The sequence below is a fragment of the Nocardia puris genome, from assembly GCF_036051655.1.
Lineage (GTDB): Bacteria > Actinomycetota > Actinomycetes > Mycobacteriales > Mycobacteriaceae > Nocardia > Nocardia puris.
Genome location: NZ_CP107943.1, coordinates 7,897,320 through 7,953,116, shown reverse-complemented (window position 1 = coordinate 7,953,116; position 55,797 = coordinate 7,897,320). Strand labels below are relative to the sequence as shown.

Below are 55,797 nucleotides of genomic sequence, written 5' to 3'. Positions count from 1 at the left end.
ACCTTGTCAGCCGGCCGTGACATCACCCACAGGCGTTGACCCACTCGGACATGCCGTCGGCGAAGCGCTGCCGCTTCCAGATCGGCACCTCGTGTTTGATCCGGTCGACCAGCGCCGCGCACACCGTGAACGCCTCGGCCCGGTGCGGCGCGGCCACCGCGACGACGATCGCGAGATCGCCGATGGTGAGCGGGCCCACGCGGTGCACCGCCGCGACGGGCAGCCCACTCGCCGCGGCCGCGCTCGCGCAGCACTCCCGCAGGAAGCGCTCGGCCTGCGGGTGCGCGGAGTACTCCAGCGCCGATACGGTTTGTCCGCCATCGTGGTTGCGCACCTTGCCGGTGAACACCACGACCGCGCCGTGCTCCGGCCCGGTCACGGCGGCCTCGACTTCGGCGGGATCGAGCGGCTGGTCGCTGATGCGGGCCAGCCGCACGGTGCTTTCAGGCGCGGTCATGGTCGCCGCCTCCGGTCACTTGGGCCAGCAGATGGTCGAGCAGCGGTTCCAGCACGGCCATACCGTCTTTCACGCCGCCGGGGGATCCGGGCAGGTTCACGATCACCGAGCGGCCCGCCAGTCCGGCGACGCCCCGGCTGAGGGCGGCGAGCGGGAACTTCTCGGCGCCACGCCGACGGATCTCCTCGGCGACGCCGGGCAGTTCCCGGTCCAGCAGGGCGAGTGTCGCCTCGGGAGTGGCGTCGGTGGGGGAGGCGCCGGTGCCGCCCGTGGTGATCACCAGCGCGGGGGCGGGGCTCAGCGCGTCGGCGAGGCCGGCGGCGATCTCGGCGTCGGCGTAGACCAGCGGGCCGCGCACCGAGAAGCCCTGGCGCGTCAGCCATTCCACGAGCACGGGGCCGGTGGTGTCGGTAGCCGTGCCCGCCGACGCACGGGTGGAGGCGACCACGACGACCGCGGATCGCGGTGCGGGACCGCCGTTTTCGGTGGGGTCCGATGCTGTGATGCGCGGATGGTCCGCGCCGGGACCCGGACTCTCCGCGGCGTTCGTGCCTTCGCCCTCGTGATGCTCGGCGCCGGGACGTTCCCAATGTCCGCGCTTCCCGCCGTCTTTGGTGAGCAGCCGCACCCCGTTCAGCACCGCCGCCGGGTCCACCGCCTTCACCATGTCGTGCAGGGTGAGGCCGGCCACTGCGACAGCGGTGAGCGCCTCCATCTCGACGCCGGTGGGGCCCTTGGTCTTCGCGGTCGCCTCGATCGTGATGGTGTCGCCGGTGAACCCGAACTCCACCTTCACCGAGGAGAGCGCGAGCTGATGACACAGGGGGATCAGCTCGGAAGTCTTCTTGGCACCGGCGATTCCGGCCAGGCGCGCGGTGGACAGCACGTCGGCCTTCGGGAGTCCGTCGGCGCGCACCAGTGCCACCACCTCGGGCGTGGTGTGCAGCGCCCCGGCCGCCACCGCGACGCGCACGGTGTCGGCCTTCGCGCTCACGTCGACCATGCGGGCGCGGCCTTCCCGGTCGAGATGGGACAGCTCACTCATGACACCAGCCTGGCACAGCGGGCCCGCGGCCCCGACGGCGCGCTCACAGTTCCCGCACCGTCACGGGAGTGCCCGCGGGGAGGTCGGTGGCCTCGGCGGGCACGTCGATCAGCACGTCGGCCTTGGCCATCCCGGCCACCAGGTGCGAACCAGGGCCGGACACCGAGGTGACGCCGCCTTCGGTGAGCCGCCCGCGCAGGAACTGGCGCCGCCCGGCGGGGGAGCGCACGTCCTCGAGCAGCGCGACCGTGCTGACGCGCACCGGCGGCAGACCGGCGAGGTGGCGCAGGATCGGGCGCGCGAACACCTCGAACGACACCATGGTGCTCACCGGATTGCCCGGAAAGCTCAGTACCGGAACGCCGTCCACCACCGTGAGCCCCTGCGGACCACCCGGTTGCACGGCTACCGACCCGAATTCGCCGCCGCGGGCGGCCAGTACATCGCGCGCCACCTCGAAATCGCCCTTGGAGACGCCGCCGGTGGTGAACACCACATCAGCGGATCGCGTTGCGGCCGTGAGCAATCGGCCGAACACCCCGGGGTCGTCCACACTGTGCTCGACGGACTGCACCGCCACCCCGTTCGCGGTGAGCGCGGCCGCGAGCGCGATGCCGTTGGAGTTGTAGATCTGGCCCGGCCGCAGCGGCGTACCGGCGGCGACGAGTTCGTCCCCGGTGGTGATCACGGCCGCGCACACCGGCCGGAACACCGGAACCGTGGGCAGTCCGGCGGCCGCGAGGGCGGCGATGTGGCGGGGGTTCAGCGCCACACCCGCCGCGACGAGCAGTTCGCCCGCGCGCACGTCGGCGCCCGGCAGTCGCACGAATTCGCCCGCGCTGCGGCCTCTTTCGACCGTCACGCGGGCGCCGTCGGCGTGCGTGTCCTCCACCGGCACCACGCAGTCGGCGCCGGGCGGCATCGGCGCGCCGGTCATCACCTTCAGCGCCGCGCCCTCCGGCAGCGGCCGCCCCGGATCGCCCGCCGCCACCACGCCGGCCAGCGGCAGGGTGACGGGCGTGACCGCGACGGAGTCGGCGCGCACCGCGTACCCGTCCATCGCGGAGTTGCGGAACACCGGCAGGTCGATCGGCGCGCGGACGTCCTCGGCCAGCTGCCTGCCCAGCGCGGACGGCACCGCGACCGACTCCACGCGGCGCGCGGCCAGCGGCCGCAGCACCTGCTCGATGCGGTCGCGGTGGTCGTCGACGGACCGGGCCGTGGTTGCGGCCGACCGGTGTTTCATACCGGTCAGCCTATCCCCGCCACGCGCGTGCCCGGCGACCGTCCCCCGCCGCCCGCGCACCTCTCGCTACCGGAATCTCACGTACTGACATGGGAGTTTGTGAGATCTCGCCGGTTCTCGGCGCGGCGGCGGGGTGCCACGGCGAATCGGTCGACCGGTCATAATGGAGGGGTGACGTTGGTCGAGATGGGCATCCCCGCCGTGCGATCAGGGCGCCCCTCGCTCGACGGACGCCCTGAGACGCCGCTGCTGGTGGACCGTTTCGGCCGGGTGGCGCGCGATCTGCGGGTCTCGATCACCGAGAAGTGCTCGCTGCGCTGCACCTACTGCATGCCGGAGGAGGGGCTGCCGCCGATCCCGAAGGACGAACTGCTCACGGCGGGCGAGATCGTGCGCCTGGTCACCCTCGCGGTGCGCGAGCTGGGCGTGCGCGAGGTGCGGTTCACCGGCGGCGAGCCGCTGCTGCGGCGCGAACTCGAACAGATCGTCGCGGGCTGCCGCGCCCGGCTGCCGCGCCTGCCGATCGCCATGACCACCAACGGCGTCGGGCTCGAACATCGCGTACGCGGTCTCGTCGCGGCCGGGCTCACCCGTGTGAACGTCTCGCTCGACACCGTCGACCGGCACGCCTTCGCCCGGCTCACCCGCCGCGACCGGTTGCCCTCGGTGCTGGCAGGCATCCGCGCCGCCCGCGAGGCCGGGCTCGCGCCGGTCAAGGTGAACGCCGTGCTCATGCGCGAAAACCTCTCCGGCGCACCGGATCTGCTGCGCTGGTGCCTGGACGAGGGCTGCGAGCTGCGGTTCATCGAGGAGATGCCGCTCGACGCCGACCACGAGTGGGCGCGCGCCAATATGGTGACCGCCGCCGAACTGCTCGACGTGCTGGGCTCCCGGTTCACCCTCACCCCGGCCGGGCGCGCCGACCCCTCGGCCCCGGCCGAGAAGTGGCTGGTGGACGGCGGACCCGCCACCGTCGGCGTGATCGCGACCGTCACCCGCAAGTTCTGCGAGAGCTGCGACCGCACCCGCCTCACCGCCGACGGCATGCTGCGCTCGTGCCTGTTCAGCGATCAGGAGTTCGATGTGCGCCGCGCACTGCGTTCCGGCGCCAGCGACGACGACGTCGCCGAGATCTGGCGCGGCGCCATGTGGCAGAAGTGGGCCGGGCACGGTATCGACGCCGCGGGGTTCGTCCCGCCCGAACGCACGATGGGAGCCATCGGTGGTTGAGGTCCGCTATTTCGCCGCCATCGCCGACGCCGTCGGCAAGGACAGCGAACACCTGTCGCTGCCCGCCGGGGCCACCGTCGCCGACCTGCGCACCGCGCTCGCCGACACCTACGGCCCCGACCTGGACAAGATGCTCGGCGTGTGCGCGTACCTGGTGGACGACGAACTCACCCGCGACCCGTCGACCACCCTCACCCCGCGCGTGGACGTGTTGCCGCCCTTCGCGGGCGGGTAATACTTCCGTCGCGACCAGCCTGTCCCGGGTGCTCAGCCCGGGGCTGAGCGTCGTCCCCCGCGCCGACGGTCACCTGAGCGGTCCACACGCCGGATACGCCCGGGCTTCGGGCCGGGATCTCGGCGCTGGCGCCGCCGTGCGGGTCGCAGCACCACAAGTGTCGGCCGGGCTACAGTCGGCGCATGGTGCGCAGTCAGGCTTCGGACGTCGACGAATATCTCGCCGAGCTGCCCGAGGAGCGGCGGGCGGCGCTGACCCGATTGCGGGAGCTGTGCCGGGCCGAACTGCCGGGATTCACCGAGGTCATGGCCTACGGGATGCCGAACTACGCGCGCGACGGCGTCGGCGAGGTCGCATTCGCCGGTCAGAAGCAGTACCTGTCGATCTACCTGCTGCGCACGGAGGTGCGCGAGATGTTCGCCGACCGGCTGGCGGGATACGACATGGGCAAGGGCTGCCTGCGCTTTCGCCGGGCCGACCAGGTGGACTTCGATCTGGTCCGCGATCTGCTGCGGGCCACGGCCGCACTGCCGCCCGGCTCGATCTGCTGACGCCGGAAAATTTCTTCCGGCCTCGATGTAGAGAACGCGCCGCACGGTTCGTCGTCCTGGTAGAGAAGGGGTATCAGGCCCCTCGCAGCGAGGAAGGATGACGCCATGCATTATCTGGCTACGTTGGTGGGGCGCGAGGACGTCCCGGCCGCCCAGCCCGGTTCACCGGAGTTCGACGCCGAGGTCGCGCTGTACGCGGCGTTCGAGGAGCGCGAAGCCGCGGCCGTCGCGGGCGGCGCGGCGCTCTACCCGTCCGACGCGGCGCTGCACGTGCGGCGCGCGGACGGCCGCACCCTGGTCACCGACGGCCCCTACGCCGAACAGGCCGAGATCGTGGGCGGGTTCTACGTCTTCGAGGCCGCCGATCTGGACGAGGCCATCGGCCTGGCCCGGCAGCTGCCCGCCGCCGAGACCGGCGGCATCGAGGTGCGCCCGTTCGCCGAGTGGTTGCCCCACGACACCCCGCGCGCGGACTGGTGGGTGGCGCTGCTGTGGGAGCGGCCCGACGCGGTGGTCGAACCTGGCACACCGGAGTGGGACGCGATGGCGGCCGAACACGGCCGGTTCGGCGAGAAGTACGCCGACGCGATCCGCGGCGGCGGGGCGCTGCGCCCGCCGTCCACCGCCACCACGGTCCGGGTGCGCGACGGACGGCTCCTGCTCACCGACGGCCCCTACCCCGAGTTCGCCGAGGTGGTCGACGGGCTCTACCTGTTCGCCGCCGACAGCCGCGAACGGGCCGCCGAGATCGCCTCGGCCATCCCGCTCGGCGCGGGCGGCCGCGCCGAGGTGCGACAGGTCGTCGAGCTGGACGACTGAGCGTGCGCACCGGCCCGGCCGTCACCCTCGACGCGGTCTACCGCGCCGAATTCGGCCGGGCCGTGGCGACCGTGGCCCGGCTGGCGGGCGATATCGGGCTGGCCGAGGACGCGGTGCAGGAGGCGTTCGCCGACGCGATGCGCACCTGGCCCGAGCGCGGGTGGCCCGCCAATCCGGGCGCCTGGATCACCACGGCCGCCCGGCACCGCGCCCTGGACCGGTTGCGGCGCGAATCGGCCAGGGCGGACAAGGAATACGACGCGGCACTGCTGCGCGCGCCGGTCGAGGAGGCCGAGGTGTCCCCGGTGGCCGATGACCAGCTGCGGATGATCTTCACCTGCTGCCATCCGGCGCTGTCGCCGCCGTCGCAGGTGGCGCTCACCCTGCGCCTGGTGTGCGGCCTGCGCACGGCCGAGATCGCGCGGCTGTTCCTGCAACCGGAACACACGGTGGCGCAACGGCTCACGCGCGCCAAGGCGAAGATCCGCCAGGCCGGTATCCCGCTGCGGGTGCCGCCGCCGCACCTGCTGCCCGACCGGGTGCCGGTGGTGCTGTCGTGCGTGTATCTGGTGTTCACCGAAGGGTATTCGGCGACCTCCGGTCCGGTCGCGGTGCGCGACGAACTGTGCGACGAGGCGATCCGGCTCGGCAGGCTGGTGTGCGGACTGCTGCCGGAGGAACCGGAGGCGCGGGCGTTGCTCGCGCTGATGCTGTTGCAGGACAGCAGGCGTGCACAGCGCCGGTCCGCCGACGGGGAATCGGTGCCGCTCGACGAGCAGGACCGCGCGCGGTGGGATCGCGCCGCGATCGCGGCCGGACTGTCCTGTCTGCACGCGGCGGCGGCCGGGGGATCGGGACCGTATCTAGCGCAGGCACGCATCGCCGCGGCGCACGCCACGGCGCCGAGCTGGGGCGAAACCGATTGGCACGCGGTACTTTCCGGCTACGACGAGCTGCTCGGGTATGCCGATTCCCCGGTGATCCGCGTGAATCGCGCCGTGGCGGTGGGTTTCGCGCACGGCTTCGCCGCCGGTCTCGCGGCACTGAACGAGGTGGCGGCCGATCCGCGGCTGGCCGGTACCCACGTCGTGCCCGCCACCCGCGCCGACCTCTTGCGCCGGGCGGGCCGCCCGCGCGAGGCCGCCGAACACTATCGCGCCGCGCTGGCCACCGTCGGCAACGACCAGACCCGCCGCTTCCTCGCCCGCCGTCTCGCCGAGGTCGAGGCGGGCTGAATCCGCCGGATCCGTACCTGGCCGGCGACGGTCCGCGATTCCTCCCGCGAGTACCAGGTTCTCTCGGAAGGAGTCGCATGGCTGGCACGGTGCTGGCGTTCTACCTGGTGTTCGCCGCGGGCGGATTCGGTTGGCGCAGTCGGCTGCACTACCGGCGCACGGGGCCGACCGGATTACTCGGGGAGCGTGGCGAGCACGGGTCGGCGGCGTGGTTCGCGGAGCTCTCGTTCGTCGTGGCGGTGGTGTGCGCGGTGGCGGCCCCGGTCGCCCAGCTGTTCGGTTGGTGGACCCGATCTCGTTGCTGGACAACGGAATAGTTCGAACCATCGGTGTGCTTCTCGCGCCGGCGGGCCTGGTGTGCACCGTGGGCTTCGCGCTGGTCGTCGCCGGCATCGAAGGACACGTCCGCGTGGTGGAGGAGCCGTATCTGCGCCGCGTGCACGGCGATCGCTACCGGGACCACACCGCCGAGGTGGGGCGCTTCGTCCCGCTGCACGGCCGCACCGCCCGCTGAAAGTCGTTCAGCGCCACCAGGTGTCGAGCGGCGTCACGGGTACGGTGCGCTTGTGCCTGGTGTTGGTGAAGATCGACTCCAGCTTCGCGGCGACCTCGGGGGCGACGTCCTTGCCCTCGAGGTAATCGTCGATCTCGCTGTAGCGCAGGCCGAGCGCCTCCTCGTCGGGCAGCGCGGGCCGGTCGTCCTCCAGATCGGCGGTGGGCACCTTCGACCAGATGCTGGCGGGTGCGCCCAATTCCTGGAGCAGCGCCGCGCCCTGGCGCTTGGTGAGCCCGGTGAGCGGGGTCAGGTCCACGCCGCCGTCGCCGTACTTGGTGAAAAACCCGGTGACGGCCTCCGCCGCGTGATCGGTGCCCACCACCAGCAGGTTCTCCTGTCCGGCCAGGGCGTACTGGATCACCATCCGCTCGCGGGCCTTGATATTGCCGCGCACGAAATCCCGCAGCCGCTCGGCGCCCAGCGCGGCGGCGGCCTCGGCGGCGACGGCGTCGGCGCCCGGTCGCACGTCCACGGTGACCGCGCGATCCGGCGCGATGAACGTCATCGCGATCGCGGCGTCGGCCTCGTCGGCCTGCACGCCGTAGGGCAGGCGCACCGCGAGGAAGGTGGCGTCGTGGCCCTCGGCGCGCAGCTCCTCGGCCGCCAGCTGGCACAGCCTGCCGGTGAGCGCGCTGTCCTGTCCGCCGCTGATGCCGAGCACGAATCCCCGTGCGGGCGTGGCGCGCAGGTACTCCTTCAGGAAGTCGACCCGCCGCCGCACCTCGACCTTCGGTTCGATCTCGGGCCGGACGCCCAGTTCGGCGATGATCTGTTCGCGCACGCTAGCCATGACGCCTCACTCTACCGGCGGGCGCGGCGCGACCAGCCGGCGTACGAGCACCTCCCAGTTGTCGCCGATCTGCTCGAGCGTGTAGCCGAGCACGCCGCGCTGATGCACCACCAGCAGGGCGCCGAGCGGGGCGAGCAGCGTATCGGCGAGCAGCGGGATCTCGCCCGACGCGTCGGCCTCGCGCAGCAGCATCATGAGGTGCGCCTTGTGCAGGTTGTACGGGCTGCCCGCGTACCGTTCGGCGGCCTCGCCGACCTCCGCGGCCCGGTGCAGATGCCCCTCCAGCTCGTAGTCGGTGAGCCGCGCGCGGCCGAACGCGACGATCCGCTCCAGGGGCGGCACGCCGGGGCCCAGCGGCGGCGGGCCGAACATGAACGCCTCCTGGAACTTGCGTTCGGAGTGGTCGAGCAGCGCCAGCATCAGGCCGGCGCGGCTGCCGAACCGCCGGAACACCGTGCCCTTGCCGACGCCGGCGCGCTTGGCGACCTCGTCCATGGTCAGGTTGTCGACGCCGTGCTCGCGCACCAGTTCCTGGGCGGCGTCCAGCAGCAACCTGCGGTTGCGGGCGGCGTCGGCGCGCTCGGTGGGCTCGCCGGGACCGAGCCGGACGGCGCCGACGGGGAGCAGCGGACGCTCGGCGAGCGGGCCGCCGGACGAAGGTGTGCGGTAGGTCACAGAGATTCTCGCCGTCTCCCGGGAAGTAATCGGACCGAGGTCCGGTTAATCACGAAGGTAAGCAGGGACATCACATTCAGTACACCAGGAGATCTCATGGCCCAGACCCGGATCCTCGCACTCGTCGGCAGCCTGCGCGCGGGCTCGATCAACCGGCAGCTCGCCGAGGCCGCCGCGCAGACGGCGCCGGAGGGCGTCGAGATCGACATCTACGAAGGCCTCGGCGACATCCCGTTCTACAACGAGGACATCGACACCCCCGAGTCGGCGCCCGCAGCCGCCGAGCGGCTGCGCACCGCCGTCGGCGCGGCCGACGCCCTGCTGGTCATGACCCCGGAGTACAACGGCACTCTCTCGGCCGTGCTGAAGAACGCCATCGACTGGATCTCGCGCCCCTATGGCGCCGGTGTCATCAAGGGCAAGCCCGTGGCCATCGTGAGCGCGTCGATCAGCCCGAACGCCGCGCAGTGGGCGCACGGTGACGCGGTCAAGTCCGTGGGCGTCGCGGGCGGTGTCGTGGTGGAGGGCGCGCACGCGCACTTCGGCGTCATCGGCCAGCGCTTCGGCGAGGCGCACCCCCGCGAGGACGCCGAGGCGCTGACCCAGCTGGGCGCTTCCGTGCACGAGCTGCTCGAAGCGGTGCGGGCCGGCGTCTCCGCCTGATCTCGTCTCCGCCGCGCCCCCGCCTCGGTTCGCGAGGCGGGGGCGCTCGCGTGTGCCGGGTGTGCCGCGATGGGTCGTCCGGGGTGTTCGAGCCGGGTGTGGCGGGTGTGACGGAAGTGTTTGCTGAAGAAACGCTGCGACACAAAACTGTGATCTGGGGCACTGTCGTGTCGGGTTGCGAATCGAGCGTCCTGGTACTTCTGCCGGTGAAATTACATCTTTGCGACTCGCAACATGTCGTGTCGTTTCTTTCTGTCGGCCACTAGGTGTAGTGTCTTCGGTACTGGAAGACGGCGCGAGACACACCGCGTTGGGCTCCACCCCGAGGGGGCGTGAGCAGGAGTTTCTCGACCTGATCCAGGAGTTTGCGCAGCGTACGTCGGAACACGCACTGCACACGGATCACCGGCTGTGGATCAGGAGAGAGGGACACCAATGACCATCACCGTTTACACCAAGCCCGCTTGCGTTCAGTGCAATGCCACCTACAAGGCGCTCGACAAGGCCGGGGTGGACTACGAGGTCGTCGACATCTCCGTGAACGACGAGGCGCGTGACTACGTCATGGCGCTGGGATACCTGCAGGCGCCGGTCGTGGTGGCGGGCGAGGACCACTGGTCCGGCTTCCGCCCCGACCGCATCAAGGCCCTCGCCACCGTGGCGGCCTGATCGACACCAACCGGTCCGGTTCATCCGGGAAGGCAGGAGGGCAGGCCGTGACCGCGGACAACGCGCTGGTCTATTTCTCCAGCGCCTCGGAGAACACGCACCGTTTCGTCGAGAAGCTGGGCCTCCCGGCGACTCGCATACCGCTGCACACCGCCGATTCGCTGCGCGTGGACGAACCCTACGTGCTGATCGTCCCCACCTACGGGGGCGGTCGGCACGTCCTGGGGGGGAACCGATCCGACAAGGACTTCGTGCCGAGACAGGTCGCCAAGTTCCTCAACGATCCGCACAACCGCGCCCTGCTGCGCGGCGTGATCGCGGCGGGCAACACGAACTTCGGCGACACCTATTGCTATGCGGGAAAGGTGATCTCGCGCAAGTGCGGGGTGCCGTACCTGTACCGCTTCGAACTCATGGGAACCGCGCAGGACGTCGAGCGCGTCCGAGAGGGATTGGGATTGTTTTGGCAACAGCAACGACAGCGCCCGCTGGAAAGTCGGCCCGCCTAGAACAGCCGCCGGTGCGCACCGACGCCGCGACCGAGGGCCTGGACTACCACGCGCTCAACGCGATGCTGAACCTGTACGGTCCGGACGGCCGGATCCAGTTCGACAAGGACCGTGAGGCCGCCCGGCAGTACTTCCTCCAGCACGTCAACCAGAACACCGTCTTCTTCCACAATCTGGACGAGAAGCTGGACTACCTGGTCGAGGAGAACTACTACGAGACCGAGGTACTCGACAAGTACAGCCGCGAGTTCATCAAGAGCCTGTTCCAGCAGGCCTACGCCAAGAAGTTCCGGTTCCCGACCTTCCTCGGCGCGTTCAAGTACTACACCTCGTACACGCTCAAGACCTTCGACGGCAAGCGCTACCTGGAGCGGTTCGAGGACCGGGTCTGCATGGTCGCGCTGACCCTGGCCGACGGTGACGAGGACCTGGCCCGCAAGCTGGTCGAGGAGATCATCGACGGCCGCTTCCAACCGGCCACCCCCACCTTCCTCAACTCCGGCAAGAAGCAGCGCGGCGAACCGGTGAGCTGCTTCCCGGCGGGCACACCGGTGGACACCATCGACGGACCCCGCGCCATCGAGACCCTGCGACCCGGCGATCGTGTGCTGTCCCACGACGGCTCTTTCCGCGTGGTGGAGACGCTGGTGGAGAACCCGAACGATCAGGCGCTGGTGTCGATTTCGCACTTCGGGCACAAGGAGCCGATTCGGTGCACTCCCGAGCATCCGATCCTGGTGTGGACCTCCCGTGAGGTCGACACGTTGATCGACGGCGATGGTGCCGATCCGTTCAACGGGTTCGTGTGGTTGGCGGCGCGCGACGTGCAGCCCTCCGATTTCATCGTGACAGCGGCACCGTTGGGTGAGCGGGCTCCGCGTGTGTTCGACCTCATGGATTACGTTGGTGAGGGTATCTACGAAGAGGTTGACGGCCTGATCCGAAAAGTGAACGTCGACGGGGAACGCCGGAATAAGCCGCGTCACAGCGAAAGATTTATTGCAGTCAATCGCTACGTCGAGGAGTCCTACGAGCTGGGCTTGATTCTTGGCTGGTACCTCGCTGAGGGGCACGTCTCAAAGCAAGTGGGTATTGCGGAACTGCAGCCGACTGGCGTTCATTTTACGCTTGGTGCACACGAACTTGAGTACCACGCCGAGCTCAGTCGGGCTTTCAAGCAGGTTTTCGGTGCAGAGTTGTCATTGCGCACCGTCCAGTCTGACAATTCGACTCGGATGTCCTGCCAGAGCAAGTGTGTAGCGTTGCTACTATTTTCTCTTGTCGGAGCCGGATATGCCACCAAGCGGCTTTCGGGCGAGGTCATGACTGCCGATGACGGTTTCCTGCGTGGCCTGCTGAGCGGTCTGTTCCGCGGCGACGGATGCAGCACAGCAGGCGGGATGGTGCTCGACTTGGTCAACCCGGAGCTGATAGATCAGGTGCAGTTGCTTTTACGTCGACTTGGTGTCGTGTCAGTTGTACGTAATTACATCAATCAGGCGGGCAATGTCACCGGCCAGATCTTCGTGCCCGGCCTTCCCGGCACGAACGAAGAGTTCATCTTCGACGTCGGTAAGAATCTGCAAAACTACGTCGGCCGCAAGGGCGTGAAGCGTACGACCTACCAGGTGGTGCACGGTCGTCACGTCTATGGTGTCCGCGCGATCGAGCACACGACCGAGACCCCGGAAAAGGTGTACAACCTCCACGTCGAGGGCACCCACACATACACAATTCGCGGCACGGTTGTGCACAACTGCTTTCTTTTACGCATCGAGGACAATATGGAGTCCATCGGGCGCTCCATCAACTCGGCGCTGCAGCTGTCCAAGCGCGGCGGCGGTGTCGCGTTGCTGCTCAGCAACATTCGCGAGCACGGCGCGCCGATCAAGAAGATCGAGAATCAGTCCTCGGGCGTCATCCCGATCATGAAGCTGCTGGAGGACTCGTTCTCCTACGCCAACCAGCTGGGCGCGCGGCAGGGCGCGGGTGCGGTGTACCTGCACGCGCACCACCCCGACATCTACCGCTTCCTCGACACCAAGCGTGAGAACGCGGACGAGAAGATCCGCATCAAGACGCTCTCGCTGGGCGTGGTGATCCCCGACATCACCTTCGAGCTGGCGAAGAAGAACGAGGACATGTACCTGTTCTCGCCCTACGACGTGGAGCGCATCTACGGCAAGCCGTTCGCCGACGTCGACGTCACCGAGAAGTACTACGAGATGGTCGACGACAAGCGCATCCGCAAGTCGAAGATCAAGGCGCGCGAGTTCTTCCAGACCATCGCCGAGCTGCAGTTCGAATCGGGCTACCCGTACATCATGTTCGAGGACACGGTGAACCGGTCCAACCCGATCGCGGGCAAGATCACCCACTCCAACCTGTGCTCGGAGATCCTGCAGGTCTCCACGCCCTCGGAGTTCAACGAGGACCTGTCCTACTCGAAGGTGGGCAAGGACATCTCGTGCAACCTCGGGTCGCTCAATATCGCCAAGGCGATGGACTCGCCCGATTTCGCGCGCACCATCGAGGTGTCGATCCGCGCGCTGACCGCGGTGTCGGATCAGACCCACATCTACTCGGTGCCCTCCATCGAGCAGGGCAACAACTCCTCGCACGCCATCGGCCTGGGGCAGATGAACCTGCACGGGTACCTGGCGCGCGAACGGATCCACTACGGGTCCGAAGAGGGCATCGACTTCACCAACATCTACTTCTACACCGTGGTCTATCACGCGATCCGGGCCTCGAACCTGATCGCGAAGGAGCGCGGCACCTATTTCGGCGGGTTCCCGGAGTCCAAGTACGCCAGCGGTGAGTACTTCGACAAGTACACCGACCAGGTGTGGGAGCCGAAGACCGACCGGGTGCGGCAGCTGTTCGCCGACGCGGGCGTGCACATCCCCACCCAGGAGGACTGGCGCGAGCTGAAGGCCTCGGTCATGGAGCACGGCATCTACAACCAGAACCTGCAGGCGGTGCCGCCGACCGGGTCGATCTCCTACATCAACCACTCCACCAGCTCGATCCACCCGGTGGCGTCGAAGATCGAGATCCGCAAGGAAGGCAAGATCGGCCGCGTCTACTACCCGGCGCCCTACATGGACAACGACAACCTCGAGTACTACGAGGACGCCTACGAGATCGGCTACGAGAAGATCATCGACACCTACGCCGCGGCCACCCAGCACGTGGACCAGGGCCTGTCGCTGACGCTGTTCTTCAAGGACACCGCCACCACCCGCGACCTCAATAAGGCCCAGATCTACGCCTGGCGCAAGGGCATCAAGACCCTCTACTACATCCGCCTGCGCCAGATGGCGCTGGAAGGGACCGAAGTCGAGGGCTGCGTGAGCTGCATGCTCTGAGCATCGTCGGAGTTCGGGGCGGCTTCCATTGGGAGGCCGCCCCTTTCGGCGTTCTAGCGCGGCATCGAGAGCGTGCGCGCCCACGCCGCGAAATCCCGCTCGGCGGTGGAACGGGGCTCGATCGGGCGACCGGCGCGGTCGAGCATCACGATCGCCGGCCCGAGCACCCCGGCGAGCAGGGCTCGCTGGATCTCGTGGTGCCGCGTGAAATACACCTCGCGCACGGCCGTGATCAGGCCCTCGAACGCGTCGATGTCGATCTGCCACAGGTCCTCGGCCTCCGCGGTCAGGCCGCTGGGCACGCCCAGCACGTCCGCGATGTTCAGGGCCGCGCGCACATACAGGTCGCCGACCCGCAGGGCGGGGCTCCACACGGTCTCACCGCCGACGTCGAAGACGTAGCTCATCTCGTCACTGTGCCGCACGCTGGTCGGGTTCGGCGGGCGCGGTGGTGAATTCGACAGCTGCGGGGTTGCTCGCGGCCTATGCTGTGGGCAGTTCGCACACCCGTTGTGCCGGAGCGTGCTCGACGGCACCGAGTCCAGGAGGCGGGATGACCCTCGCTGCCACCGTCGAGCCGGAAGAACTCGACCCTCCACTGTCACCGCGGGCGGGGATCGAGCGGCCCGAGCGGGGCGCGCGGGGGCGGGAGGCGCGCAAGATCGTGTCGCGCTCGGCGCTGGGGGACTGGGACCCGGACCGGCGCGGACACGACGCCCTGGAGACCATTCTCGCCCAGAACGCCATGCGCGCAACGGATCTGGTGCCGATCCGGATGGCGCGGATGGCGGCCTCGCCGTGGACCTACTATCGCGGGGCGGCCGCGGTGATGGCCGCCGATCTGGCCTCGCGTCCGCACACCGGGATCGAGGTGCAGCTGTGCGGGGACGCGCACGTGCTCAACTTCGGCATGTGGGCCAGTCCCGAACGCAACCTCGTCTTCGACCTGCGCGACTTCGACGAGACGCTGCCCGGCCCGTTCGAATGGGACCTGCTGCGCTTGGGGGCCTCGCTGGTGGTGCTCGCCCGGGAGAACGGGGTGTCGCCCGAGCGGGCCGACGCGGCGGTCGCGGCCACCTCGGCTGGCTACCGGGAGGCCATGGCCGAGTACGCGGGCACGCCCGAGATCGACATCTGGTACGAGCGGGTCGACGTGCAGGACTTCCTCGGCTACTTCGGGCCGCGGGCGCGGAAGATGGCGACCCAGCAGATCGAGCGCAAGGTGCGCAAACGCACCAGCCGCGGCGCGTTCGAGAAGCTCACCGAGATCCGCGACGGACGGCGGCGCATCACCCAGCAGCCGCCGTTCCGCATCGAGGTCGGCGACGACCACCGCAGGCTGGCCGCCGCCATCGTGCACGGGTACGCCGAATCCGTGCCCGACCACATCTGGTCGCTGCTCACCCGCTACCGCGTGATCGACGTGGTGCGGCAGGTGGTCGGCGTGGGCAGCGTCGGCATGCGGGTGCTGCTGGCGCTGCTGGAGGAACGCCGCACCGGCGACCCGTTCTTCGTGCAGGTCAAACAGGCGGGCCCCTCGGTGTACGAGAACTTCCTCGCGCCGAGCCGCTACGACAACCACGGCTCCCGCGTCGCGCACGGCCAGCGCATGCTCCAGGCCACCACCGACCAGTTCCTCGGCTGGACACGCGTCGCCGACATGGACTTCTACGTCCGCCAGTTCCGCGATATGAAGATCACCGCCGACGGCCCCATGGTGGCGCCCCAGCTCGAACACTTCGCCCGCGCCTGCGCCAGAGTCCTGGCCCGCGCCCACGCCCGCTCCGGCGACGCCTCCCGCATCGCCGACTACCTCGGCACCTCCCCCCGCACCGACACCACCCTGGTGAATTTCGCCAACGCCTACGCAGACCAAACCGAACGCGACCACACCCAACTCGTCACCGCCATCGCCGACGGACGGGTGGATGCGTATGAATCTGGATGGGCCTGAGGGAGTTCGGTTCCGTCGCGAACACCGATACCGGCGCACCCACTCAGCGCAGGGCCGGGATCACTTCGCGTTCGAAGAGTTCGATACCGGAGGTGTCGTACGCCGACTCGGGGAAGTTGAGGATGGCGTAGGCGAGGCCGAGGTCGCCGACCTTGCCCAGATTCTCCACGATCTGCTCCGGGGTGCCGACGGTGGCGGACGTGCCGAACTGTTCCTGCACGCGCAGGGCGGCGGCCTCCTCGCCGACGAACGGGGCCAGGCGGGCGCGCAGGTCGTCGAGGCGCTGCTGGACCTCGGCTTCGGTGGCGCCGATCGCGACGTTGAAGTTGGCGGTGCGCGTGATCGCGTCGAAATCGGTGCCCACCTCGGCGCAGTGGTCGCGCAGGATGTCGGACTTGCGGGTGAACTCCTCGATCACGCCGCTGAAGTTGGTGTAGTTCGCGTACTTCGCAGCGATGCGCAGCGTCTTCTTCTCTCCGCCGCCCGCGATCCACAGCGGGATGCCGCCCTCCTGCAAGGGCAGCGGGCGCACGATCGCGCCGTCCACCTGATAGTCCTCGCCGTCCAGGGTCGCGACGCCGGTGGTCCACGCCTGCCGGAAGATCTGCACGCCCTCGTCGAGGCGGCGCAGGCGCTCACCGGCCGGCGGGAAGCCGTAACCGTAAGCGCGCCACTCGTGTTCGTACCACCCCGCGCCGATGCCCATCTCGACGCGTCCGCCGGAGATGATGTCGGCGGTCGCCGCCACCTTCGCCAGGTACACGGGGTTGCGGTAGCTGATCGCGGTACACATCTGGCCGAGCCGCACCCGCGAGGTGACCGCGCCGAACGCCGAGATCAGCGTCCACGCCTCGTGCGTCGCCTCCTCGGTCGGCACCGGCACGGTGTGGAAATGGTCGTACACCCAGATCGACTCCCACTCCGGACGCGCGTCGGCCCGCTGCGCCAGCCCCCGCATCACCTCCCACTGCGCGGCGGGCTCGATCCCCACCAGATCCAACCGCCACCCTTGCGGAACGAACAATCCGAAGCGCACCGCGCTCTCCTTCCGGGCATGACTCGACAGACGACGACCCGCCGCCCCCACCCACTCTCACCGCCCCACCCCCCACGATCAACCATTTAACGCGCGCCGCGCCGAACTCCGGGCCACTGCGGGACTGCCGAAAATGGGTCGACCGGGGTGGGGTGGGTGGGTCATGCTGGCCGGAGATGAATGAGATGAACAGAGTTGGGCTCGGAGTGGATTTCGGGCGGGTGATTCAGGGGGCGACGTTGGCTTCGGGGGAAGCCGACACGGTGTTCCTGTCGGGTGGGTTCGCGGAGGCGATGCGAACTCCGGCCAGCCCCAACGCTTTCGAAGTGATCGCCAGGCTGGTGCCGCTGTTCGCGGGGCGGGCGTGGGTGATCTCCAAATGCGGTCCGCGGGTGCAGGAGCGCACCCGGCAGTGGCTCGAGCACCACGATTTCCACGGGCGCACCGGCATTCCGCGCGAGAACGTGCGGTTCTGCCTGCGTCGCCACGAGAAGGCGGCGCACTGCGCCGAACTCGGCATCACCCACATGATCGACGACCGGCTGGACGTGCATCGCGCCTTGCGCGGGCTGGTGCCGCACCTGTATCTGTTCGGCGTCCAGCCCGAACCGGCGCCGGACTGGGTCGAGCACGTGGCGACGTGGCCCGCCGTGGAGACGGCCGTGGTGGCCTCGGTCACCCGATAGCGCCGGTGCGTGACGGATCACGCGGGCGAAGCGGAATCCGTTGCGGTGACACCGATCCCGGCGAATCGGACCACGCACCAGGCGACACGCCAACCGATGTGATCATTTCCGCGGGGGCGTGTATCCTGCGGCGGGGACGCATTCGTGTCCGATCACTGTGGAAATCCTTTGGCGAGGCCGCGACCAGTCGGGTCGGGCCGGTGACGAGCGGGAGGTGGATGTCATGCGCAGTGAACCTCCCAGTCGAAGGCCGCGCGGCGCCGCCCCTTCGCATACCCGGTAGGTCTGCGTCCAGGGTGGGCGCCCGCGCGGTGTACCCGTGCTCTCTTACACCCCACGCTGTGCTGAGGACCTCCCATGTCGCAGATCGACCTGATCGAAGCACGTCCGACGACCCCTGAAACCCTCACCGACCTCGTCGCCGAACACCGGATGGCGGCCGCGCTGGACTGGCTCGGCGACCAGCCGCCGCACGTCATCGCCGACCAACTGGCCCGCATGGACGCGGTGCAGGCCGGCGTCGCCTTCCGCCTGCTCGACAAGGACCGCGCGCTGGCCGTCTTCGAGGAACTCGAACCGGTCGACCAGCAGCAGATCCTGCAGGGCCTGCGCGACCAGAGCTTCCGCGACCTGGTCGAGGGCATGGCCCCCGACGATCGCGCCCGCATGCTCCGCGAGGCCCCGGCCAAGGTCGCCAAGAAAGTGCTCGCCGGCCTGAGCCCGCGCGAGCGGCGCATGACCGCCAGCCTGCTCGGCTACCCCGAGGGGTCGGCGGGCCAGTACATGACGCCCGAAGTGGTCGCGCTGCCCCGGAACCTCACGGTCGCGCAGGCCCTGGCGATGGTCCGCGCGAAGGGCAGCGCGGCCGAGACCGTCTACACGCTGCCCGTGGTGGATTCGGGCCGCAGGCTCACCGGCATCGTCGAACTGCGTGAACTCGTGCTGGCCGAACCCGAGACCATGGTCTCGGAGCTGGTCGTCACCGAACCCGCGTTCGCGCGCGCCACCGACGCCGCCGAGAAGGCGGCCCGGCTGATGCGCGAGACCAACGACATCAACCTGCCCGTCGTGGACAGCGAGGACCGCCTGGTCGGCCTGCTCACCATCGACGACGCGGTCGAGGTGATCGAGGCCGCCGACAGCGAGGACGTCGCCCGCCAGGCCGGTTCCGCGCCGTGGGAGGGCCACTACATGGCGGCCGGGGTGTTCCAGCTGGCCCGCTACCGGGCGCTGTGGCTGATGCTGCTGCTGTTCGCGGCGACGCTCACCGTGAGCGTGACCGGATTCTTCGAGGGCACCCTCGAGCAGGTCGCGCAGCTGGCGCTGTTCATCCCGCTGCTGATCGGCGCGGGCGGCAACGCGGGCGCGCAGGCCGCCACCGCGTGCGTGCGCGCGCTGGCGGTCGGCGAGGTGCGCGGCTCCGACCTGTTCAAGGTCATCTGGCGCGAGTGCCGAGTCGGCCTCGTGCTCGGAAGCCTCTTGGCCGCAGCGGGTTTGGCGATCGCTGCGGTGTTCGTCGGCCCGCGCATCGCGGTGGTCGTCGCGGTCACCCTGGTGTTGATCTGCGGGTGGGCCGCCACCATCGGCGGCACCATGCCGCTGCTGGCGAAGAAGCTGCGCATCGACCCCGCCGTGGTGTCGGCGCCGATGGTGACCACCCTGGTGGACGCCACCGGCCTCGTCATCTACTTCACCACCGCCAAGCTGGTGCTGGGCATCTGAGCGGCGAAAGACGCTGCGCGAGAACGGCTTACGAGATGGTCGGCAGCAGCTCGCGCAGCACGTCCTCGACCACGCCCTCGGTGCCCGTCGCGCGGACCGAGGGCACGGTCGGACTGCTGAACGTGCCCGGGTCGACGCCGGGGTAGAGTGCGGGGCCCACGACGGCGCTGTAGGAGCGGATGTTCCCGAACTCCCCGCCGCCGCTCGGGCCGAGCGCGTACACCGGGCGCTCACCCACGGTGAACGCGGCCTCGTCGCCGGTGGCGAGCGATTCTTCCTCGTACTCGTAGGTGACGATCACCTCGCTGTCCCGGTAGACGAAACGGCACACGCTCAGCGTCTGCTCATCGGCCGGGACGGTGACGCCGAGTTTCCCGGTGACGGCGCACGGATCGGCGCCGGTCAGCACGGTGCGCGCGCCGTCGGGTGAGGTGCCCGGTCGGGGGTCCTGCCACCACTCCGTCAGTGCCGACTCGGTCAGTTCGGTCGCGACCGCGCAGGCGTCCTGGTCGCGCGAAATGCGGATGTCGAGTACGAATTCCGCGCCGGAAGGGAGTTCCGCCGCCGCATGGCAGCCGAGCCGGGTCATCGAGGCGACGGACTCCTCGCCGAGAGCGTCGGCGTCGCTGAGCAGGCGCACCGAAGCATCGCCGACCTGGATGACCTCACCCTCCTCGGCTCGCTCCGACGCGGTGCCGGGCACCTCCACCGACCAGCTCAGCTCGATGCGCTCGTCCAGCGACTCCGGGCCGACCGAGGCCTGGCAGGCGGAGATGTCGTTCTGGGTAACCTCGCGCACCTCGCCGAGTTCGCCGAGCCGGTCCCGGGTCAGCAGCGCGCACGGATCGATCAGGCGGGCGCGCTCGAGCACCTCGAGACGCTGCTCCTCATTCGCCGGTGCCGTGCCCCAGAATCCACCGGTCGGCGCGGCCTCCTCGGCCGGATCACTCTGACAACCACTGACGGCGAGTGCCACGGCGGCGGCCGCGAGCAGGGTTCGGCGCACGGGAGTCCCCCTTCTTCGGTCCGGGCGCCCGGCTCGGGCGCGGCGACCGGAACCCGATCGCCGCGCCGAGTCTGCCGCACGGGCGCGGGCTGGGACAACAGGGCGCGCCCAGCTAACCCTGGGCGACACGCGCCGCGGAGTCGGGGGACCGCTGCATCGCCCCGGCGCCGCGTCGCGCACAATGGGTGCCGCGCGCGGCGGGTTCCCCACGGATCGAGGGGTCGGCATTCCGCAGTGTCGCGACACAAGGTGTTGTGCTGCATGGAGTTTTTACCCACAAGGAGTAGTGTTCGAGGGGGAGAAACTTCCGTGCGGACGTGTGCTCGCCGAAAGGGTGTGGAGGCAGGATGAAACTGATCGATCGGGTGTCGGCCATCAACTGGAATCGGGTGCCCGACGAGAAGGATGCCGAGGTCTGGGACCGGCTGACCGGCAACTTCTGGCTGCCGGAGAAGGTGCCGGTGTCCAACGACATCCCCTCGTGGAACACCCTCACCGCCGAGGAGAAGCAGCTCACCATGCGGGTCTTCACCGGCCTGACGCTGCTGGACACCATCCAGGGCACGGTCGGCGCGGTGAGCCTGATCCCCGACGCGCTCACCCCGCACGAGGAGGCGGTGCTCACCAATATCGCCTTCATGGAGTCGGTGCACGCGAAGAGCTACAGCTCGATCTTCTCCACGCTGTGCTCCACCCGCGAGATCGACGAGGCGTTCCGCTGGTCGGAGGAGAACCGCAACCTGCAGCGCAAGGCCGAGATCGTGCTGGCCTACTACAACGGTGACGATCCGCTCAAGCGCAAGGTGGCGTCCACGCTGCTGGAGAGCTTCCTGTTCTACTCCGGCTTCTACCTACCGATGCACTGGTCCTCGCGGGCCAAGCTCACCAACACCGCCGATATGATCCGCCTGATCATCCGCGACGAGGCGGTGCACGGCTATTACATCGGCTACAAGTACCAGAAGGGCCTGGAGCTGGTCTCCGAGGCCGAGCGCGACGAGCTGAAGAACTACACCTTCGAGCTGCTGTTCGAGCTGTACGACAACGAGGTGGAGTACACCCAGGACCTCTACGACGAGGTCGGCCTCACCGAGGACGTCAAGAAGTTCCTGCGCTACAACGCGAACAAGGCGCTGATGAACCTCGGCTACGAGGGCCTGTTCCCGAAGGACGAGACCGACGTCAATCCGGCCATCCTCTCGGCGCTGTCGCCCAACGCCGACGAGAACCACGACTTCTTCTCCGGCTCCGGGTCGTCGTACGTGATCGGCAAGGCCGTCAACACCGAGGACGAGGACTGGGAGTTCTGAGTTCCGTCCGTTGAACGGCGGCGGGTTGCCTTGCCCGCCGCCGTTTTTCGTTCCCGTGCCGGAGTGGGCGGGTTCGACTGTCCCGCAGGGTATTTCGTTCGCGCGTGGCGTCGGGGGCAGGGATCGTCTCGTGTGCGACGGTGGCTCGGACGGTGCCGTCGCTGGGAAAGTTCCTGCCCCGCAACGGGATCATCCTCACTCAGCGTCCCGGCGGGGGACCGCCCGGCCCGCCGCCGCCCGGTCCTGTTCCGGATTCGACGTTCTCTGACTTGGCCGCGACGCCGATTGTGAGCGAGACCGCGAGGCCGGTGGCCGGCGTCCCGGCGACGGTCGCCATCTCGGCGTCCCACCCGTCGCCGAAGACGTTGTCCGAGGCGAGCGTGACGCCGGACAGATTGCGCACGCTGGCGGAGTAGCCGGAGTCGTAGGCGAACACCTCGGTGCAGACCTCCTCGGGCAGGGCGATCTGCGAGGTCAGCCGGGCGTTGCTGCCGGCGACGGCGGTTTCCAGGGAGTCGTAGACCTCGAAGTGGATGTGCGGCCAGCGTCCCGTATAGCAGGCGGGGAAGATCGAGGTGAAGGTGACCTTGCCGGCGGAGTCCGCCACCTGCACCCCGCGCAGGTAGTTCTGTTCGGTGACGCCGGGGCTGTAGAGGGAGTAGTTGCCCTCGCGGTCGCAATGCCACACGTAGACCGCCATGCCCGCGCCGACCGCACCGGCGGCCAGATCGTGCAGCGAGAGTTCCAGCGTCATCGGAACACCTTGCGCCACTCCGGAATACGCGCCGAAGCTGCTCGTGATGTCGGAGCGCACCACGCCCGACTCGATCAGCACGTTGGGTCCGTTCGACCCGTCGCCGGGGTAGGGACCGGCGGTCTCCTGCGGCGCGGCCTCGGGCAGCTCCGAGGTGGTCGCGGTGGTCGTCGTCGCACCATCACTATCGGTTGCCGCGCACCCCGCGACCGCCGTCGCCGCCCCGGCGGCCCCCAGGAAGAACAGCGCCCGCCTGCGCGACATCACCCTCAGGTCGTGCGCCAACCCCAGATCGTGTTCGTCCCGTTCCTCGGCCATCCTGCGTCCTCCTTGCGGTTCCGTGTCCTGGCCGAAGGTAGGCGCGCCCACTCTGCCCACCCTGGGCAATCGCTGGGAGTTCGCTGTGAGGCGATGCGGGTGGTCGCTCAGTCGTTCACGTAGCCGTTGAGGGTGTCGCGCAGGTCGGTGAGGAGGGCGCGGGCGGCGGTGAGGCCGTCGCCGCGCCAGACATGGTCCTCCACCGCGAAGACGCGGCGGTCGGTGGACGCGCCGAGGTCCTTCCACTCGTCACCGCGCATGACCCGCTCGCCGTACTCGGTGCCCTCGGGGCCGGCCAGGATGACGTACACGAGATCGCCCTCGACCTCGGTCGCGTACGCGCCGGGCTGGACGTCGAAGGACGCCCGGCGCTGGGCGGCGGGGCGGCGCACGCCGACGTCGGCCAGCACCTGGCCCGCGAAACTGTTGTCGCCCTGGACCTGGACGGTGTCGGCGGTGATCCGCACGACCGACGCCTCGGTGAGTTCGGCCGCCAGCGCGACACCGGTCTCGCGGGCCTCGGTCCGGTAGGCCGTGAGGGCCGCGTCGGCGGCGGCGCGGCGGTTCAAACCTTCTGCGTAGGCGGTGAATTCGGCCTGCCAATTGGCCGGCGAACCCACCAGCACGGTCGGGGCGATGGCGCTGAGCGCCTCGTAGGTGGCCGCGCCCGACGGCACATCACCGAGGATGACGTCGGGGTTCAGCTCGGCGATCTTCGCCGGATCGGGGGCGGCGGCCGTCCCGAGGCCGGGGATCTCCAGCACGCCGTAGCCGAGGAACATCGGCTGCGGGCGCTCCCCGGGCACCGTCACCGCGCCCACCACACGCTCCCACAGCCCGACCGCGCACGCCGCGTCCAGCGCCGAGGTGGTGAGCACGACGATGCGCTGCGGATCGGCGGGCACCTCCGTGACGCCCGCCGCGTGCGTGACGCTTCGCGTCGCGCCACTGGCGTCGGGCGCGCTCGGCAGCGGGCACGCCTGCGTGGTGTCGCGCTCCAGGCCGACCACGCCCGCGCCCGCGATGCTGGTCGTGGTGCGCACGATGGAGCTCGCGGGATCGGACTCCGAGGAGCATCCGGCCATCGCGGCGGCACAGCAGACGGCCACGGCGGCCGCGCCGAACCGGGCGGCGACAGTGCGGAATCGGGTGCGTACGAGTGCGCTCACCGGCATGCGGGAGAGGGTACAGGCGCGCGGGACGCGGGGGTTCGCGGGTGCGCCCCGCGCGTCGCCACGTGACGCCGGGGCGGCGAACTGCCCGGCGTGCGCACCCGTCACGCGATCGGATCGAAGCCCGCACCCCTCGTCGGCGGGCCTCGATCCCACACGTCAGCGCCCGCTGGCATTCGGTTCGCGTCGTGACCCACGCTGAACCGCGCCCGGTCGCGATTCAGTCCGCGTCGCCACCCAGGCTGAACCGCGCTCCGGTCGGATCGAGCACCGTCGCCATCCGGCCGTACGGGCTGTTCTCCGGCGGGTTCACCACCTGCCCGCCGAGTTCGACGACGCTCTCGACGGTCTTGTCCACGTCGTCGGCGCCGAAGTACACGCCCCAACCCAGCGCCGCGTCGCCGGGTTCGAAGCGGGCCGTGTCGGCCACGCCGCCCAGCATCGGGCTGGTGGCGTGAATCGTGCTGTAGCGGAAGGCCGGATCGTCGGAGATCACGAAGACGTCGGACCAGCCGAACACGTCGCGGTAGAAGGCCAGCGCCGCGTCGTAGGCGCGGCTGTTCAGCTCGAACCAGGACGGCGCGCCCGCGCAGTCGCGCCACCGTCCGCTCTCCACCAGCGCGTCGGTCTCGATGCCGGGGAAGGTGCCCGCCTGCCACACGCCGACGCTCGCGCCGCCCGGATCGCCGAGCACCGCCATCACACCGAGATCGGCCACGTCCATGGGTTCGAGCTGCACCGAACCGCCGTGCGACACGGCCGCGGCCGCGGTGGCGCGCGCGTCCGACGCGGCCAGATAGACGGTCCACAGGTCGGGACCGGTGTCGCCTTCCTGCTTGCCCATGCCGCCCGCGACGGCGAGTCCGTCCTTACGGAAGGTGATGTAGCCGCCGAAATCCTCGTTGCGTTCGGCGGTCCAGCCGAACAGATCGCCGTAGAAGGCGATGCTGCGGTCGGGATCGGCGGTGTAGAGGTCGACCCACACGGGGTCTCCTGGCCTGACGGTGCTCATGCGCGTCTCCTCGCAGGTGGGAACACTGACACCGGTACAGACCCCGCCCGCGCCGGGAACTCATCGGTCACCCCTGGGAATCGGGGAAATACGACGCAGAGTAGGACCCGTGTCTCCAGCGGCCCCGGCACCGTTTACGATCACTGGAGCGCAAGCGAACTGTCCGCTGTCTCGGAAACGGGATGGAGGCGAGCAGCGGAGCCTGCGGAGCGACCTAAAGGCACCTTCAGGAGGATCAGTGACTGCGGTAGAGCCCAGACCAGTCCCTCAGTTGGAAGCGACTCGACCGTATCCGGCCAGGACCGGACCCAAGGGTTCTTTCCTCTACAAGATGGTCACCACGACCGACCCCAAGGTGCTCGGCACCATGTATCTGGTGACCGCGATCAGCTTCTTCATGGTCGGCGGTCTGATGGCGCTGCTGATGCGTGCCGAGCTGGCGCGCCCCGGCATGCAGTTCCTCTCGCCCGAGCAGTTCAACCAGCTGTTCACCATGCACGGCACGATCATGCTGCTGTTCTACGCGACGGCGATCGTGTTCGGCTTCGCCAACATCATCCTCCCGCTGCAGATCGGTGCCCCCGACGTCGCCTTCCCGCGCCTGAACGCCTTCAGCTACTGGCTGTACCTGTTCGGCGGCTCCATGGCGACCGCGGGCTTCGTCACCCCGGGCGGCGCGGCCGACTTCGGCTGGACCGCCTACGTCCCGCTGACCGACATCCTGCACTCGCCCGGCGTCGGCACCGACCTGTGGATCCTGGGCCTGGCCGTCTCCGGTCTGGGCACCATCCTCGGTGGCGTGAACATGCTGACCACGGTCGTCTGCCTGCGCGCGCCCGGTATGACCATGTTCCGGATGCCGATCTTCACCTGGAACATCGCCGTCACCAGCGTGCTCGTGCTGCTGGCCTTCCCGCTGCTCACCGCCGCGCTGTTCGGCCTCGCCTACGACCGGCACCTGGGCGGCCACATCTACGACCCGGCCACCGGTGGCATCCTGCTCTACCAGCACCTGTTCTGGTTCTTCGGCCATCCCGAGGTGTACATCATCGCGCTGCCGTTCTTCGGCATCGTGTCCGAGATCTTCCCGGTCTTCAGCCGTAAACCGATCTTCGGTTACACCACGCTGGTGTACGCGACGCTCGGCATCGCGGCGCTGTCCATCGCGGTGTGGGCGCACCACATGTACGCCACGGGTGCGGTGCTGCTGCCGTTCTTCTCGTTCATGACCTTCCTCATCGCCGTCCCGACCGGTGTGAAGTTCTTCAACTGGATCGGCACCATGTGGCGCGGGCAGTTGACGTTCGAATCACCGATGCTGTGGTCGATCGGCTTCCTGGTGACCTTCCTCTTCGGTGGCCTGTCGGGTGTCATCCTGGCCTCGCCCCCGATGGACTTCCACGTGTCGGACACCTACTTCGTGGTGGCGCACTTCCACTACGTGCTCTTCGGCACCATCGTGTTCGCCACCTTCGCGGGCATCTACTTCTGGTTCCCGAAGATGACCGGCCGCATGGTGGACGAGCGCCTGGCCAAGTGGCACTTCTGGGCCACCTTCGTCGGCTTCCACACCACGTTCCTGGTGCAGCACTGGCTGGGTAACGAGGGCATGCCGCGCCGCTACGCCGACTACCTGCCGTCGGACGGTTTCACCACGTTGAACACGATCTCCACGATCGGCGCGTTCGTGCTGGGCGCCTCGATGCTGCCGTTCATCTGGAACGTCTTCAAGAGCTACCGGTACGGCGAGGTCGTCACGGTGGACGATCCATGGGGCTACGGCAACTCCCTGGAGTGGGCCACCTCCTGCCCGCCGCCGCGGCACAACTTCTACGAGCTGCCGCGCATCCGCTCCGAGCGTCCCGCCTTCGAACTGCACTATCCGCACATGGTGGACCGCATGCGGGCCGAGGCGCACGTGGGCTGGGGCTCGGGCAAGCACGCCCACACCGTCAGCGAAGGTGAGCTGGCAAAGCACTAGCATGCAACGGACGAGTGTGCACCCGCTGGTCGACGGCGGGTGCACACTCGTTTGGTGAGCACGTGACACCCCGGACGAATCGCGACAACGGCGCCGCACGCAGGGGAGTACCCACAGACATGGAGCACAGCGACTTGGCCGACACCACCGTTCTCGTCACCGTCACCGGGCCCGACCGGCCCGGCGTGACGTCCGTGCTGCTCGCGGCGATGTCGCGGCACCAGGTGAGCCTGCTCGACGTGGAGCAGGTGGTGATCCGCGGTCGCCTCACCCTGGGTGTGCTGGTCACCTGCCCCAACGATCCGGAGGCGTTGCAGGACGAGCTCGAAGAGGCGATGAACACCGTCGGCATGTCGGTCGACGTGGAGGTGGGCGCCGCCACCGCGCGTCCGCCGATGTCGACGCACGCCGTGGTGGTGCTGGGCGCGCCGGTCACCGCGCGGGCGTTCAGCGCGGTGTCGCGGCAGCTGGCCGCGCTCGGCGCGAATATCGACACCATCCGCGGCATCGCCGACTACCCGGTGACGGGCATGGAACTGCTGGTCACCGCGACCGACACCGGCGCCGACACCGATTCCCGGCTGCGCACCGCGCTGGCCGAGGTGGCGGTGGCCGAGGAAGTGGACGTCGCGGTGGAGCGGGCCGGTCTGGCGCGGCGCGGCAAGCGGCTCATCGTGTTCGACGTCGATTCCACGCTCATCCAGGGCGAGGTCATCGAGATGCTGGCCGCGCACGCCGGAGTGGAGGACCAGGTCCGCGAGGTCACCGAGGCGGCCATGCGCGGCGAGATCGACTTCGCCGAATCGCTGCGCCAGCGCGTCGCGACGCTGGCCGGTCTGGACGAGTCGGTGATCGAGGAGGTGGCCGACCGCATCGAGCTCACCCCCGGCGCGCGCACCACCATTCGCACGTTGCGCCGCATCGGTTTCCGTTGCGGTGTGGTGTCGGGCGGGTTCCGCCAGGTGATCGAGCCGCTGGCGCACGAACTCGAACTCGACTTCGTGCAGGCGAACACGCTCGAGATCGTCGACGGCAAGCTCACCGGCCGGGTGGTCGGCAAGATCGTGGACCGCGCCGCGAAGGCCGTGGCGCTGCGCGAGTTCGCGGCCGAGGCGGGCGTGCCGATGGAGCAGACGGTGGCGGTCGGCGACGGCGCCAACGACATCGACATGCTGAACGCGGCCGGTCTGGGTGTCGCGTTCAACGCCAAGCCCGCGCTGCGCGAGGTCGCCGACACCGCGCTCTCGCACCCGTACCTGGACGCCGTGCTGTTCATCCTCGGGGTGACGCGGCACGAGGTGGAGGCGGCGGATGCCCGCGACGGGTTGCTGCGCCGGGTCCCGCTGAACCAGTAGGGGGCGCCGGCGTCGGTAGGGTTGGGCGGCAACGAAGTCGGCGATCGGAGGGTTGTGGTGCGCAAATCCCTGCTCGTGCTCCTGCTCGGAGTGACCGTCGCCGCGTGCGGCTCAGGCGATCCCGCGAGCACCACCCCACCGACCCCGCCCGCGCAGGAGGACGCCGTGCATCTCACCGAAGCCGATGAGGGACAGGAACGCACGGTGCGCGTGGGGGAGCGGTTCACGATCACGCTGCCCAGCAACCCGTCCACCGGCTACACCTGGCGGCTGGCCGCGCTGGATCGCGCCGTCGTCGACCAGGTCGGCGAATCGGACTTCCGGAACGAGGGCGACGGCCCGGTCCTGCCCGGTGCGGGCGGCGTCGAGGTGTGGACCTTCGCGGGGAATGCGGCGGGCACGACCGGGCTCGCACTGGAGTACACGCGGCCCTGGGAGCACGGGGTGGAACCGGCGCGCACGTTCACGGTGACGATCGAGGTGGAGTGATATGAGCGGTCCCGAGCCGGGTGCGGCGGTGGGCGAACTGCCCACGGACGAGGCGGGTTTCCGCCTCCGGCACGCCGAACTCGCCCTCGGCTACGGCGGCGGGGCCGACCCCGAGGATCCGGCGCGCGTGCTCGCCATGCAGATGGTGCTGCACCTGCCCAAGGTGGATCCGCCCGCGCGCAGTGCCCTGCTCGCGGCGGCCGCGGCGTCGGCGGTCGCGCTCTGCCTGGACGAGCGTGTCGGGCCCGGCGGCGTATGGGAACAGCCGTATCTCGCGTGGAAGCGCTCCCGGATCCGCAAGGTCGCGCGACGGGCCCGTGGTGCGCAATGGGTGGCCGCGGGGGAGGTCGACGGCGTGACCGTCGAGATCGACGGCGCCCAGGCGCGCGCTTTCGTGCCGGGGCCGGTCGGCGAGGTGGACCCGCGGATCAAGCGGCTCCAGATCGGCGGCACCGACCTCGAACACGACGACCCCGGCCCCGCCGATCCGGATCTGCCCGTGCTGTGGGTGAATTCGGCGCTCGGCATGACGCTCGGCAAATCCGCCGCGCAGGTGGGGCACGCGAGCATGCTGCTGGCCGGTGCGCTCTCCGCCGACGGCGCATACCGGTGGGCCGAGGCCGGATTCCGTTGTGCCGTCCGCGAATCCGATCCGGAGCGGTGGCGCGCGCTGACGCGCCGGGTAGCCGAGGGATCGGCGGTGGCCGTGCGCGACGCGGGCTTCACCGAGATCGCGCCCGGCTCGCTGACGGTGATCGCGGTGGCGCCCGACGCGTGGTGAGTCGCGGACCTGCGACACTGGTAGGGACCCGGCACCGGCGCCGTGCGTGTCGCGAGCGGCGGATCGGGTACCCGACTCGGACATAGGCCAGGTCACCGGAGGACTGTCATGACGACGCTGTTGTGGGTGCTCGCCGCGTGGGTGCTGCTCTCGATACCGGTCGCGTTCGTCGTGGCCAGGATGTTCCGGAAGGGCGCAGCGCCACCGGAGCGCGGTGTCCCGGCGTCGCGGGCCGCGCGCTCGCGACGGAGATGGGGCGGGCGGGCGAGTTCGGCGGCCGTGGGCCAAGATGGAGCGCGTGCCGCAACCGGATCCGGATCTGCTCATTGATTTCACCGACGTGACCATCCGACGATCGGGACACACCCTCGTCGGTCCGGTCACCTGGCAAGTAGAACTCGACGAACGCTGGGTGGTGCTCGGCCCCAACGGGGCGGGCAAGACCTCGCTGCTGCGCATGGCCGCCGCGGAGGTGCACCCCACCTCCGGCACCGCGCATCTGCTGGGCGAAGTGCTCGGCAAAGTCGCCGTCTCCGAACTGCGCCCGCGCATCGGCCTGTCGTCGGCGGCGGTGGCGGGCCGGGTGCCGATCGACGAGAAGGTCAGCGACCTGGTGGTGTCGGCCGGGTACGCCGTGCTGGGCCGCTGGCGCGAACGCTACGACGACATCGACACCGACCGCGCCGTCGACATGCTGGAAAGCCTGGGCGCCGAACACCTTTCCGACCGCACCTACGGCACCCTGTCCGAGGGGGAGCGCAAGCGGGTGCTGATCGCGCGCGCGTTGATGACCGACCCGGAACTGCTGCTGCTGGACGAACCCGCCGCCGGCCTGGACCTGGGCGGCCGGGAGGAACTGGTGGAGCGCCTGGGCGATCTGGCCGCCGACCCCGACGCTCCCGCCATGGTGCTGGTGACCCACCACGTGGAGGAGATCCCGCCCGGCTTCACCCACGGCATGCTCCTCAACGAGGGTGAAGTCGTCGCCCAGGGCCTGCTCTCCGACGTGCTCACCTCCGAGAACCTCAGCGAGGCGTTCCGCCAGTCCATCACCCTCGACCGGGTGGACGGGCGCTACTTCGCCCGCCGCTCGCGGCGCGCGGGCAAGCACCGCTCGCGGTAGGGGAGACAGGGCGGCGCACCCGGCGCGCGGCCGTCAGGGGCCCGGTTATGGTGGCTGGGTGAGTGAGACAACGATGTCGGCGGGCTCTCAGCCGGAGGCGCCCGCGCCCAAGGACGCCTCGACCGTGATGCTGGTGCGCGACGGCGAGCGCGGGCCCGAGGTGTTCCTGCAGCGACGGGTGGGCGCGATGGCGTTCGCGGCCGGGATGACCGTGTTCCCCGGCGGCGGCGTGGACCCCTCGGACGGCACCGCCGAGATCGCCTGGGCCGGGCCGGAACCCGCGTGGTGGGCGCGGCGCTTCGACACCACCGAGCCGCGGGCGAAGGCACTGGTGTGCGCCGCCGTGCGGGAGACGTTCGAGGAATGCGGTGTGCTGCTGGCCGGCCCGACCGCGGACACCGTCGTCGGCGACACCACCCGCTACCGCGAGGCGCGCGGCAAGCTCGAGCGCCGAGAACTTTCGCTCGCAGCTTTCCTGGCCGAGCAGGATCTGGTTTTGCGCGCGGATCTGCTGCGGCCGTGGGCGAACTGGATCACCCCCGTCGTGGAACCCCGCCGCTACGACACCCACTTCTTCGTGGCCGTCCTGCCCGAGGGCCAGCTCGCCGACGGCGCCACCACCGAGGCCGCCGAGGTCCGCTGGCACACCCCCGCCGAGGAGCTGGGCCGCTGGCGCGCGGGCGAGGACATCCTGCTTCCGCCCACCTGGGCGCAGCTCGACGCGCTCGCCGCCTACGCGTCCACCGCGGAGATCCTCGCGGCCGAACCCGTCATCGACCCGATCATGCCCGTGTTCGCCGCCTCCGAAGGCGCGAAGCCACTCTCCTTCCCCGACGCCGCCCGCTACTTCGCCGACCTGCCCGACACGGGGCAGTTGCGCGGTACGGCACGCTGATTCCGATCTCGGGGCCACCCGATCTTCGACTGCGCGGCACGGCTCGGCGAGCGCGCGGGGGGATCGCGCCGGGCACCAGGGATGCCCGGCACGCGCCCGGTTGCTGTTCGTGCATGTCCGACCGGCATGGCGGCGAGGGCCCCGCGCCCGTTCGCCGTTTCGTGCGCGCCCGACAGGCATGGCGGCGAGGTCGACACCCGGTCGCTGTTCACGTGCGCGCCCGACCGCACGACGCTGAGTTCGACCCGTCCGACCCAACTGCCGCACCGGATTCGGCTCGCGGATGCGGGGCGGTGCGGCACCGGGCGGTAGCGTGCGTCCCATGGCCGAATTCGTGACCCTGGAGCTGCCGGAGGGCGAGCGGGGTGTCGCCGTGGTGCGGATCGCCCGACCGCCGATGAATCTGATCAACGTCCAGGTGGCGCGGGAGGTGGCGGCCGCCGCGGCGGCGGTGGCCGGGGATGCGCGCGTGGCGGCGCTGGTGGTCTACGGCGACGAGCGCGTGTTCTCCGCGGGCGACGATCTCGCCGAGCTCTCCGCGCTGAGCGCCGCCGAGGCCACCGCGATGGCCGGAGACGTGCAGGCGGCGCTCGGCTGCCTGGCCGCGGTGCCGCAGCCCACCGTCGCCGCCATCAGCGGGTACGCCCTCGGCGCCGGCCTCGAACTCGCCCTGGGTGCGGACCGCCGCATCATCGGCGACAACGTGAAACTCGGCCTGCCGCAGATCCGCGCCGGCTTGATCCCGCTCGCGGGCATCCGCCGCCTCTCCCTCCTGATCGGCCCCGGCGCCGCCAAGGACCTCGTCTACACCGGCCGGTTCGTGGAGCCGGACGAGGCCCTGTCCCTCGGCCTCGTCGACGAGGTCGTCCCGCCCGACGACGTCTACGCCGCCGCCATGGCGTGGGCCCGCCGTTTCGTGGACGGCCCGTCCCGCGCCCTCGCCGCCGCCAAAGCCGTCTTCGAGGCGGGCCCCCACGGTCACGACCGCGCGCGGAAGGAATGGGCGGACCTGTTCGACACCGAAGACCTCCGCATCGGCACCGCGTCCTACGTCGCCGACGGCCCGGGTTCGGCGGCATTCGTCGGGCGTTGAGCGTCCGACCAGCCACTGTTTCCCGCAGACCGATCGGTCGGAAACATGATCGCCGGGCGATTGCCCTGATGAGAACGTGTTCTCGTTTTGCGGCCCCTCGGAACCGCCGGGCCGACAGCACCGCTCATCTGGGCATTTATGTAGGCTAGGCGACCATGACGGTACGTCCCGACGACCCCGCGCCGAACCCGCACGCCACCGAGGCCGAGGTCGAAGCAGCGTTCAAGGATACGAAGCTCGCCCAGGTGCTCTACCACGACTGGGAGGCGGAGACCTACGACGACAAGTGGTCCATCTCCTATGACGAGCGCTGCATCGAATACGCCCGCGGCCGCTTCGACGCCGCGGTCGGCCCCGCGCCCCTGCCCTACGAGCGCGCCCTCGAACTGGGCTGCGGCACCGGCTTCTTCCTGCTCAACCTGATGCAGGGTGGCGTCGCGAAGACCGGCTCGGTCACCGACCTCTCGCCCGGCATGGTGAAGGTCGCGCTGCGCAACGCCGAACACCTCGGCCTCGACGTGGACGGCCGCGTCGCCGACGCCGAGACCATCCCGTACGAGGACGACACCTTCGACCTGGTGGTCGGCCACGCCGTGCTGCACCACATCCCCGACGTGGAACTGGCGCTCAAGGAGTGCCTGCGCGTGCTCAAGCCCGGCGGTCGCTTCGTGTTCGCCGGCGAGCCCACCACCGCGGGCAACTTCTACGCCCGCTGGCTCGGCCGCATCACCTGGAAGGCCACCACCACCGTCACCAAGCTCCCGCTGCTGTCGGGCTGGCGGCGGCCGCAGGAGGAGCTGGACGAATCCTCCCGCGCCGCGGCGCTGGAGGCGGTCGTGGATCTGCACACCTTCGATCCGAGCAACCTCGAGGCCATGGCGCGCTCGGCGGGCGCGGTCGAGGTGAAGGCCACCACCGAGGAGTTCGCGGCCGCGCTGTGGGGCTGGCCGGTGCGCACCTTCGAGGCGGCCGTGCCCGCCGAGAAGCTCACCTGGCAGTACCGCATGGCGATGTACCGCGCCTGGCTCGGCCTGAGCTGGGTGGACGAGAACGTGATGCGCCGCGTGGTGCCGCGCGAACTCTTCTACAACGCCATGATCACCGGTGTGAAGCCGGGCTCCTCCGCCAAGTAGGTGGGTTACCGCTTCGGCCGCGCCGATGTCGAGTTCCTCGGCGGCGCGGCCGGCCGGTCCGCCCTGGCCGAGGCGGGTGCGCTCGACCTCACGCCCGCGACGCATCTGCGCGATCTGGAGCAAATGCGTCGCGCGCACGGTGATCGCGCCGCCGCGCTCGTGGAGACGATTCGCCTGCGCCGCAAGGCCGCCGCCAAACTCGAGGGCGCGGCGGACTGGCTGTTCACCGACGACGCACTCCAGCAGGCCACCCCGACCGCCGTCGCCCGCCATCGCGCGGCGCGACTGGCGGGACGCGCCGTCCACGACGTGACCTGTTCCGTCGGCGCCGATCTCACGGCCCTGGCCGCCGTGTGTCCCGCTGTGCTCGGCAGCGACCTCGACGACGTGCGCCTGGCCATGGCCGCGCACAACCTCGCCGCGAGCTTGCGCCCCCTCGGTGTCGAATCCGGCGGGAACGTGGTGCTGGCCCGTGCCGACGCCCTGGTTCCGGTCAGTAGGGGCACGGTCGTGATCGCCGACCCGGCCCGCCGCGCCGACGGCAAACGCACCCACGACCCGGCGAGACTCCAACCCCCGCTCCCGGACCTGCTCAACGCGTACGCGGGCCGGGAGCTGGCCGTGAAGTGCGCTCCCGGACTGGATTTCGACCGCCTCGACTGGGCGGGCGAGGTGGAGGTGGTCTCGCTCGACGGCGCGGTGCGCGAGGCGTGCCTGTGGTCGCAGGGCCTGGCCGATCCGGGCGTCACCCGTCGCGCGACGGTGCTGCGTTCTCGCCCCCCGCACTCCCACACCCCGCCGGAAACGGTCACCGACGCCGAGCCGGACGACATCCCCGAACGCGCGCCGGGGGAGTGGATCATCGACCCCGACGGCGCGATCGTGCGCGCCGGACTCGTGCGCCACTGGGCGGCCCGCCACGGCCTGTGGCAGCTCGACCCTCAGATCGCCTATCTCACCGGCGATCACGTCCCCGAGGGCATCCGCGGCTTCCGCGTCGAGGACCGGCTGGACCTGCGCGAGAAGACGCTGCGCCAGGAACTCGCCCGCCGCGACTGCGGCACCTTGGAGATCCTGGTCCGCGGCGTCGACGTCGACCCCGACGCACTGCGGAAACGCCTGAAGCTGCGCGGTTCCCGGGCGTTCACGCTCGTGCTCACCCGCATCGGCCGCACCGGCACCGCATTCCTCTGTACTACGCCGCCGGCGGCCAGCTCTCCATCTTCTTCACGATCCGCTGCACCGTGAGCCAGGTGCGGGTGGTGATGTCCTTGCCGTACGCCTTGTCCAGCCACGCCATGTAGTCCGGTGTGCGCGGGGTGCTGTTGTCGACCACGGCGAGGAAGGCGCGCGCGTCCTCGTCGTAGCCGATCACGCGGGTCAGCGGGTCGTCGGAGAGCGCGGGCGCTTCGATGCGGTGCTTGAAGAACGTCACCGTGAGGTAGGTGGTGCGCTGGTGGACGAGTCCGTCGAACGGGTCGCGGTCGAGCAGGGCGCGCAGGTCCGGCAGGTTCCGCAGGATGGTGCCGCCGGGAATGCCGAGTTCGCGGTGCAGCGCCTCCTGAATGCGGTCCTCGAGCTCGGCCTCGTCGGTCTCCGGCGCGCGGAACACGATATTGCCCGAGGCCACCACCGAGCCCACGTTCGTGAAACCGAGCCCTTCGAACACCGCCCGCAGTTTCTCGTTGCGCATGTTCGGGTTGCTCGGCGCGATCCCGCGCAGCAGCGCCGCGTAGTCGTTCATGGGAGGAGAAACTACGCCTGCCGGGCGACACCGTTCTTCTTGCGCTCGATGTCCTCGAGCGCCGCGACGTAGGCGGCGCGCGCCTCGGCGCCCGCCTCCCAGGTGGCCTTGCGGTTCTTCACGACCTTCGCGGGCGCGCCGACCGCGATGCTGTAGTCCGGGATCTCGCCCTTGACCACCGCGTGCGCGCCGAGCACGCAGCCGCGGCCCACGCGGGTCTCGCGCAGCACGGTCACCTTCGCCGCGATCCAGGTGTCGGGGCCGATGCGCACCGGGCTCTTGACGATGCCCTGGTCCTTGATCGGCAGCGTGATGTCGTCCATCCGGTGGTCGAAGTCGCAGATGTAGCACCAGTCCGCGACCAGCGTGGATTCGCCGATCTCGATGTCGAGGTAGGTGTTGACGACGTTGTCCTTGCCGAACACCACCTTGTCGCCGATGCGCAGCGACCCCTCGTGGCAGCGGATGGCGTTGCCGTCGCCGATGTGCACCCAGCGGCCGATCTCCATGCGGCCCAGCTCGGGCGTCGCGTGCACCTCCACGTTGCGGCCCAGGAACACCATGCCGCGCAGCACGATGTGCGGGTTGGCCAGCTTGAACTTGAACAGCCGGTAGTAGCGGACCAGGTACCACGGCGTGTACGCGCGGTTGGCGAGCACCCACCGCAGTGAGGCAACGGTCAGAAAGCGCGCCTGCTGCGGATCCCGGCGGCGCGAACCCCGCCACCGCGAGCGCAGCGGTGCGCCCCACATGCTCGTCACGAACCGTTCTCCCGTCGTGTTCCCCGGGCGGCGACCCGGGGGGCCTGTCTTTGGGTAGACAGAGTACTTTCGCGCGCAACGCGCGCGAGCGCGGGTGCCGTGAACCCGCTGTGCCGCGGGCGCGGCGGATCGGGCACCGGCTAGTCTTGCGAGCGGCCATCGACAGAGGGGAGAACAGCAGGTGCGAACCCGTAGCGTGCGGGCTGTATCCACACCGCGGCGAACCGGCGTGCGCGCGGCGGTGGCGCTGACCGCCCTCGGCGCCGTGCTGGCCGGATGCGGCACCGACGTCGACGACATCGCCGTCGGCCCCGGTACCGGCTGGCCCGCGGCCCATCACGACAGCCGCAACAGCGGTGTCAGCCCCGTCGAGGGCTCCCGCAAGATGACGCTGAATTGGACTCGGCCCGTGGGCGGTCCGATCGAGCGACCGGTGAGCATCGGCGCGGAGGGACAGCTCTTCCTCACCACCCGCACGCCGAGCGGCTGCGCCATCCTCTCGCTCCAGATGCCGACCGGACGCAAACGCTTCTGTGATCGCCTGGGCCCCAACACCATTTCCTCGCCGACGGTCGTGGACGGCCTCACCAACGTGTACTTCGGTGACGACGGTGCGGTGAACTCCTACAACTACCTCGGCCAGCCGCGCTGGCGCACACCGGTCGCGGGTGTGCCGGTGTCGTTGCAGTTCACCGGCGACGGCCACGTCCTCACCATCACCCAGACCGGTCAGGTCGACGTGCTCGACCGCCAGACCGGCAGGCGCACGGTGCCCACCGTGCAGCTGCTCGGCGAACCGGACTTCCTCGAGCACCCGGACCTGACCCGCCCCGCCTCGGGGGACGGTCTGCTGGACTGCCTCGACGGCGGTCCGCGCTGCTCGATCGCCACCGTCTCCGCCGTCGACCAGGGCAGCGGGCGCGTGTTCGTGACGGTGTGGCGGCCGGGTTCGCCCACCGGCTCGCTGGTCGCGCTGCGTTACGCCGACGGCAGGCTCGCGCAGGAGTGGAGCGCCGACATGCTCACCGAGGGCAGCGCCACCAGCCCGACGCTGTCGGCCGACGGCGCCACGGTCTACGTGGGCGACAACAGCAAGCGGCTGATCGCCGTGGACGCCGCGAACGGCAGCACCAAATGGGTGCGGCAGCTGGAGTTCACCCCCAAGGGCGGCATCTCCGTCGACGGTGACGGCCTGATCATCCCCGCGGGCGACGAGGGCTACCTGCACGCCCTGCGCGACACCGGCGACGGCGTCGAACTGGCCTGGGAGCGCAAGGATCTCGCCCTGCGCGGCACCCCGGTGCAGACGGCGGGCGCGACCGGCTACACCGCCGCCGCGATCGGCGACGGCCTCAACCTCATCACCTTCGACACCGAAACCGGCGCCACCATCGACTCCGACGTCCTGCCGGGCGCCCTCGGCACCACCACCGGCACATCGGTGAGCGCCGACGGTGACGTGGTGGTGGCGACGCGCATCGGTGAGGTGTTCGCCTTCAAGCCGGAGTAGGCGGTGAGGGGGTTGCGTCCCGATCGCGGACGGTCACCGGCGTGGTCGATCAGATGCTCGCGACGCCGAGTGTTGTCTGCCGAGGGCACCGGCCCGGAAACCGGTCGGCGCGTGCGTCGTTCGCCGACCGGACAGCGCGCTCGGAGCGGTCGCGCCAAGCCCGGGTGATCAGGCGGGGATGTCGAGATCGTCCACGTCGGTGGCGGATTCGCCCGCCTCGAGGTGTGAGCCTGCGCATGCCCAGGTGGGAGGCGTCGACGTCGAGTCGCCGGAGGTTCGGTGCCGGTGAGCGGCATCCGTGAGGAACGGCGGACGCCGCCGTTCACACCGGGTTGTTCGGATCCCGTTCCGGCAGTGGACGTTCCACGATGGTCGGCCGCCCCAGCGGATTGCGGACGCGGCGCTTGGCGGCGGAGTACACGTGCGCGGTCTCGGCGGCGACCACGTCCCAGGCGAAGTCGGCGGTGAGGCGTTCGCGGGCCGCGTAGGCGCGGTCCTGGGCGGCGGCGGGGTCGTCGAGGGTGGCGCGCACCGCGTCGACCAAGCCGTCCACATCGGCGGGTTCGAACGACGCGCCCGTCACGCCGTCGATCACGGCCTCGCCGAGCCCGCCCGCGGTCGAGGTGATCAGCGGGGTGCCCGCCGCGGCCGCCTCCAGCGCGACGATCCCGAACGGCTCGTACCGGCTCGGCAGCACGATCGCGTCGGCGCCGTGCAACCAGCCCAGCAGTTCGTCGTGCCCGAGCTGCCCGGCGAAGTTCACCGCGCGCGCCACCCGGTGCACCCGGGCCCGCTCGCGCAACCACTCGAACTGGGTGCCGACGCCGGCGACGGTCAGCGTGGTGCCGGGGTGCGCGCGGCGGATGCGCGGCAGCGCGGCGATCGCGTCCTGCACGCCCTTCTCGTACTCCAGCCTGCCCACATACAGCAGGCGCGGCGGGCCGGTGCGCGGCGCGCGCGGGCGAAAGGTCCACGCGCCCACGTCGATCCCGTTGCGGATGACCGTCATCGGCACGCGCTCGGGGCCGTAGAGCCGCTCCACCTCGTCCTGCATGGACGACGAACAGGTGATCAGCGCGTCGGACTCGTTGGCCAGCCACCACTCCACCGAGTGCACCTGCTTGTTGACCTTGCCCGCGACCCACCCGCTGTGCCGCCCCGCCTCGGTGGCGTGGATGGTCGACACCAGCGGCACGTCGTAGTACTCCGCCAGCGCGATCCCCGGATGCGCGACCAGCCAATCGTGCGCGTGCACCACATCGGGGGTCCAGCCGTCGCCGATGCCGGGCTTGCCCAGCGCCACGCCCGCGCGCACCATCGCGTGGCCCATGGCCAGGGTCCAGGCCAGCATGTCCTCGCCGAAATCGAACACCGGCGGATCCTCGGCCACCGCCACCACCAGCACGCCGTCCTCGATGAACGAATGCGTGGGGTGGGAGGCCGAGTCGGTGCCGGAGGGACGCCGCGACAGCACGACCACCTCGTGGCCCGCCGCCGCCAGCTCGGTGGCCAGGTGGTGCACATGCCTGCCGAGCCCGCCCACCACGACGGGTGGGTACTCCCACGACACCATCAAGATTTTCATGCATGTCCTTCTGAGACGGGGCCGTCGCATCCCGCGGCGGTCGGCAGGCGCCGCGCGTCCACTCCGGGGAAGAGACCGTCGGCCGCGTTCCATCCTGCCGCCAATCGCCGTGCTTTCGCGACCTGACCCGCGCCCAGCGCGCCCGCGATCTCGCGCACGGCGTGCGCGTGCCGGTGCGCCCGCTCCCGCGCGTACCCCGCGGCGGAGTCCTTGCTGACCATGAACGCCCAGTCGCTGGAGACGGTCAGGATCGCCTCGCGCAGCAACTGGTCGGCCACCGGATCGCGCAGCGCGGGCGCGCCGCCCTCGGCGGCGCGGGCCTTGTCCAGGGTGTCCAGCGCGAGGCGCACGATGTCGTCGTTGAGCTCGACCAGATCGCGCACCTGCTCACCGGCCCAGACGCGCCAGTCCTTGCCCGAGCCCCACGAGGAATCGGCCAGCGGGACCGGTTCGCCGACGTAACCGCGGTCTCTGGCGTCGGCGAGAGTGCCCACGGTGACGCCCGCCTCGGGCAGCGCGCGCAGCACCTGGGCCAGCCACTGCGGCCCCTCGTGCCACCAATGGCCGAACAGTTCGGTGTCGAACGCGGCCACCACGAGGGCGGGCCTGCCGATGCGCTCGGACTCGGCGACGAGCCGTTCGCGGACGGTGCGGACGAAGTCCTCGACGTCGCGTTCGACGGCCGCGGCGGCGAGTTCGGGGTCGTAGGGCGCCTTGTCCGGGCCCGCCACCGTCTTGCCGGTGACGCGCGCGGGTTTGAGACCCGTCGCGTGATCGTAGTGATGAAAATCACGGTAGGCGGCGTGGCCGGGATAGCCCGATTTCGGCGACCAGACGCGGTAGCTCACCTGGAGGTCGCGCCCGAACGCCACCACGTCGGAGTCGCGCACCGGCCGCCCGAGGCTGCTGTCGCCGCGCAGCGCGGGGCCGTCGACCATGAAATGAGTCACACCGGCGGCGGCGTACTCCGTCTCCATACCGGGCGTGAAACCGCACTCGGGCGCCCAGATGCCGGTGGGGGTGGCGCCCCAGCGCAGGCGCGCGTCGGCGAGCCCTTCGGTGAGCTGGAACATGCGCAGGCGCGGGTCCAGCAGCGGCTGGAACGGGTGCGCCAGCGGGCCGCCCAGCAACTCGATGGTTTCCGCGTCGGCGAGCGCGCGCCAGACTGGTGCGGCGCCGTGACGCCAGTTCGTCTCGAACTCGGTGAGCGCCGCCGCCGCGAGCCGGTGTTCGTGCCTGCCGAGCGCCACGTTGCCCGCCAGCGCGGCCTCGTCGGCGCGCAACTGCCAGTTGCCGAGCCAGTGGTGCATGCCCGCCAGGCAGTGCGGATCGTCCAGCTGCGCCGCGAGTACCGGCGTGATGCCCAGGCTCAGCAGATGCGAACGACCTTCGGCCGCAAGGGTTCTCAACACCTCCACGACGGGCAGGTAAGTGGCGGCCCAGGATTGGTAGAGCCATTCCTCACCCACCGGCCAGCGGCCGTGATTGGCCAGCCAGGGCAGATGGGAATGCAGGACCAGCGTGAACTGGCCCGGAACCGCGTTACCGCTCAAGGCTTCACCGCGATCGCCACGAGATCCAGGCTCGCGTCGATGTCCGCGGCGATCAGGTCGAAATCGTCGATCGACACCGCGGCCACGTCGGCCGTCAGCTCGGCGGGCCACGGCTCACCGGCCAGCGCGCGCTCGATCTGGGCGTCGATGAAGGAGCCGCCGTGCTTGGCGTCCAACGCTTTCAGTGCGGCGCCGTGGTGCACGCCGGTCATCTCGGCCACCTCGAAACCGGCCTCCACCAGCAGCTCGGTGAGCTCCGCCGCGTTGAGCTCGCGGGTGTGGAACGGGTTGAGCGGGGTGTCGCGGCCGGGGGAGAAGGTGATCCGGTTCGGTGTGCTGATGAGCAGCTCGCCGCCGGGGCGCAGCACCCGCAGGCATTCGCGCAGGAACTGCGCCTGATCCCAAAGGTGTTCGATCACTTGGAAATTCACCACCACGTCGACCGCGGCGTCGTCCAGCGGCAGCGCGGCCAGGTTGCCCTGGATCATCTCCACGCGCGGGTAGCGCGCCCGCACGTGCGCCACCGCGCTCGCGTCGTAGTCGACGCCGATCACCTTCGTGGCGACGCCCGCGATCATGTCCGCGCCGTAGCCTTCGCCGGAGCCCGCCTCCAGTACCACGCGGCCCGCGCAACGCTCCAGCAAGCGCGCGTAGACGATCTCGTGGCGGCGGAACCAGTAGTTCTCCTCGGCGATGCCGGGCACCGTGCGCTCGCCGGTCAGCGGCAGCGGTTCGACGCCGCTCGCGCCCGTGATTGTGACATTCGGGTCTTCCACTGCGGCAGGGATCACAGCCTCGCTCATCATGCCGACGTTACTGAAAGGTCCGCGCACGATAACGCCCGGACCTGTGTTGCGGGGTTGCCGGACTAAGTTACCCACGAGTAACTTGGGATGGGGTAGTGTTCCGCCCTGAGCTACTCAAAGGACGTACGGCCCAGTTCGTGCGACCGCCAGACATACGCCCCCAGAACAGGAGGTCGACGAAGACCGATGCCGAACATCGTCGTACTCATCAAGCAGGTTCCCGACACCTGGTCCGAGCGCAAGCTGACCGACGGTGACTTCACCCTGGACCGCGAGGCCGCCGACGCCGTCCTCGACGAGATCAACGAGCGCGCCGTCGAGGAAGCGCTGCTGATCAAGGAAGCCCAGGGCGGCGAGGTCACCGTGCTGGCCGCCGGCCCGGACCGCGCGACCGAGGCCATCCGCAAGGCGCTGTCCATGGGCGCCGACAAGGCCATCCACATCAACGACCCGGCCATCCACGGCTCCGACGCGGTGCAGACCGCGTGGATCCTGGCCAGCGCGCTGGGCCAGGTCGAGGGCGTCGAGCTCGTCATCGCGGGCAACGAGTCCACCGACGGCCGCGCCGGCGCCGTGCCCGCCATCATCGCCGAGTACCTGGGCCTGCCGCAGCTCACCCACCTGCGCAAGCTCACCGTCGACGGCGAGAAGATCACCGGCGAGCGCGAGACCGACGAGGGCGTCTTCAAGCTCGAGGCCACCCTCCCGGCCATCGTCTCGGTCAACGAGAAGATCAACGAGCCGCGCTTCCCCTCCTTCAAGGGCATCATGGCCGCCAAGAAGAAGGAAGTTCAGGTCTTCACCCTCGAGGACCTCGGCGTCGACCCGTCGACCGTCGGTGTCGCCAACGCGGGCACCGCCGTCACGGCGTCCACCCCGAAGCCGCCGCGCACCGCGGGCGAGAAGATCGCCGACGAGGGCGAGGGCGGCAACCAGATCGCCCAGTACCTGATCGGCCAGAAGATCATCTGATCCGGCGACGCCGAACCGTATCGGTGGCTCCCCGAGCGCTCCCGGCGCGCGCGGGATGAGCCCGATCCGAGACTTGTTAGGAGAGAACACACATGGCTGAAGTACTCGTGCTCGTCGAGCACGCCGACGGTGCGCTCAAGAAGGTCAGCACCGAACTGATCACCGCCGCCCGCGCGCTGGGCACCCCCGCCGCCGTCGTGCTCGGCACCGCGGGCACCGGCGAGAAGCTGGCCGACGCCCTGGCCGCCGCCGGCGCCGAGAAGATCTACATCGCCGAGTCCGACGATGTCGAGAACTTCCTCGTCACCCCCAAGGTCGACGTGCTCGCCGGCCTGGTCGAGTCGGTCTCCCCGGCCGCCGTCATCGTGCCCGCCTCGGCCGAGGGCAAGGAGGTGTCGGGCCGCCTCGCCGCCCGCATCGGCTCCGGCCTGCTGGTCGACGTCATCGGCGTCGGCGAGGACGGCACCGCCGTGCACTCCATCTTCGGTGGCGCCTTCACCGTCGACGCCAAGGCCACCGGCGACGTGCCGGTCATCTCGCTGCGCCCCGGCGCGGTCGAGGCCGTGGCACAGGCCGGTGCCGGCGAGAAGGTGACCGTCGAGGTCCCCGTCCAGGAAGAGGGCGTCGTCAAGGTCACCGCGCGCGAGCCCATCGTCGGCGGCGACCGTCCGGAGCTCACCGAGGCGGCCATCGTCGTCTCCGGTGGTCGCGGTGTCGGCTCGGCCGACAACTTCGCGGTCGTCGAGGCCCTCGCCGACTCCCTCGGCGCGGCCGTCGGCGCCTCCCGCGCCGCCGTCGACTCCGGCTACTACCCGGGCCAGTTCCAGGTCGGCCAGACCGGCAAGACGGTCTCCCCGCAGCTCTACATCGCCCTCGGCATCTCCGGCGCCATCCAGCACCGCGCGGGCATGCAGACCTCGAAGACCATCGTCGCGGTCAACAAGGACGAAGAGGCGCCGATCTTCGAGATCGCCGACTACGGCATCGTGGGCGACCTGTTCAACGTCACCCCGCAGCTCACCGAAGCGGTCAAGGCCCACAAGGGCTGAGCTCCCCCGCCTCTCCGCGTTCAAGGCGGCTGGGTGAGGGTTCGGGTTGGTTTGGTCTGCCGTCTCCGGTGGGGGAGGTGGTCGGGTCAGCCCGTTCCCGGTGAGTTACCCATGTGCTCGCCAGATCTGTTGTTGCGTTGTGTGGCAACAGGTTTGGCGAGCATTTTGGTTTGGTCCCCGTGTGCGCGCTCCGGTCGGAGGTTGATGGCGGAACGGCAGGATATGTCGGGCGCAGTCGGTTTCAGCTCTGACTGACGGGTGCCGCGTCCGTTGCCTCGCGGCGTCTCCGGATAACCCCCAGTGCGAACTCGGCCCAGCGAATGTTCTCCTGCTCGAAGGCGATTCCGCGCAGGAGGGTCAGGTAGGGGCCGATGCGGTCGGATTCGGTCAGGTAGGCCTGCTCGCTGCGGCCTGCGAGCAGGCGGGTGCGCCGGCGTTCGTAGCGGGCGAGTTTGGCGCGCGCCCAGCCCATGCGTTCGACCAGCACGGCCTCGACGGCTTCGCTGTCGCCGGTCTCCATGCCCTGCACTTTGACCAGCATGTCGTCGCGGATGGCGGCGGGTTTGGTGGCGTCGGCGATGAAGTCGCGCAGGACCTGGCGGCCGGTGTCGCTGATCGAGTGCAGCTTCTTGTTCGGGCGCCGCTCCTGCTCGACGACCCGAGCTTCGATCAGGCCGTCGGCGGTCATCCGCTCGAGCTCCTTGTAGAGCTGTTGCGGCGTCGCCATCCAGTAGTTCGCCACCGACGCGTCGAACGCCTTGGCCAGGTCGTAGCCGGAGGCCTCGCCGTCCATCAACGCGGCCAGCACCGCATCCCGTAACGCCATCCGGTCACCCTAACAGTATTTCGATTATTCAACTCCCGAAGTGTCGCGTCACTGGACTGCCGCACCGGAACAGCGCTAGCCTGCCAACCATTACTCAATAATTTGCCTAGGAGGTCGGCGTGTCCCATCCGTTCCGTACCGCGATCGAGTCGAGGGATCTCGACGCCGTGGAAGCACTCCTCGCCGAGAACGTGGTGTTCACCAGCCCCGTGGCCTTCGCGCCGTACGAGGGCAAGCCGGTGACCGCGGCGATCCTGCGCGCGGTGCTGCGCGTGTTCGAAGACTTCCGCTACGTCGGTGAGCTCGCCGGCGCAGAGGGACGCGACCACGCGCTGCGGTTCGAGGCCACCGTCGACGGATTGCAGCTGACGGGCTGCGACTTCCTGCACATGGACGCCGACGGTCGCATCGACGAGTTCACGGTGATGGTCCGCCCGCTCTCGGCGGCCAAGGCGCTGGCCGCGCGCATGGCCGAGCAGTTTCCACGGATCCAGCAAGAGGCCCGCGAAGCGATCGAGGGCACTGCCTCGGTCTGAGTGCGCCGACGGCCGGCGGGCCGGTCGCGGGAGATCCCCCGCCCGGATCAATGATCGGCTGGCAACTGGTCACGCACGCCGACGAAGCAATCTTCTGACTGGAAACGGAACCGCCGCGCCCCGGATGCTCAGGGGCGCGGCGGTTTCCATCTGTCCACCTCGCAGACCGTGGGCGGACGGCACCGCAGCTCCGGATGCGGCCCTGGCCGATGTGCTGGATCCGTGTGTGCCCGATGGCCCGGCGACGTCGATCGTTGTGCGGGGGAGACGACTCGCTGGACCCGGTAGCGGAGGACGCCGGGCGACGCCGTAAACATCACCGCCGGTCGGGCGTCGAGGTCCCTTCGCGGCTCGTTCGGTAGCTCGAGATGCCCGCCGGGTGCGAGCGGGTAGTGCCGGATTCGCGCGCTTGACCGATTGTTGCTTGCTGCAAGTAACTGGATATATAGTTGCTTTCTGCAAGTAAACGAGTGGAGGAGGGTGGTGTGGGGGTTTCGGGTGAGACAGCCGAAGGGCTGATCAAGGAGCTGTATCTGATCGGGCGGGCGATCCGGGCGACCCTCCTGCATCCCGAGGAGGGCGAGATGTTGCCCGGCGGGGTGGGGGTGCTGGGGACGGTCGAGGTCAGGGGACCGTGCCGGCAGGTGGATCTGGCGGGGGAGCTGTGCATCAGCGCGTCGGTGCTGAGCAGGCACGTCGCCGAACTCGTCGCGGCCGGATACCTGGCGCGCGACGCCGACCCGGAGGACGGTCGCGCCACGCTCATCCACGTCACCGACGCCGGGCGTGCACTGCTGCGCCGGGTGCGCGCCTCGCGCGCCCGCGGCCTGCAAGCCGCCCTCGACGGCTGGAGCGACGAGGACGCCGCCGCAGCCCGCGACTCGGTCCGCGAACTCAGGAACTCACTGGCCGCCCACGCGCACCGCGACGCGGAGCGCCCGGCCGCAACCAGGAATCGGGAAGTGTAAGTGTCGAATTCAACCCAACCCCCGGCGATGACCCATCGCGAAGTGCTCGAGGCGATGACGGGCCTGCTGGCCGCCCTGTTCACGGCGCTGCTGAGCACCACGATCGTCGCCACCGCCCTGCCGACGATCATCGGCGACCTACAGGGCTCGCAGACCGCCTACGCCTGGGTCATCACCTCGGCGCTGCTGGCCAACGCCGCCTCCACCCCGCTGTGGGGCAAGCTCGCCGACCTGTTCAACAAGAAACTGCTGGTCCAGCTCGCGATCGTCATCTTCGTGGCGGGTTCGGTGCTGGCCGGTGTGGCGCACAACGTGCCCGTGCTGCTGGCCGCCCGCGTGATCCAGGGCGTCGGCATGGGCGGGCTGACCGCGCTGGTCGTGGCCATCATCGGCTCCATCGTCGCCCCGCGCGAACGCGGACGGTACTCCGGGTACATGGGCGCGGTGATGGCGGTGTCGATGTCGGGCGGGCCGATCCTGGGCGGCGTCATCGTCGACAGCCCGCTGGGCTGGCGCTGGTGCTTCTTCGTGTGCGTGCCGCTGGCGGTGATCGCGCTGATCCTGGTGCAGCGCACGCTGCGCCTGCCGACCGAGCGCAAGGAGGGCGTCTCCATCGACTGGCTCGGCGCCGCCCTGCTCACCGCGGGTGTCTCGGTGCTGCTGATCTGGGTGTCGTTCGCGGGCAAGGCCGGCTACTACGCGTGGTTCTCCCGGGAATCGGCGCTCTACGTCGGCGCGGGTGTGCTGCTGCTGGCCGCGACCGTGTGGGTGGAGTCCAAGGCGAAGTCGCCGGTGGTGCCGCTGCCTATCGTCACCGAGCGCACCACCGGCCTGGCGATCATCGCCTCGGTGGCCGTGGGCATCGGCCTGTTCGGCGCGACGACATTCCTCGGCCAGTACTTCCAGACCTCGCGCGGTTTCTCGCCGACCATCGCCGGCGTGCTGAGCATCCCGATGGTGGCGGGCATGCTGATCGCCTCGGTCGCCTCCGGTCAGCTGATCACGCGGTTCGGCAAGTGGAAGGCGTTCGTGGTGTCGGGCGCCGGTCTGCTGGTGGTCGGGTTCGGCCTGCTGTCGACCATCGATCACGCCACCAACCTGTGGCTGGTCGGCGCCTTCATCACCGTCGTCGGTCTCGGCGTCGGCATGATGATGCAGAACCTGGTGCTGGCCGTGCAGAACACCGTCAGCGTGCACGATATCGGCGCCGCCTCCAGCAGCGTCGCGTTCTTCCGCACGTTCGGCGGCGCGATCGGCGTCTCGGTCCTCGGCTCGGTGCTGGCCACCCGCGTGAGCGAACTGTCGACGGAGGGCTTCGCGAAGCTGGGCATCGGCGGCGCGGCCGAGGGCGGCAGCAACCTCGACATCGGCGCGCTGCCCGAGCCCATCGCGACCGTGATCCGCGCGGCCTACGGTGACGCCACGGGCCGCATCTTCCTCATCGCCGCGGTGGCCACCGTGGTGGCGCTGATCGCGACGGCGCTGCTGCCGAACCGTCCGCTGCGCCGGACCGTCGACATCGACCCGGAACTGGACCCGATGCGCGAGCACGAGCCCGAGCCGGTGGGTGCGCGCTCGGCGTAGGAACGACCGAGGCGGGCACGGGCGGTTCGCCGTCCGTGCCCGCCGGGTAGTCGTAGGTGCGGGGAATGACTGTCGCCCCGAACCGAAAGCGGTGCGGCGGCGAGAACCCTCGGCTGGGACCATCCCCCGTAATCGGCCGCCTTCCGCACGCGGTGGGCCGGGGCGAAAACGTCGCGGTCGCGTCGCGCGCTGCCCAGCGAGCGCCGCCGGCGGCCACGGCGATCATGGCCGGTCTGTTCATCCTGTTCTTCGGTCTGATCGCGCTCGGGATCCTCGGACTCGGGGTGGTCCGGACGAGAAACGACGTCTTGCGCGGCACCATCGAGCCGGGCGACCCAGGGGCGGTGCTCGCCCTGCTGTTCGTGGCGAGCATTGCGGCGCTGTGGCTGGGCTCCGGAACCCTGCTGCTGATGGGCCGCAAGGCCGGGTGCATCCTCACGATCGTCTGCGCCGTGCTGTCCTGGGGCATCCTCGTCCTGATCTGCGTGGGCATCGGCTCGACCGGCGCTTTCGGCCCGCTCGCGGTGTTCGTGCCGCTGACGTTCCTCTACACCGGTGTGCTGGTCTGCGCGGTGGTGCCCGCCACCAAGCGCTGGGTGCACCATCGCGTCGCGCTGCGGCAGGCGCGTCGGGCGCGGTAAGGCGCGTCCGCCCGGCCACTGTGCGCTCAATGCGTGCGCGCCGAGTCGCTTCCGTCGGGCCGCTACGCGCTGACTCACGCCTCGCCGGCCGCCGAGCGCAGACCCCGCCCGCTACGAACTATGCAGCGCCGCAAGCAACGTCGTGAGAATCGAGGCCCGTCGCGCCCCGCTTCGGAGCACGGCCGACACCGGGATGCGCAGCGGTTTGCCCGACAGCATGAGGGTCGCGATTCCCTCGGTCGGGCTGTTGGCGTAGAGGATCGTCCAGGCGTCGGGCCGGTTGATCAGCTCCATGGTCGCGGTGTGGTCGGGCGGGATCGGCGGGCCGTAGGTGGGCCCCGAGGGCTGGTCGGCGAACGCGGCGCGCACCACGTTGTGCAGCAGGACCTGTTCGGATTCCGGCGGCAGCAGCAGCGGGAAGCCGCTGAGGTCGGCCAGCGTGACGTCGGTACGGCCGGCCAGCGGATGCATGGTCGAGGTCGCGATCACCAGATCCTCCACCCACAACTGCTCGACGGTGAGACCGGGCTGTTCCACGCTGCCGCGGATGAGCGCGAGGTCGCAGTCCCCGTCGGCGACGGCGGCGATCCGCTGGCGGAACGGCTTGATCACGAACTCGATCTCCGCCCCCGGATGCGCCTCGCGCGCCCCGGCGATGGCCGAGAGCGACCGGGTGGCGAACGACATGTTGGCGGCCAGCCGCACGCGCGGGCGCGACGTGCGCACGGCCGCGCGGATGGCCGATTCGAGGCTCAGCATCTGCTTGGCGAGCGGCAGCAGGCGCACACCCGCGTCGGTCGGCGACACCGATCGGGTCGAGCGCTCGAACAACTGCACCCCGAGGTCGTGCTCGAGCCGGGCGATCTGATGGCTGATCGCGGACTGTGAGATGAAGCACCGGGTGGCCGCCCGGCTGAAGCTCAGCTCCTCGCACACCGCGACGTAGTAGGTGAGCTGGCGGAGCTCCATAGTTGATCTCCATTCATGAGCGATGCAGATAAGAGTCATCTAAATTATGCGCCCCATCGGGTGAAATATCTCGGAACTCGATAACGGTTCTTCATGAGAGAAGAGATGTTCACGAGATCGACCGGGGAGATGTGAGGATGCGAGACAAGGGTCCGGTACGGGTGCTCGACACCGCGGAGCCGGAGTTCGCGAGTGTGGTGATCGTCGGATCGGGGTTCGGCGGGCTGGCGGCCGCCAAGCAGCTGGCCAAGTCGGGGGTGGACTACGTCCTGCTCTCGGCCACCCCCGAGCACTTGTTCCAGCCGCTGCTGTACCAGGTCGCCACGGGTGTGCTGTCGGCCGAGGAGATCGCGCCGCCGATCGCGACCATCGTGCGCCGCCATGGCGGCGAGGCCCGCCTGGGCAAGGTTGTGGCGATCGACGCCGACGCCGCCGAGGTGACCTACGAGACTCCCGAGGGCAGGCGCGTGCTGCGCTACGGCTCGCTGATCGCCGCCACCGGCGCGAACCAGTCGTACTTCGGCCGTGACGATTTCGCGGAGAAGACCTTCGCCCTCAAGACCATCGACGACGCGAAACGACTGCGCGCCCAGATCGACCGCGTCTACCGCGAGGCCGCCGACGCCGATCCCGAGACCAGGCGCCGCCTGCTCAGCTTCGTGGTGGTCGGCGCGGGCGCCACGGGCGTGGAGGTCGCGGGCCAGCTCGCGGAACTGGCGAAGCGGTACTACAAGAAGGACGTCACCGTCACGCTGGTCGAGGGCGCGGGCGAGGTGCTGCCCCCGTTCGGCGGCGGGCTGTCGGAGTACGCGAAGGAATCGCTCACCAAGGGCGGCGTCGAGGTGCTGCTCGGCACGTTCGTCACCGACATCGAGCCGGGCAAGGTCACCGTCAAGGACAAAGAGGGCGTGGAGCGCCGCATCGCCGCCGAGACCGTCGTGTGGTCGGCGGGCGTGCAGGCCAGCGGTTTCACCCGGGTCCTCGCCGAGGCGACGGGCGCCGAGACCGACCGCGCGGGCCGGCTGCTGATCAACCCCGACCTGACCGTCGGCGGCCACGCCGACATCTACGCCATCGGGGACATGACCTCGCTCAACGGCTACCCCGGCCAGTCGCCGGTGGCCATGCAGGAGGGCAGGCACGCCGCCGACATCATCCGGCGCGAGATCCCCGCGGGCACTCCGTTCCGGTACTGGGACAAGGGCAGCATGGCGGTGATCCGCCGCCGCAGCGCCATCGCCAAGCTCAACGACAAGATCGGCTTCCGCGGCCTGATCGCCTGGTACATGTGGCTCGCGGTGCACCTGTTCTACCTGGTGGGCTTCCGCAACCGCTTCATGGCCGTGCTCTCGTGGCTGGTGTCGTTCACCGGCAACGGCAGGCCGGGCTTCGCGGAGATCGAGAAGGAGAAGCGGGCCGAGGCGCCCCGAGCGCGGGAACGCATAGCCGCCTGAGATCCGCCCCGAACGCCCTCGGTTCGCCGGGGGCGTTCGTGTGTCGTGAACAGGGAAAAGGCGCGATTGCGGCGCGGGGGCGCGAACGGGACGCATCGCGCCGGTGAACGCTCGGTGTGACCGCGATCTCGTTCACCGAACCGGCATCGACGCGACACTTCGAGGTCGCTGGGGCGCAGTCTCGGACTGGCTTCATCACGGATATGACTATTTCGTCCGTGTTGACGGCCCCGGCTCGCCCGACGGACTCGGGGGCGGAACGGTCTCGCTACTCGCTCGTCGTGTCCTCCGACGCCGACCACCGGGAGGCGGCGCAGCGGCTGCGCTACGGCGTGTTCGCCGCCGAACCCGGCTTCCAGATCCCCGACGACGGCACCGGCCGCGACGCCGACCGGTTCGACGACCACTGCGACCACCTGCTGGTGCGCGACGAGGCGACCGACAGCTTCGTCGGTTGCTACCGCATGCTGCCCCCGGACAAGGTCGCCGCGGCGGGCGGCTACTACACCGCCACCGAATTCGATCTCACCCAGCTCGATCCCGAAGGCCAGCGGATCGTGGAGATGGGGCGGGCCTGCGTGGTGCCCGAGCACCGCAACGGTTCGGTGCTGACCCTCATGTGGGCGGGCATCCTGCACTACATCCAGCTCACCGGCTACGAGTGGGTGATGGGCTGCGTGTCCGTGCCCATGCGCGACACCCCGGCCGACGAGCCGGGCGTGAACGTGCGCGGCGTGCGGGACCTGCTGCTCGGCAGGCACGCCTCGGACCCGGAACGCCGTGTGCGCCCGCACAATCCGGTGATCGTCGACGGACGCACCCTGGACGAGCTCACCCCGCCCGCGCGGCCCAAGCTGCCGCCGCTGCTGCGTGGCTACCTGCGCCTGGGCGCGGAGATCTGCGGTGAGCCCGCGCACGATCCCGATTTCGCGGTGGCCGACTTCGTCGCGCTGCTGGGCCTGGACACCATCAACACGCGCTACCTCGAGCGGCTGCAAGGCGCGGCCGCGTCGTTGGACGGAGGACGGTGAGTACCCATGGTTTTCGACGCGCCACCCGCACAGGCTGTCCACGCGTGGATGCCGTCGAGCCCCTGCGGGCCCGGCTGCATCGAGCCGACCGATGAGATCGGGACGGCCGGGGTGGTGGTCCGCGCCCTCGGTGTGGCGGGCTTGCTCCTGACCTACCCGGTGGGTCACCTCGCCACGCCCGCCGCGCATCGCGAGGAGCTGCAACGCAAGTACGCGCGAGTGTTATTGCGCTGCATGGGAATGCGGTTGCGCGTGGTCGACAACCGGGTGCCCACCGAGCCCGTGCCGGCCGAACGGGCGGTGGCCGCGCGGATCGGGGCCGAACGGGCGGCGAACGCCGCCGCGCGCTACGCCGACACCGGAACCGGGGTGCTGGTGGTGACCGGACACGTCGGCTGGTCGGATGTGGTGGCGCTGGCGGCGGTGCAGCCGCTCGGGTTCGTGGCGCGCGCCGACCTCATCGACTGGCCCGTGCTCGGCGCGCTGGCCCGGCTGATGCGCGTCATCCCGATCGAGCGCGAGCGCCTGCGCGCACTGCCCGGCATCGTGGAGCAGATCGCGGACCGGCTCGCGGCGGGGGAGCGGGTCGCCGTGTTCCCCGAGGGCACCACGTGGTGCGGGCGCGCCTACGGCAGCATGCGGCCCGCCCTGTTCCAGGCGGCGATCGACACCGGCACCTACGTCCAGCCGGTGCGCCTGCGCTACCTCGACCGGCACGGAACCCATTGCACCGTACCGGGATTCGTCGGTGAGGATTCCTTCGGCGACTCCGCGGGGCGCATCTTCCGCTCCCGCGGCATCACCGTCGAAATCGTCCTGGAGGCACCGGAATACCCCGGCACCGACCGTCGCGACCTCGCCCGCCGCTGTGAGCGGGCCGTGCGCGGCGCGGGGCGCCCCCGCCACGGCCGCGACTCGGCGACCTGGATCGAGGCGACCACCACCCGCGTCCAAGACCCGGCGCCCGTGGACGCGGCCGTCCCGGACCCGCCGATGCCGGCCCGCCCGGGTCTGCACCGCCGAGCGCTGGCGGTACTGCGGGGACGTTCGCACGGGGCGGCCTGAGCCGCAACGGAGGCTGCCACCTTCGGCCTCGGACATGGGCACGCCCGTTGCCCCCGGAGACGGTCTGATGGGGCCCGTCGCTGAGGAACACCAAGGCCGTGGCCATGGGCTTCTCGACTGACTCGGAGGCGACAGGTCCGACCGATCCAGTTGCGGTGGGAGGGTTTTCGTGCCGGTGCCGGTTGTCGGCCGAGAGGTGAGCGGCGGCGATCACCCCAGGCCGATCCCCCGCTAGCGGGCAGGTGATCGTCGAAGGCCCTGTGTATCAGCGGGATACGCCGACCTCGGTGCGCCGTAGGTGGTCGGCGAAGCCGGGTTCGAGATCGGGCCACTGCATGCGGGTTCGGACGTCGGCCAGCACTTTCTTGTAGGTCTTGGCGTCGACGTAGCCCGCGTGCCGGGCGGAACTCACCATGCGCAGTCCGCCCGAGAGGTCGGGGTGGTGGGTGGCGATGAGGTGGTCGAAACGGGCCGCCGCGGCGGGCCGGTCGGTCTGGTCGCGCAGGTACTGAGCGAGGACGTGGGAGATGTTGTCGAACAACGTGTAAGCGCTGGAGTTGACCTCCAGGAAGCCGAGCGTGAACAGGTTGCGGTGGCGCCGGTTGAACGCGGTGAGGTACTGCGCGGGGCGATCGCCGTTCCAGGAGAACAGATCCGGGTCGGCGTAGGGGATGCGCATCTCGTACCCCGTGGCGTAGAGCACCACGTCGACGCGTTCGCGCGACCCGTCGGCGAACACCACGTCGGGGCCGTCGAACCGGGCGATATCGGGCTTGGCGGTGATGTCGGCGTGCTGGAGATGGTGCAGCAGTTGGGAATTGAGTAGCGGGTGCGATTCGAACAGCTTGTGGTCGGGCTTGGGCAGGCCCCAGCGGGTGACGTCGCCGACCAGCAGGCGCAGCAGGCCCGCCAGCACCGGGCGCTCGATCCAGCGCGGCAGACTCGCCCCCGATTCGTCGAGCTGGTCCGCCGGGACGCCGAAGATGTGCTTGGGCACGATGTGGTAACCGCGCCGCACGCTGATGAACGCGGCATCCGCCGATTGCGCGGCGTCGCAGGCGATATCGGCGCCGGAGTTGCCGAGCCCGACCACCAGCACCCGCTTGCCCGCGAATTCCCGTGCACTGCGGTGGGTTACGGCGTGCCGGATCTCGCCGTCGAACTCGCCCGGGTGGTGCGGAATGCGCGGGTGCCAGTTGGTGCCGGAAGCACAGATCACGCCCCGGTACCGACGGGGCGCACCGCCGGCCGGGGTGACCAGCCAGCCGTCGCCGTCGGCCACGACGGAGTCCACCGCGGTGCCGAACTCGATGCCGTGGCGCAGGCCGAAGGTGTCGGCGAAATTCCTTGTGTATTCGAGGATCTGGCGGCGGCTCGGATAGTCGCCGAAATGGCCGGGCATCGGGAAGTCGTAGAAGCCCGACACGTCGCGGGAGGAGATGAAATGCGCCGACTCGTACATCGGCGTGCCCGGGTTGTCGATATCCCAGAGTCCGCCGACGTCGGTGTGGCGTTCGAAGTGGTCGTAGTCGATGCCGTGCAGGCGCAGCATGCGGGCCGCGCTCAGTCCGGCGGGGCCCGCGCCGACGACGGCGACGGCCTGCTCACGCTGGATGATGGTCTCGGTCATGGTGACTCCCGTGGGTTCGAGCGGTGGTTTCAGCCGGCGGGGCGGGCGAGATAGCGCAGCCGGCCGCGTTCGCCGACGCGCTGGAGGGCGGGCAGGAGCACGGGCACGATCCGCGGCACGGCCTGCAACAGGCGGACCAGCACGCCGTCGGAGAAGGGGACGAAGACCTCCACGCGCCCCGTGCGCATCGCCGTGTCGACGCCGTCGGCGACCTCGGCCACGGTGGAGAGCTTGCCGACGAAATTCAGTACGCTGCCGCCGTTTTCGGCTTCGTGGCGCAGCATCGGGGTGTCGACGGCGCTCGGGTAGACACCCGAGACCCGCACGCCGGTCGCGCGCAGTTCGAGGTGCAGCGCCGCGAGGAAGCCGCGCAGTCCGGCCTTGGCGGCGGTGTAGGTGGCAGACCCGGGCAGCGCGAGCACGGCACCCTGCGACACGGTCGCCACGATGTGACCGGAGCCGCGGGCGCGCAGCGCGCGGGCCGCGGCCCTGGCGAGCGCGATCGCCGAGGTGAGCATCACGCGCAGTTGCAGATCGATGGCGCGCGGCGAGGTTTCGACGACGTCGCCGGGAATGATGATGCCCGCGTTGAGGAAACAGATCTCGAGGTCGGGGCCCCACTCGTGTTCGATGCGGTCCGCCAGCGCCGCGACGGCCGCGTCGTCGGCGAGATCGCAGGCCACCGGTTCGGCTGTCGGTCCGATCTGCCGGGCGGCTTCGGCGGCGAGTTCGCGGTCGCGCTCGACGGCCAGGACGCGGTGCCCGCGCGCCGCCAACCGCCGGGCGACCTCCAGCCCTATGCCGCCTGCCGCGCCCGTGACCAGCGCATATGTGGATTTCGTCATGCTTCTCCTTCGGCGCGATACGATTCGGTCACTCGAACAGGTCGACTGACCGAATTCCGTCGAGAATAGGCGGCGCGCGGGCGGCCCGCCAGTGTTTCGTGTTACGAATTGGTCAAACGTCCAGAAAAGTCGGGCCGCGCGGCTCAGTAGGCTGCGGCGGTGTGCCCGTGCCACGTCGGCGGTGCGGACGGAACGGAAGGGGCTGCGCGTGACGCGATTGAAGGCCGAGCAGCGGCGGCGCCTGCTGGTCGACGCGGCGTTCACCGTCATGGCGCGCGACGGGGTCGCGGCGGCCAGCACGCGTGCGATCTGCGCCGAGGCCGGGATGCCGCAGAGCGCGTTCCATTACGTGTTCCGGTCCAAGGAGGAGCTGCTGCGCGAGCTCACCGCGGTGGTG

54 protein-coding genes and 3 pseudogenes (1 of these 57 cut by a window edge) are annotated in these 55,797 nt (G+C 70.0%); 37 read left to right on the top strand and 20 right to left on the bottom strand.

Features of this window, described 5'->3' with window-relative positions:
• Positions 1–22: 22 nt before the first annotated feature.
• The 3 genes from OHB21_RS36875 to OHB21_RS36865 are packed head-to-tail and all read right to left on the bottom strand — an operon-like array spanning position 23 to position 2,748.
• Positions 23–457, bottom strand: coding sequence for a molybdenum cofactor biosynthesis protein MoaE (locus OHB21_RS36875; RefSeq protein WP_195125944.1), 435 nt, complete (start codon positions 455–457; stop codon positions 23–25).
• The gene (moaCB, locus tag OHB21_RS36870) at positions 444–1,502 is read right to left on the bottom strand and encodes a bifunctional molybdenum cofactor biosynthesis protein MoaC/MoaB (RefSeq protein WP_195125943.1); all 1,059 of its coding nucleotides are present in this window, start codon (positions 1,500–1,502) and stop codon (positions 444–446) included. Before moaCB ends, OHB21_RS36875 begins: the two co-directional genes overlap by 14 nt.
• 43 nt (positions 1,503–1,545) lie before the next feature.
• On the bottom strand, positions 1,546–2,748 hold the full coding sequence (locus tag OHB21_RS36865) for a molybdopterin molybdotransferase MoeA (RefSeq protein ID WP_067510249.1): 1,203 nt from the start codon (positions 2,746–2,748) through the stop codon (positions 1,546–1,548).
• Positions 2,749–2,919: 171 nt separating this feature from the next.
• Here OHB21_RS36865 and moaA point away from each other — a divergent pair, with 171 nt between their 5' ends.
• From moaA to OHB21_RS36830, 7 genes are all read left to right on the top strand, one after another.
• Positions 2,920–3,978, top strand: coding sequence for a GTP 3',8-cyclase MoaA (moaA, locus tag OHB21_RS36860; RefSeq protein ID WP_067510251.1), 1,059 nt, complete (start codon positions 2,920–2,922; stop codon positions 3,976–3,978).
• A complete protein-coding gene (locus OHB21_RS36855) occupies positions 3,971–4,213 on the top strand; it encodes a MoaD/ThiS family protein (protein ID WP_067510253.1) in 243 nt (80 codons plus the stop codon). Before moaA ends, OHB21_RS36855 begins: the two co-directional genes overlap by 8 nt.
• 182 nt (positions 4,214–4,395) lie before the next feature.
• Entirely contained in the window at positions 4,396–4,764 is a 369-nt protein-coding gene (locus tag OHB21_RS36850) for an iron chaperone (RefSeq protein WP_067510255.1), read from the top strand.
• A gap of 105 nt (positions 4,765–4,869) precedes the next feature.
• Entirely contained in the window at positions 4,870–5,583 is a 714-nt protein-coding gene (locus OHB21_RS36845; protein WP_195125942.1) for a YciI family protein, read from the top strand.
• Positions 5,584–5,585: 2 nt separating this feature from the next.
• Positions 5,586–6,818 (top strand): RNA polymerase sigma factor, encoded by a 1,233-nt coding sequence (locus OHB21_RS36840; RefSeq protein WP_067510259.1) that lies wholly within the window; start codon positions 5,586–5,588, stop codon positions 6,816–6,818.
• Positions 6,819–6,895: 77 nt separating this feature from the next.
• Positions 6,896–7,135, top strand: a complete 240-nt coding sequence (locus tag OHB21_RS36835; protein WP_067510261.1) for a hypothetical protein — start codon at positions 6,896–6,898, stop codon at positions 7,133–7,135.
• Between the two features lie 14 nt (positions 7,136–7,149).
• Positions 7,150–7,332, top strand: coding sequence for a hypothetical protein (locus tag OHB21_RS36830; protein ID WP_228791541.1), 183 nt, complete (start codon positions 7,150–7,152; stop codon positions 7,330–7,332).
• A gap of 7 nt (positions 7,333–7,339) precedes the next feature.
• Here OHB21_RS36830 and nadE read toward each other — a convergent pair whose 3' ends face one another.
• Positions 7,340–8,164 (bottom strand): ammonia-dependent NAD(+) synthetase, encoded by an 825-nt coding sequence (nadE, locus tag OHB21_RS36825; protein WP_195125941.1) that lies wholly within the window; start codon positions 8,162–8,164, stop codon positions 7,340–7,342.
• Between the two features lie 6 nt (positions 8,165–8,170).
• On the bottom strand, positions 8,171–8,839 hold the full coding sequence (locus tag OHB21_RS36820; RefSeq protein ID WP_407675102.1) for a TetR/AcrR family transcriptional regulator: 669 nt from the start codon (positions 8,837–8,839) through the stop codon (positions 8,171–8,173).
• A gap of 96 nt (positions 8,840–8,935) precedes the next feature.
• On the opposite strand from OHB21_RS36820, the gene OHB21_RS36815 reads away from it, so the two are divergent.
• From OHB21_RS36815 to nrdE, 6 genes and pseudogenes are all read left to right on the top strand, one after another.
• Complete coding sequence (locus OHB21_RS36815) at positions 8,936–9,502, top strand: NAD(P)H-dependent oxidoreductase (RefSeq protein WP_067510266.1); 567 nt, start codon at positions 8,936–8,938, stop codon at positions 9,500–9,502.
• 435 nt (positions 9,503–9,937) lie between these two features.
• A complete protein-coding gene (gene nrdH / locus OHB21_RS36810; protein WP_067510268.1) occupies positions 9,938–10,171 on the top strand; it encodes a glutaredoxin-like protein NrdH in 234 nt (77 codons plus the stop codon).
• Between the two features lie 47 nt (positions 10,172–10,218).
• A complete protein-coding gene (nrdI, locus tag OHB21_RS36805) occupies positions 10,219–10,680 on the top strand; it encodes a class Ib ribonucleoside-diphosphate reductase assembly flavoprotein NrdI (RefSeq protein WP_067510270.1) in 462 nt (153 codons plus the stop codon).
• Positions 10,681–10,742: 62 nt separating this feature from the next.
• Positions 10,743–11,216, top strand: a pseudogene (locus OHB21_RS36800) (ribonucleotide reductase N-terminal alpha domain-containing protein); the annotation flags it as partial.
• Positions 11,205–12,410: pseudogene (locus OHB21_RS36795) on the top strand (LAGLIDADG family homing endonuclease); the annotation flags it as partial. The pseudogenes OHB21_RS36800 and OHB21_RS36795, both read left to right, overlap by 12 nt.
• Positions 12,411–12,434: 24 nt before the next feature.
• Positions 12,435–14,051: pseudogene (gene nrdE, locus OHB21_RS36790) on the top strand (class 1b ribonucleoside-diphosphate reductase subunit alpha); the annotation flags it as partial.
• 53 nt (positions 14,052–14,104) lie between these two features.
• Here the strand turns inward: nrdE and OHB21_RS36785 are convergent.
• The gene (locus OHB21_RS36785) at positions 14,105–14,458 is read right to left on the bottom strand and encodes a DUF6086 family protein (RefSeq protein WP_067510453.1); all 354 of its coding nucleotides are present in this window, start codon (positions 14,456–14,458) and stop codon (positions 14,105–14,107) included.
• A 146-nt stretch (positions 14,459–14,604) separates the two neighbouring features.
• Between OHB21_RS36785 and OHB21_RS36780 the strand changes: the two genes are divergently transcribed.
• Entirely contained in the window at positions 14,605–16,005 is a 1,401-nt protein-coding gene (locus OHB21_RS36780) for a DUF2252 domain-containing protein (protein ID WP_195125939.1), read from the top strand.
• Between the two features lie 43 nt (positions 16,006–16,048).
• On the opposite strand, the gene OHB21_RS36775 is transcribed toward OHB21_RS36780, so the two are convergent.
• Entirely contained in the window at positions 16,049–17,041 is a 993-nt protein-coding gene (locus OHB21_RS36775; RefSeq protein ID WP_195125938.1) for an LLM class F420-dependent oxidoreductase, read from the bottom strand.
• Between the two features lie 185 nt (positions 17,042–17,226).
• Here OHB21_RS36775 and OHB21_RS36770 point away from each other — a divergent pair, with 185 nt between their 5' ends.
• Both OHB21_RS36770 and mgtE read left to right on the top strand, forming a co-directional pair.
• Positions 17,227–17,727: a hypothetical protein gene (locus OHB21_RS36770; protein WP_067510457.1), complete on the top strand. Its 501-nt coding sequence runs from the start codon at positions 17,227–17,229 to the stop codon at positions 17,725–17,727.
• A gap of 357 nt (positions 17,728–18,084) precedes the next feature.
• Positions 18,085–19,449: a magnesium transporter gene (mgtE, locus tag OHB21_RS36765; protein WP_067510274.1), complete on the top strand. Its 1,365-nt coding sequence runs from the start codon at positions 18,085–18,087 to the stop codon at positions 19,447–19,449.
• A 28-nt stretch (positions 19,450–19,477) separates the two neighbouring features.
• On the opposite strand, the gene OHB21_RS36760 is transcribed toward mgtE, so the two are convergent.
• A complete protein-coding gene (locus tag OHB21_RS36760; RefSeq protein WP_067510276.1) occupies positions 19,478–20,455 on the bottom strand; it encodes a hypothetical protein in 978 nt (325 codons plus the stop codon).
• A 347-nt stretch (positions 20,456–20,802) separates the two neighbouring features.
• Between OHB21_RS36760 and nrdF the strand changes: the two genes are divergently transcribed.
• Complete coding sequence (nrdF, locus tag OHB21_RS36755) at positions 20,803–21,765, top strand: class 1b ribonucleoside-diphosphate reductase subunit beta (protein ID WP_067510278.1); 963 nt, start codon at positions 20,803–20,805, stop codon at positions 21,763–21,765.
• A 199-nt stretch (positions 21,766–21,964) separates the two neighbouring features.
• Here the strand turns inward: nrdF and OHB21_RS36750 are convergent, their stop codons facing one another.
• The 3 genes from OHB21_RS36750 to OHB21_RS36740 form a co-directional block, all read right to left on the bottom strand.
• Positions 21,965–22,837, bottom strand: coding sequence for a dioxygenase family protein (locus OHB21_RS36750; protein WP_195125937.1), 873 nt, complete (start codon positions 22,835–22,837; stop codon positions 21,965–21,967).
• A 107-nt stretch (positions 22,838–22,944) separates the two neighbouring features.
• Positions 22,945–24,012 (bottom strand): ABC transporter substrate-binding protein, encoded by a 1,068-nt coding sequence (locus tag OHB21_RS36745; protein WP_067510459.1) that lies wholly within the window; start codon positions 24,010–24,012, stop codon positions 22,945–22,947.
• A gap of 217 nt (positions 24,013–24,229) precedes the next feature.
• On the bottom strand, positions 24,230–25,021 hold the full coding sequence (locus tag OHB21_RS36740; protein WP_067510282.1) for a VOC family protein: 792 nt from the start codon (positions 25,019–25,021) through the stop codon (positions 24,230–24,232).
• 238 nt (positions 25,022–25,259) lie between these two features.
• Here OHB21_RS36740 and ctaD point away from each other — a divergent pair, with 238 nt between their 5' ends.
• The 9 genes from ctaD (at position 25,260) to OHB21_RS36695 (ending at position 35,119) form a co-directional block, all read left to right on the top strand.
• Positions 25,260–27,002, top strand: a complete 1,743-nt coding sequence (gene ctaD, locus OHB21_RS36735; protein WP_084537772.1) for an aa3-type cytochrome oxidase subunit I — start codon at positions 25,260–25,262, stop codon at positions 27,000–27,002.
• A 119-nt stretch (positions 27,003–27,121) separates the two neighbouring features.
• Positions 27,122–28,357, top strand: coding sequence for a phosphoserine phosphatase SerB (serB, locus tag OHB21_RS36730; RefSeq protein ID WP_067510286.1), 1,236 nt, complete (start codon positions 27,122–27,124; stop codon positions 28,355–28,357).
• Positions 28,358–28,411: 54 nt separating this feature from the next.
• Positions 28,412–28,846: a protease inhibitor I42 family protein gene (locus OHB21_RS36725; protein WP_195125936.1), complete on the top strand. Its 435-nt coding sequence runs from the start codon at positions 28,412–28,414 to the stop codon at positions 28,844–28,846.
• A gap of 1 nt (position 28,847) precedes the next feature.
• A complete protein-coding gene (locus OHB21_RS36720) occupies positions 28,848–29,627 on the top strand; it encodes a peptidyl-tRNA hydrolase (protein ID WP_067510290.1) in 780 nt (259 codons plus the stop codon).
• Positions 29,628–29,916: 289 nt separating this feature from the next.
• Positions 29,917–30,750 (top strand): ABC transporter ATP-binding protein, encoded by an 834-nt coding sequence (locus tag OHB21_RS36715; RefSeq protein WP_067510292.1) that lies wholly within the window; start codon positions 29,917–29,919, stop codon positions 30,748–30,750.
• A 73-nt stretch (positions 30,751–30,823) separates the two neighbouring features.
• The gene (locus tag OHB21_RS36710) at positions 30,824–31,645 is read left to right on the top strand and encodes an NUDIX hydrolase (RefSeq protein WP_067510294.1); all 822 of its coding nucleotides are present in this window, start codon (positions 30,824–30,826) and stop codon (positions 31,643–31,645) included.
• A gap of 322 nt (positions 31,646–31,967) precedes the next feature.
• Positions 31,968–32,738, top strand: coding sequence for an enoyl-CoA hydratase-related protein (locus OHB21_RS36705; protein ID WP_067510296.1), 771 nt, complete (start codon positions 31,968–31,970; stop codon positions 32,736–32,738).
• A gap of 155 nt (positions 32,739–32,893) precedes the next feature.
• A complete protein-coding gene (locus tag OHB21_RS36700) occupies positions 32,894–33,871 on the top strand; it encodes a class I SAM-dependent methyltransferase (RefSeq protein WP_067510298.1) in 978 nt (325 codons plus the stop codon).
• A complete protein-coding gene (locus tag OHB21_RS36695; protein WP_067510300.1) occupies positions 33,872–35,119 on the top strand; it encodes a THUMP-like domain-containing protein in 1,248 nt (415 codons plus the stop codon).
• Here OHB21_RS36695 and OHB21_RS36690 read toward each other — a convergent pair.
• Together OHB21_RS36690 and OHB21_RS36685 are read right to left on the bottom strand one after the other, a co-directional pair.
• Positions 35,067–35,615 (bottom strand): DUF1697 domain-containing protein, encoded by a 549-nt coding sequence (locus OHB21_RS36690; protein WP_067510302.1) that lies wholly within the window; start codon positions 35,613–35,615, stop codon positions 35,067–35,069. The genes OHB21_RS36695 and OHB21_RS36690 overlap by 53 nt on opposite strands.
• Before the next feature lie 11 nt (positions 35,616–35,626).
• A complete protein-coding gene (locus OHB21_RS36685; RefSeq protein ID WP_195126000.1) occupies positions 35,627–36,367 on the bottom strand; it encodes an acyltransferase in 741 nt (246 codons plus the stop codon).
• Between the two features lie 190 nt (positions 36,368–36,557).
• On the opposite strand from OHB21_RS36685, the gene OHB21_RS36680 reads away from it, so the two are divergent.
• Positions 36,558–37,886, top strand: a complete 1,329-nt coding sequence (locus tag OHB21_RS36680) for an outer membrane protein assembly factor BamB family protein (RefSeq protein ID WP_232331774.1) — start codon at positions 36,558–36,560, stop codon at positions 37,884–37,886.
• A gap of 322 nt (positions 37,887–38,208) precedes the next feature.
• Here the strand turns inward: OHB21_RS36680 and OHB21_RS36675 are convergent, their stop codons facing one another.
• The 3 genes from OHB21_RS36675 to OHB21_RS36665 are packed head-to-tail and all read right to left on the bottom strand — an operon-like array spanning position 38,209 to position 41,827.
• The gene (locus OHB21_RS36675) at positions 38,209–39,471 is read right to left on the bottom strand and encodes a glycosyltransferase family 4 protein (protein WP_067510308.1); all 1,263 of its coding nucleotides are present in this window, start codon (positions 39,469–39,471) and stop codon (positions 38,209–38,211) included.
• Positions 39,468–41,024, bottom strand: a complete 1,557-nt coding sequence (locus OHB21_RS36670; protein WP_067510310.1) for a 1,4-alpha-glucan branching protein domain-containing protein — start codon at positions 41,022–41,024, stop codon at positions 39,468–39,470. The genes OHB21_RS36675 and OHB21_RS36670 overlap by 4 nt, the downstream gene beginning before the upstream one ends.
• Positions 41,021–41,827 (bottom strand): class I SAM-dependent methyltransferase, encoded by an 807-nt coding sequence (locus tag OHB21_RS36665; RefSeq protein ID WP_407675101.1) that lies wholly within the window; start codon positions 41,825–41,827, stop codon positions 41,021–41,023. The genes OHB21_RS36670 and OHB21_RS36665 overlap by 4 nt, the downstream gene beginning before the upstream one ends.
• Before the next feature lie 189 nt (positions 41,828–42,016).
• Here OHB21_RS36665 and OHB21_RS36660 point away from each other — a divergent pair, with 189 nt between their 5' ends.
• Both OHB21_RS36660 and OHB21_RS36655 read left to right on the top strand, forming a co-directional pair.
• Positions 42,017–42,802: an electron transfer flavoprotein subunit beta/FixA family protein gene (locus OHB21_RS36660; protein ID WP_067510312.1), complete on the top strand. Its 786-nt coding sequence runs from the start codon at positions 42,017–42,019 to the stop codon at positions 42,800–42,802.
• 92 nt (positions 42,803–42,894) lie between these two features.
• Complete coding sequence (locus OHB21_RS36655; protein WP_067510313.1) at positions 42,895–43,851, top strand: electron transfer flavoprotein subunit alpha/FixB family protein; 957 nt, start codon at positions 42,895–42,897, stop codon at positions 43,849–43,851.
• Between the two features lie 241 nt (positions 43,852–44,092).
• Here the strand turns inward: OHB21_RS36655 and OHB21_RS36650 are convergent, their stop codons facing one another.
• Positions 44,093–44,677 carry a PadR family transcriptional regulator gene (locus OHB21_RS36650; protein ID WP_195125935.1) on the bottom strand — a complete coding sequence of 195 codons (585 nt, stop codon included), beginning with the start codon at positions 44,675–44,677 and terminating at the stop codon, positions 44,093–44,095.
• A gap of 119 nt (positions 44,678–44,796) precedes the next feature.
• Here OHB21_RS36650 and OHB21_RS36645 point away from each other — a divergent pair, with 119 nt between their 5' ends.
• The 4 genes from OHB21_RS36645 (at position 44,797) to OHB21_RS36630 (ending at position 48,406) form a co-directional block, all read left to right on the top strand.
• Positions 44,797–45,213, top strand: coding sequence for a nuclear transport factor 2 family protein (locus OHB21_RS36645; protein WP_067510317.1), 417 nt, complete (start codon positions 44,797–44,799; stop codon positions 45,211–45,213).
• A 485-nt stretch (positions 45,214–45,698) separates the two neighbouring features.
• Positions 45,699–46,181, top strand: a complete 483-nt coding sequence (locus OHB21_RS36640; protein ID WP_195125934.1) for a MarR family winged helix-turn-helix transcriptional regulator — start codon at positions 45,699–45,701, stop codon at positions 46,179–46,181.
• Between the two features lie 27 nt (positions 46,182–46,208).
• Positions 46,209–47,765, top strand: a complete 1,557-nt coding sequence (locus tag OHB21_RS36635; protein WP_067510321.1) for an MDR family MFS transporter — start codon at positions 46,209–46,211, stop codon at positions 47,763–47,765.
• Between the two features lie 224 nt (positions 47,766–47,989).
• Positions 47,990–48,406, top strand: coding sequence for a hypothetical protein (locus OHB21_RS36630; RefSeq protein WP_147265738.1), 417 nt, complete (start codon positions 47,990–47,992; stop codon positions 48,404–48,406).
• 111 nt (positions 48,407–48,517) lie between these two features.
• On the opposite strand, the gene OHB21_RS36625 is transcribed toward OHB21_RS36630, so the two are convergent.
• Entirely contained in the window at positions 48,518–49,375 is an 858-nt protein-coding gene (locus tag OHB21_RS36625) for a LysR family transcriptional regulator (protein WP_195125933.1), read from the bottom strand.
• 137 nt (positions 49,376–49,512) lie between these two features.
• Between OHB21_RS36625 and OHB21_RS36620 the strand changes: the two genes are divergently transcribed.
• The 3 genes from OHB21_RS36620 to OHB21_RS36610 all read left to right on the top strand — a co-directional run bounded on the left by OHB21_RS36620 (position 49,513) and on the right by OHB21_RS36610 (position 52,925).
• On the top strand, positions 49,513–50,829 hold the full coding sequence (locus OHB21_RS36620; RefSeq protein WP_067510327.1) for an NAD(P)/FAD-dependent oxidoreductase: 1,317 nt from the start codon (positions 49,513–49,515) through the stop codon (positions 50,827–50,829).
• A gap of 203 nt (positions 50,830–51,032) precedes the next feature.
• Positions 51,033–51,860 carry a GNAT family N-acetyltransferase gene (locus OHB21_RS36615; RefSeq protein WP_067510463.1) on the top strand — a complete coding sequence of 276 codons (828 nt, stop codon included), beginning with the start codon at positions 51,033–51,035 and terminating at the stop codon, positions 51,858–51,860.
• 6 nt (positions 51,861–51,866) lie between these two features.
• Positions 51,867–52,925, top strand: a complete 1,059-nt coding sequence (locus tag OHB21_RS36610; protein ID WP_228791538.1) for a lysophospholipid acyltransferase family protein — start codon at positions 51,867–51,869, stop codon at positions 52,923–52,925.
• Positions 52,926–53,190: 265 nt separating this feature from the next.
• Here OHB21_RS36610 and OHB21_RS36605 read toward each other — a convergent pair whose 3' ends face one another.
• Positions 53,191–54,555, bottom strand: a complete 1,365-nt coding sequence (locus tag OHB21_RS36605; RefSeq protein WP_195125932.1) for a flavin-containing monooxygenase — start codon at positions 54,553–54,555, stop codon at positions 53,191–53,193.
• A gap of 29 nt (positions 54,556–54,584) precedes the next feature.
• Complete coding sequence (locus tag OHB21_RS36600) at positions 54,585–55,400, bottom strand: SDR family NAD(P)-dependent oxidoreductase (protein WP_195125931.1); 816 nt, start codon at positions 55,398–55,400, stop codon at positions 54,585–54,587.
• A gap of 208 nt (positions 55,401–55,608) precedes the next feature.
• Between OHB21_RS36600 and OHB21_RS36595 the strand changes: the two genes are divergently transcribed.
• On the top strand, positions 55,609–55,797 hold the beginning of the coding sequence (locus tag OHB21_RS36595; RefSeq protein ID WP_147265737.1) for a TetR/AcrR family transcriptional regulator. Its footprint extends 426 nt past the window's final position; the window shows 189 of its 615 coding nt (coding positions 1–189); its start codon is at positions 55,609–55,611; its stop codon lies beyond the right edge, outside the window.

Coding starts and splice junctions, on each gene's coding strand:
- OHB21_RS36875 (WP_195125944.1), bottom strand. CDS start 457: ATGACCGCGCCTGAAAGCACCGTGCGGCTGGCCCGCATCAGCGACCAG.
- moaCB (WP_195125943.1), bottom strand. CDS start 1,502: ATGAGTGAGCTGTCCCATCTCGACCGGGAAGGCCGCGCCCGCATGGTC.
- OHB21_RS36865 (WP_067510249.1), bottom strand. CDS start 2,748: ATGAAACACCGGTCGGCCGCAACCACGGCCCGGTCCGTCGACGACCAC.
- OHB21_RS36850 (WP_067510255.1), top strand. CDS start 4,396: ATGGTGCGCAGTCAGGCTTCGGACGTCGACGAATATCTCGCCGAGCTG.
- OHB21_RS36845 (WP_195125942.1), top strand. CDS start 4,870: ATGCATTATCTGGCTACGTTGGTGGGGCGCGAGGACGTCCCGGCCGCC.
- OHB21_RS36835 (WP_067510261.1), top strand. CDS start 6,896: ATGGCTGGCACGGTGCTGGCGTTCTACCTGGTGTTCGCCGCGGGCGGA.
- nadE (WP_195125941.1), bottom strand. CDS start 8,164: ATGGCTAGCGTGCGCGAACAGATCATCGCCGAACTGGGCGTCCGGCCC.
- OHB21_RS36815 (WP_067510266.1), top strand. CDS start 8,936: ATGGCCCAGACCCGGATCCTCGCACTCGTCGGCAGCCTGCGCGCGGGC.
- nrdH (WP_067510268.1), top strand. CDS start 9,938: ATGACCATCACCGTTTACACCAAGCCCGCTTGCGTTCAGTGCAATGCC.
- OHB21_RS36785 (WP_067510453.1), bottom strand. CDS start 14,458: ATGAGCTACGTCTTCGACGTCGGCGGTGAGACCGTGTGGAGCCCCGCC.
- OHB21_RS36780 (WP_195125939.1), top strand. CDS start 14,605: ATGACCCTCGCTGCCACCGTCGAGCCGGAAGAACTCGACCCTCCACTG.
- OHB21_RS36770 (WP_067510457.1), top strand. CDS start 17,227: ATGAACAGAGTTGGGCTCGGAGTGGATTTCGGGCGGGTGATTCAGGGG.
- mgtE (WP_067510274.1), top strand. CDS start 18,085: ATGTCGCAGATCGACCTGATCGAAGCACGTCCGACGACCCCTGAAACC.
- nrdF (WP_067510278.1), top strand. CDS start 20,803: ATGAAACTGATCGATCGGGTGTCGGCCATCAACTGGAATCGGGTGCCC.
- OHB21_RS36750 (WP_195125937.1), bottom strand. CDS start 22,837: ATGGCCGAGGAACGGGACGAACACGATCTGGGGTTGGCGCACGACCTG.
- OHB21_RS36745 (WP_067510459.1), bottom strand. CDS start 24,012: ATGCCGGTGAGCGCACTCGTACGCACCCGATTCCGCACTGTCGCCGCC.
- OHB21_RS36740 (WP_067510282.1), bottom strand. CDS start 25,021: ATGAGCACCGTCAGGCCAGGAGACCCCGTGTGGGTCGACCTCTACACC.
- serB (WP_067510286.1), top strand. CDS start 27,122: ATGGAGCACAGCGACTTGGCCGACACCACCGTTCTCGTCACCGTCACC.
- OHB21_RS36720 (WP_067510290.1), top strand. CDS start 28,848: ATGAGCGGTCCCGAGCCGGGTGCGGCGGTGGGCGAACTGCCCACGGAC.
- OHB21_RS36715 (WP_067510292.1), top strand. CDS start 29,917: ATGGAGCGCGTGCCGCAACCGGATCCGGATCTGCTCATTGATTTCACC.
- OHB21_RS36710 (WP_067510294.1), top strand. CDS start 30,824: ATGTCGGCGGGCTCTCAGCCGGAGGCGCCCGCGCCCAAGGACGCCTCG.
- OHB21_RS36705 (WP_067510296.1), top strand. CDS start 31,968: ATGGCCGAATTCGTGACCCTGGAGCTGCCGGAGGGCGAGCGGGGTGTC.
- OHB21_RS36700 (WP_067510298.1), top strand. CDS start 32,894: ATGACGGTACGTCCCGACGACCCCGCGCCGAACCCGCACGCCACCGAG.
- OHB21_RS36690 (WP_067510302.1), bottom strand. CDS start 35,615: ATGAACGACTACGCGGCGCTGCTGCGCGGGATCGCGCCGAGCAACCCG.
- OHB21_RS36685 (WP_195126000.1), bottom strand. CDS start 36,367: ATGTGGGGCGCACCGCTGCGCTCGCGGTGGCGGGGTTCGCGCCGCCGG.
- OHB21_RS36675 (WP_067510308.1), bottom strand. CDS start 39,471: ATGAAAATCTTGATGGTGTCGTGGGAGTACCCACCCGTCGTGGTGGGC.
- OHB21_RS36665 (WP_407675101.1), bottom strand. CDS start 41,827: ATGAGCGAGGCTGTGATCCCTGCCGCAGTGGAAGACCCGAATGTCACA.
- OHB21_RS36660 (WP_067510312.1), top strand. CDS start 42,017: ATGCCGAACATCGTCGTACTCATCAAGCAGGTTCCCGACACCTGGTCC.
- OHB21_RS36655 (WP_067510313.1), top strand. CDS start 42,895: ATGGCTGAAGTACTCGTGCTCGTCGAGCACGCCGACGGTGCGCTCAAG.
- OHB21_RS36650 (WP_195125935.1), bottom strand. CDS start 44,677: ATGGCGTTACGGGATGCGGTGCTGGCCGCGTTGATGGACGGCGAGGCC.
- OHB21_RS36635 (WP_067510321.1), top strand. CDS start 46,209: ATGACCCATCGCGAAGTGCTCGAGGCGATGACGGGCCTGCTGGCCGCC.
- OHB21_RS36630 (WP_147265738.1), top strand. CDS start 47,990: ATGGCCGGTCTGTTCATCCTGTTCTTCGGTCTGATCGCGCTCGGGATC.
- OHB21_RS36625 (WP_195125933.1), bottom strand. CDS start 49,375: ATGGAGCTCCGCCAGCTCACCTACTACGTCGCGGTGTGCGAGGAGCTG.
- OHB21_RS36620 (WP_067510327.1), top strand. CDS start 49,513: ATGCGAGACAAGGGTCCGGTACGGGTGCTCGACACCGCGGAGCCGGAG.
- OHB21_RS36615 (WP_067510463.1), top strand. CDS start 51,033: ATGACTATTTCGTCCGTGTTGACGGCCCCGGCTCGCCCGACGGACTCG.
- OHB21_RS36610 (WP_228791538.1), top strand. CDS start 51,867: ATGGTTTTCGACGCGCCACCCGCACAGGCTGTCCACGCGTGGATGCCG.
- OHB21_RS36605 (WP_195125932.1), bottom strand. CDS start 54,555: ATGACCGAGACCATCATCCAGCGTGAGCAGGCCGTCGCCGTCGTCGGC.
- OHB21_RS36600 (WP_195125931.1), bottom strand. CDS start 55,400: ATGACGAAATCCACATATGCGCTGGTCACGGGCGCGGCAGGCGGCATA.